Source organism: Cedecea sp. AS113, assembly GCF_037152415.1.
Taxonomy (GTDB): Bacteria; Pseudomonadota; Gammaproteobacteria; order Enterobacterales; family Enterobacteriaceae; genus Cedecea.
Window position 1 is genome coordinate 57011 of sequence record NZ_JBBCMI010000015.1, and the last position, 54738, is coordinate 111748.

Sequence of the window (54738 nt, forward strand, 5' to 3'; positions counted from 1 at the left end):
GGAATTTAACGCAGGCCGAGCTGGAAAATCATCGTTTCAGCCTGGCAGCTAAACTGGAAATCGATATCCAGCTGCACGCCGTCGGCGACTTCGGTGTAGCGCGGTGTAATCTGGCAAGGTTCAGACTCAACGTCACGGGCTTTAGCCGTTAACGCAGCCAGCACTTCATCGGCTTCTGTTTTGCTAGTAAATACACGGCTGTAGGAGGCGATGCAATCTGTGTTGTCGATAATAGAACCGACATCAATGCAGCAGCAAACCGGGGTTTCATCGGCGGTATTTTTACTCATCACGCTTTCCTCTGTAATGCGGCTTAAAATAGGAGAATGGTTAAAATAATTGTGGCTATTTTACGCCCGCCGTTGCATCTGCTCCAGTTGATAATCCTCACAAAACCGACAAGTGACGGAAATCACACTTAAAAATGATCTAAAACAAATAACATCCCCGCTTTGATGAGAAGTTCCCCCCAATTTTGCCACTCAGATCCCGTTTTCAAGATCAAACATGAAAAACTTTAGAAACAAACTTGCAACATCCTCGCTGGTCAGACCTATACTCTCGCCACTGGTCTGATTTCTCTGTACCCGATCAGTCCCTACTATTCGCGCTCCTGTTACGGTATGTAACATTGTTTGCATAAAAATAAATCAATGAGGTTTTGGTCATGAGCCAGAAAAACCTGTTTACAAAGTCAGCCCTCGCGGTTGCAGTGGCAATAGTCTCCTCCCAGGCGTACGCCGCCGGCTTTCAATTAAACGAGTTCTCTTCCTCTGGCCTTGGCCGAGCGTATTCGGGGGAAGGTGCAGTTGCGGATAATGCGGGTTCAGCAAGCCGCAACCCCGCTACCATCATGATGTTCGATCGCCCTTCTTTCTCCGCTGGTGCTATCTTCGTTGACCCGGACGTTGATATCTCCGGCCGTTCGCCGTCAGGCAAAAGCCTGGATGCGAAAAACATCGCGCCAACCGCATGGGTCCCTAACCTGCACTTTGTGGCGCCGATCAACGACCAGTTTGGCTGGGGTGCGTCCGTTACCTCTAACTACGGCCTGGCCACCGAGTATAATGACAGCTACGCAGCAGGCTCGATGGGCGGTACCACCGACCTGACGACCCTGAACATGAACCTGAGCGGCGCCTACCGCCTGAACAGCAACTGGAGCTTCGGCCTCGGTTTCGACGCGGTTTATGCTAAAGCGAAGATTGAGCGCTATGCGGGCGATCTGCCACAAATTCTGGCGGCAAATCCAAAAGTTCCAGCAGCTTATAAAGGTCTGCTCGGATCTATCCCTGCAGATACCCAAATCGCCCATCTGAAGGGTGACAAATGGGGCTTCGGCTGGAACGCCGGGATCCTGTATGAAATTGATAAAGACAACCGCTACGGCTTCACCTACCGCTCTGAAGTGAAAATTGACTTCGACGGCGACTATAAGAGCAGCCTGCCACCATCAAGTGCTTTGCCACCGGCACTCTCCGGTATCCTGTCCGCAAACAACATTCCTGTCGGCACGGGCGGCGCGACTATTCCTGGCTCTCTGAACCTGTATCTGCCTGAGATGTGGGAACTGTCCGGTTATAACAAAGTGGCACCAAAATGGGCCATCCACTATAGCCTGACCTACACCAGCTGGAGCCAGTTCCAGGAGCTGAAAGCGAAAGACAGCAACGGCCAGAAGCTGTTCTATAAAGATGAAGGCTTCCGGGATGCTTACCGCATCGCGCTGGGTACCACCTACTATATGGACGACAACTGGACGTTCCGTACCGGTATCGCGTTCGATGACAGCCCGGTGCCGGCTAACAAGCGTTCTATCTCCATTCCGGACCAGGACCGCCTGTGGCTGAGCGCCGGTACCACCTATGCGTTCAACAAAGACGCGTCTGTGGACGTAGGCGTTTCCTACATGCACGGTCAGAAAGTGAACATTGAAGAGTACCCGTACTCCTTCAAATCTGAAGGTAAAGCCTGGCTGTACGGCGCTAACTTCAACTACGCGTTCTAAGTTACTGCCCCGAAAAGTAAAGCGCCTTCATCAGAAGGCGCTTTTTTTATGCCTGCTCGTTTAGCTTCTCTTCAAACCGCAGTAATCTTCCCGCATTGCCGAGCACCAGCAGCGTGCTGAGATTATGCAACAGCGCAGCGATAACTGCGCCAGAAGCGCCAAGCCAGCCAAAAGCCGCCACCGCGACAATGGCCAGCGTCCAGCCCAGGCCGATAAATACGTTGACCTGCAAAGTCCGTCGGCAACAGCGGCTCAGGCGCACGCAGGTGCCCAGCCGGCGAAGATCGCTGCCGATCAAGACAATATCCGCCGAAGACATCGCGATGTCGGACCCACCGGCCCCCATTGCCACGCCCACCACGCCAGCCTTTAGTGCCAGCGAATCGTTGATACCATCGCCGATAACCATAGGCCGGTAGCCGCTGTCGATTTGCCGTTTTACCTGCGCCAGTTTATCCGCGGGCAGCGCCCCGGCCACTACGTCAGCGATCCCCACCTGGTGCGCAATTTTGTCCGCAACCGACTGGCGATCGCCGGTCAGTAAAAGCTGTCGGTTTAGCCCAAGATCGCGCAGCTCGGCCATCGCCGTTGCCGCCTCACTTCGCAGACTATCAGCCAGCAGCAGCCAGCCAAGAAAACGGCCATCCAGCGCCAGCCCGACAATCGGGCCATCGTGCTCAGGGGCTGCAGGTAAGTCGCTCAGAGTGGAGGCTAACAGCTCACGCCTGCCAAGCACCGCTTCTCCCTGCGGTGTAGAGGCGGAAACGCCTAGCCCCTGATGCTCACGCACATTTTCGAGAGGCAGCCAGGCTTCCCGCGAAACAATCTCGCTTACCGCGCGGCTGACCGGGTGATTGCTGGTCGCGCCCAGGCTGGCCGCCAGGGTTTGCAGCAAAGTGGGATCGGTGTCGCCATAAGGCGCCACGGCCTGCAGGTGTAGCCTGCCGTGCGTTAGCGTGCCGGTCTTGTCGACCACCACGGCGTTGATCTCCGCCAGCTCCTCAAGAAAGGCCGCGCCGCGAATTAAAATGCCGTGGCGGGCGGCCACCGTCAGCCCGGCAATAGATGATGCCGGGGCGGAAAGCACAAGCGCGCAGGGACAGGCTGCCACCAGGACGGCCAGCATCGCCTGGGCATCCTGCGTCAGGAACCAGGTGCTGGCGGCAATCATCAGCACCAAAAGCAAATAACGCGCCGCGTGGCGCTCGAGCAAACGCGTTATCGGCGGGCTTGCCTGTTCCGCGCTTTGCATCAGGGCGATCACGCGCCCCAGCGTCGAGGTCTCTCCGGTACGCGTAACCCGGATGCGCAGCAGACCATCCAGATTTATCGCCCCGCCAAAAACTTCCGCACCCGGCACAACTTCCTGCGGTACGGACTCCCCGGTAATCGGTGCCGTGTCCAGGCTGGCTTTGCCTTCCAGCACCAGGCCGTCGGCAGGAATATGGTCCCCGGCACGCACTTCAACCACATCGCCAGGTTCGAGATCGTGGTTGTCAATATCCTGTAATTCACCGTCCGCGCTTAAGCGCCGCGCCCGGCTGCGCGTGAGTTTGCTCAGCGCGGCAATAGCTTCCTGCGACCCAATCACGCTGCGCTCTTCGAGAATATGCCCGACGATCATGATCAGCGGCAGCAGCGCGGCGGTCAGAAGATCCCCGGTCGCCCAGGCACCCAGCAATGCCAGCGCGATAAGCTGGTCGGTCAATCCGTGCAGGCTGGGGTAGCGCAGGCTATGCAGCGCGTGACGCAGCACCGGAACAGCCACAACAACCGAGGCTGCGCCCAAAAGTAAATCGCCAACGGCAACCTGCTGAGGCGCCAGCCACCGCCAAAGCAGCCCCAGAATCAGCGCCCCGCTGGCCACCAGCGCCAGCATCAACTGGCGGGTAATATGCCGCTGCTCCTGGCGGGTCAGCGCCCCACCGGCTTGTACAGAAGAAGTCATGGTTTCGTCGGCTCTTGTTGCGCTACACCCTGCAGGATCAAATGCGCATCATCCTGCGGCGACACGGTGATTACCGACCCGGCCAGGGACAGGATCCCGGCTATTCGCTGGCGATAAATACGTCCCAGCAAATCAGGATCGTCATGGTTGCTGGCCAGACGGGCAATTGTCGCCGTGTCCGACTGCGCCTTCGCCACGCTCTCCTGCGCTTTTGCCTGGGCAGTTTGCAGCATCTGGTCGGCCTGTTGAACCGCCTTTTGCCGCGTTAATGAGGCATCGCTTTGCGCCGTCGCGATCGCTTTCGAGGCCTGCTGGCTGGCGGTTAAGACCGCATTGAATGCCGCCACGGTCGTCAGCGGTAAAGCAGACTGCACGGTCACCCGCTCAAGAGTAATCCCCGCATCGCTCCCCGACTGCTGAAGCCGCAGCAAATTCTGTTCGATATTCCGCTGCACGTCGCTCCGCAGCTGTTCGCGCTGCTGCGCCACGTTCATATCGTTGCCGGGCATTTCGGGCCGGGCAACCAGAATGGTATCCAGATCGCGGGAAGCACAAACCGCGACCGCCGCGCGCTCGACCAGCCGGTCCAGCAGCGGCAGGACATGCTTGTCCTGTAACACATAAGCGGTTGGCGTTCTGACCCGATAAAATACGCTAATATCCAGTTGCACAACGCCCGCATCACCGGTGAGCAAGAAACCAGAGCCCGAAACAGCATCATTGCCGGGGCCACCGTTGATATCCAGGCTTTGCGCTTCGGACGAGCGCAGCAGCGCGGTCACCCGGTGTTCAATCACCCGATCCGGTCCTGGCACCATCACTACTTCATTTACCGGCGCGGGCCAGGCAAGCAGCAAGCCAGGCTCGGCTACGCGCTGCTCAGCGCCGAAGCGCAGCACCACGGCCCTGCTGCCCGGCGGAATTTGCCGGACATTCGACAGCAACCACGCCCCGGCGGCAAACAGCGTCAGCACAAAGATCGCGATAAACGCCAGCCGAATCGACTGCGTCCACGGCCCACCGGGCTCAAGTTTTTGCCGTTCAGTCATGGTTTTTTATCCGCCGCTTTATCCATTTTCGGCCCGTCAACCAGCAGGCTGAACGGTTTGGCATCGGTACGCAGCACCAGTCGGGTTTGCGCATTCACCATGCCGCTAAGCGCGTCAATCTGGCGCAGCAGGCTATAAAGCTGCGGGGCGCTGGCATAAGCTTTACCGTAAATGGACGCCGTTTGTACCTGGGCCTGGGCTTCGATATCCGCCGCTTTCACTGAGGCCTGAGCTTCGGTGATGCGGGCATCGCGGTCGGCGGCGGAACGAATCTCTGCCGCCGCGCGCTTACCTTCCGCCGTGCGCTCAATCGCAATGGTTTCACGCTCTGCTCGCATACGGTCAACCGTGGCGTTGAGCGTCACGGCCGGCAACGTCAGGCGTTCGGTGCCCATCTGCACCAGCCTGATGCCGTAACTTTGCAGCAGCGGCTGGCTGATTTGCTGCTGAAGATGCGATTCAAACTCCGCCAGCTGAACCTGCTTGCCGTCGGTGTTCACCAGTTGAGAAAGCGTGAAGCCGCTGGCGGTGGTTTCCAGCGCTGAGCCTAAGTAGGTGCGAATTTGCCGGGCCGCTTCATCCGGCTGGTTTTGCACCGCCCGCATAAACCGCTGCACGTGTTCAGGCGTGCTGTCCACTTCCCATACCGCGTAGGACTGAACGATGATCCGCAGGCCATCGCGCGTGCCGACATCCTGCAGCCCGCTGGACGTCGTCCGCAGGCGCAGATCCACCACCGTTGCCGTTTCAAAAGGGGCAGGCAGCCGCCAGGCAAGCCCCGGCTCCAGCAGCACGCGGACGGGTTTGCCGAAACGGGTGATCACCAGTGATTCACCGGATCTCACCTGCACCAGGCTCGCAGCCGCAAGCAGAATAACGACCAAAACAACGGCGGCGGTAATACGCTTCCAGGCGCCTTTTTTACCCCCTTCCGGGGCGGAAGAGTGGCCATGACTGCAGCCGTGGCCGTGGTGGTGATCATGATGTCCATGAGAGTGGGAATGGCTCACCGGGAAAGCTCCTGTGCGGGTTTAGCGGGCGCGTCACGCCGCGCCGCATCGGTAGAAGTAGGGAAATCACGCAGATCGAGCGTGGGCGGCGAACCGGCACCAATTCGCTGGTCAATGACCAATAATGGGCGGCCGCTGAGGGCCTGCTGAAGCTGTTTAAACCAAAGCTCGTCGATAAAGACCTGCCCTGCCTGCTGGTAAGCATTCTTCTGCGCGGCAAAGCGGATGGCCGTTGCCTGAGCTTCGCTTAGCGCTTCGGTAGCATTAACCTGCGCCGTGTTTTCGCGCACTGCAGCATTGGTCGCGGCAATCGCGGCTTTTTCTGCCGCACTTCCCTGCTCTCTCAGAATCAGAGACTGCGCGGCAATCTGCGCGGCCTGTACACCATGAAAAGCGTCGGCCGCCCCAGCAGGCGGATGAATCGCCTCCACGACGGTAGAAAGGATTTCCACGCCGCTGTGCAGGTTATCCAGTTGCTGCTGCACGGCCTGGTTAATCTGCCCGGCCAGGTCGTCACGCCGCTCGCTCAGGACATCATCCAGCGTTAAAGACGAGAACTGATGTACCAACACCTCATTTGCCGTGCTGCGCACCAGATCAGACAGGTTCACTGCCCGGTAGGTTGCCGCCAGCGCGGCGTTATCAGTCAGGCCAATACGCCACATAAAGCGCACGTCGCTGTTAACGATATGCAGGCTTTGCCGATCCCCGCTCTGGCTGGCGATGATTTGTGCTTTGTCGAAGTTGTGGGTGGCATCCCAAAGCCTGTCGGCGCTGGCGGGCGCGGGGCCTTCGGCATCGGCGCGTTTTACAGGAGGTTGGCTGGCTGGATCTTCCCCGGCAGCCAGCTCATGCACCTGCCCATTTTCGGTCAACTGCACCCGACCAAACGGCCAGGGCAGCCCCAGATGCAGCCCCGGCTCAAGCACTGCCACAGAGCGGCCAAAGCGCTCATACACGCCGCGTTCGGTGGCTGAGATTTGCTGCAGCCCGGTCAACAACCAGCCGCAGATCACCATCAGGGTCACCATCGGGATAAACGCGCGCTTCAGGACGCTGAAGGCCCAGACCTGGCGAAGATCGATGCCAAACCGCTGGTGCAGCTCCTGCTGTAAAAACCCGAGCGGGCGCGGCGGCCAGGTTAGCTGGGCGGCCAGCTGGCTTTTGGGGATAAGCCTGGGCTCTGTCGTGCCGTCTCCGGGGGGTGCGAACAGAGAAAACAGCCCGCGCAGCATAAACTCGACGGCAACCAGCAGTACCAGCGCAGCGGGCAAGTTTATCGCCAGTGCACTGTTGAGCTGTGGCCAGACAAGTCCCGGTAAACTCAGCACCTGTACCGCCATCACCAGGCGCAGCAGCGGCGCTATCGACCCGGCTTCCGGGGAAGCTTCTTTCGATACCGCACTGAGATGCCGTTCGGCCACCAGCAGCACAAAGACGGATCCTGCCAGGCACGCTACAGCTATCCAGCGGTTATTATTGTCCAGCAGCGGAACGTAGCGGCTACTCCAGCCAGAAAACGCAATATAGAACGCCAGCGCGGCAAGCGCCCCGGACCAGATGCCTTCTGCCTTAAACAAAGCTTCAGCCCGGGCAAAATTTAACGGCACCAGGCCCGTAAGCCAGCTTAAAAGAGGATTCCTGGGCGCTTCTTCCTCCTGAACCGAAGGCTCAATCGGTGGGGAAAACTTAAAGCTTCGCCACTGGCAAATACGCTGCGTCGCGTGCAGCGAAACAACCAATAACAAAAGCGCTGCGGCATTGCTGCAGAGTAAAGCGACCCAGCGGGAATCTGGCTCCAGGATACTGACCGTCAGCGCCAGCAGGAGCATCATAAACAGCAAGAAGGTTAAGGCGAACACCGCACGCGCGGCGAGTCGGGCCTGCGCGCCGGCCAGCGAATAGCGAGCGGGCAGCGCCTGAGGCAGCAGTTCAGCTTCGGGTAACCGGGTAGGTGGCATGATGTTTTAAGCGTGAGGTGCGCAAGAGTTACGCAGTATTTTTGGGTTGTTATTTTATAACATACCAACACAAAATGCTGGCGAGTAAAGATGTGTCATTTTATGTCAGTGTTATGACAATAAAAAAGCGAACATCAATGTTCGCTTTTTCACATCCAGGTAGCACTTACTGGGAGTCGATATCTTTCAGGTCATCCTGAATCGCCGCCGCGTTCGGGTTCGCCTCTGGCTTAAGCTGGCCGCCGTTAGCCAGGAAGTCATGGCGCTGGAAGTAGGCTTCACGCACGGTGATATAAGGATCGGCTGACTGGCGCAGCAGGCCGTCGGAATCCAGCAACTGGGCGCGCGTTTCGACACCTTCGACCGCCCATTTACCGATGGACATCGGCCAGGTCAGCCAGGAAAGCACCGGATACAGCGTATCGACAAAATCACCGCCGTCTTCGCGCAGCGTGAAGCTGCCATAGCCCGGTAACATCACATAAGGACCGTAGCCTACGTCGTAATGGCCCAGCGTGCTGCCGAAGCGGTGAGGCTCGACGCGCTGAAGTTTAGGGTTAGCCATCCCGGCCACGTCGATGAAGCCCCCCATCCCCAGCAGGGTGTTCAGGAAGAAGCGCGTAAAGTGCACCATCCCCTGGTACGGGTCGCCCTGCACGAAGTAGTTCACCATCGTGGCGGGCTCTTCGAGGTTGCTGGTGAAGTTGCTCAGGCCGTTGCGCGCGGGCACCGGCACATAGTCACGCCACGCTACGGCCACCGGACGTAATACATACGGGTCCAGCACGTTGTAGTTGAAGTTGAACATTGAACGGTTGAACCCTTCGAGCGGGTCCGAACGCCCCTGAGGCTGCTGGCTACCAGAACTGGCACATCCCACTAATACCGTTGTTGCCAGAGCAAGTCCGGTCAGGCGGAAATTCATTAGCGTCTCCCTATTATTGTTTGTCTGCGCTTTCAGTGGTGCCCGGTTCAAGCTGGGCCCTCGCCTGATCGATGCTGCGCTCAATGACGGCGCGGCGCTGGTCGTTTGCCGGTAAAATTTTCAGCATCATGTCCCACGCCCCAATCGCCTCACGGTAGTTCTGGCGCTCAAAAGCATTGAACGCCAGCAGGCTGAGCACGCGAATATTCGTGTGGTCATCTTTTAACATTTCGCGGAGCAGAAGCCCACCAAGCTGGTTATCCTGCGCGTCGGCAGAGCGGGTCAATACTTCAGCATAGCCCAGCTTTGCTTCGCCGTTTGTGGGCGCAAGTTTATAGGCGTGAGCAAAAGCCTGTGTCGCCGTTGTGGCGTTATTCAGCACCATGCCAATGCGCCCAAGCATCATCCAGCCTTCAAGATTATCAGGCTGTTGCTGCAATCGCGTGCGTAATCCTAACCCAAGACGCGCCATCTCTTCCATAGTCAGCGGCGCGGCCTGCGGGTCAAGAACACGTTTTAACAACGCTGGCGTCTCGGCCGTCGCCTGCCGCCAGGCCTGCACCTGCGCCAGCCCGGACGTTTTCAGATAACTGCCAGCGCTGACCGCCAGCAGCAGCACGCCCCCCGGCAAAAAGACCCACAGCGAGATTTTCCCTGAGGTTATCCCGCCGTTCAGCGCCGGATTTTCTTCCGTGAGCGAAATCTTTTGCCGCCTGCGGCTGCGCAAGACAATCACCGCCGCACCACCGACAATAAACAGCCCCGGCAACACCCAGAGGATCACCGTGGCTGGCGTCAGCGGCGGCTCATAGGTCACAAAATGGCCGTAACGCTCCACCATATAGTCCACAATCTGTTGCTTGCTTTTTCCCTCCTGCATCAGCTCGTAAACTTTAAGCTTCATGTCTGAGGCAATCATTGCATTGGAATCCGCAATACTGTTGTTCTGGCATTTCGGGCAGCGCAGCGCCTCGGTTAGCTGGCGGAACTGCTGCTCCTGCGCTTCATCTTTAAAGGTGAAGGTATCAATGGCCGCCGCCGCATTTAGGCTAAACAGCATCCCGAGCAAAAAGAACATTGCGCGCATCATGAGCCCGCCTCCTGGCTGTATTTCTCCCAAAGCGGCTTCAGCTCCTGCTGCCAGACGCGATCGTTCAGATCGCCCGCGTGGCGGTAGCGGATGATCCCCTTGCCGTCGATCAGGAAGGTTTCCGGCGCGCCGTACACGCCGAGATCCAGCCCCAGCATGCCGTTGCCGTCAAACAGGCTTAGCCTGTACGGGTTACCGAGATCGCGTAGCCAGGTAATCGCTTTATGGCGATCGTCTTTATAGTTCATGCCGACGACGCGGACACCCTGCGCGGCAAGCCCGTTAAGAAACTTGTGCTCGGCTCGGCAGGTTGGGCACCAGGTCGCCCAGACATTCAGCAGCAGCGGCTTGCCGTCCGCCAACACTTCCCGCCCCCACTCTTTACCCGGCTCATCGAGCGATTCCAGACGAAACACCGGCACAGGCTTACCAATCAGCGCCGACTCCAGATCCGTGGGCGCTTCGCCCTGGGCATTGCGCGCCAGCTGCCAGAGCAGCAGCGAGGCCAGCAGCAGAAACAGCGCCAGCGGAATAAAAAGATAGCGGCGCTTCATGCTGCGGCCTCCGGCTTAACTTTACGGCTGCGATAACGCGGGTCACACAGGCAGCAAAGCCCGCCGAGGGCCATCAGCAGCCCGCCCGCCCAAATCCAGCGCACGAAAGGTTTGTAATACAGGCGTACCGCCCAGCTGCCATCGTCCAGCTCTTCGCCCAGCGCGGCATAAAGGTCACGGGTGAAACCGCCGTCGATGGCCGCCTCGGTCATCATCGCCCGGTTGCTGTTATAGAAACGCTTTTCGGCGTGCAGCGTGGCTTCCGGCTTGCCGTGGCGGGTGACGTCAATCACGCCCACACCGCCGCGGTAGTTAGGGCCGGTGATGTCCCGCACTTCCCGGAACACAAAGTGGTACTGATGAATATCAATGCTGTCGCCGGACTTCATGCGCACATCGCGCTCGACGCTGTAGCTCTGGCTAAAGGCGATGCCAACCACCGTCACCGCCAGGCCCAAATGCGCGGAAACCATCCCCCAGTGGCTGGCAGGAATTTTGCGTAACCCATCCCAGAAGCCGTGGCGATGCGTGGCGCGCTGATAAACCTCCATCAGCGCCAGCACAAAGACCCAGATGGCCATCAGCAGGCCGACCACCGTCATCGCCTCTACGCGATCCTGCATCAGCCACGGTAAAAGCAGCGACAGCATCAGCGTGATAACCACCGCCGCCAGCAGATGCTTGCGCAGCTTGCCCGGCTCGTCGCGCCGCCAGCGAACCAGCGGCCCAATGCCAAGCATCAGCGCAAACGGGGCCATCAACGCAGTAAACATCGTATTGAAGAACGGCTCCCCGATGGAAATGCTGCCGAGGCCAAGCTGCTTATGCACCAGCGGCAGCAGCGTGCCCAGCAGAACCACCAGCATGGCGGCAATCAGCAGGACGTTGTTGCCGAGCAGGAAAGACTCGCGCGACCAGAGATCGTTGCTCACGCGGGAGCGGACTTTGCTGCCTTTGACCGCATACAGCAGCAGCGAACCACCGATAACGACCACCAGGAAAGCCAGAATAAACATGCCGCGCGCCGGATCGGACGCAAAGGAATGCACCGACACCAGCACGCCGGAGCGAACCAGGAACGTCCCCAGCAGGCAAAGCGAGAAGGCGCTTATCGCCAGCAGCACCGTCCAGGCTTTAAAGCTGCCGCGTTTTTCGGTAACGGAAAGCGAGTGGATAAGCGCCGTGCCCGCCAGCCACGGCATAAACGAGGCGTTTTCTACCGGGTCCCAGAACCACCAGCCGCCCCAGCCCAGTTCGTAATAAGCCCACGCCGAACCCAGGACAATCCCCACGGTCAGGAAAGCCCATGCCGCCAGCGTCCACGGGCGAGTCCAGCGCGCCCAGGCGCTGTCCAGCCTGCCGCCCAGCAGCGCCGCAATCGAGAAAGCAAACGCCACAGAAAAACCTACATATCCCATATACAGCAGCGGCGGGTGCAGAATCAGGCCGATGTCCTGTAGCAGCGGGTTTAAATCTCGCCCTTCCAGCGGGTAGTCCGGCAGCGTGCGGATAAAAGGATTGGAGGTGAAAATAATAAACAGCAGGAAGCCGAAGTTAATCATCCCCATGACAGCCAGCACGCGGGCGTGATCTTCTTTAGGCATGCTGCGCCCGGTGAGAGCAACGGCAAACGTCCAGCCGCTCATCATCAGCACCCACAGCATCAATGACCCTTCGTGCGCCCCCCAGGTGGCCGCCACGCGATACCAGACCGGCAGCTCGGTATTCGAGTTGTTGGCGACGTAAAGCACGCTGAAGTCGTTCACCACGAAGGCGTTAACCAGTATCAGGAATGATGCGCAAAGGGTGATAAACAGCGCCCAGCTAAACGGCCGCGCGGAGGCCATCAGCCGCTGGTCACCGCGCGCCACGCCCCAGAGTGGATAAACGCTTAATAGCAAAGACCAGCCGAGCGCCAGGCTTAGCAGAAACCCACCAATTTCCGGCATCATGAGGCGTTATCCTTATACACTTCCGGGGCCTGCTGGTGATTTTGCTCCATCGCCGCTTTCACCTCCGGCGGCGTGTAGTTTTCATCGTGTTTCGCCAGCACTTCTTTAGCGTGGATAAGCGTGGCACCTTCCATCACGCCCTGGGCCACCACGCCCTGCCCCTCGCGGAACAGATCCGGCAGAATGCCCTCGTAGGTCACGTCCACCACGCCACGCGCGTCATACAGCTTGAAGCTGACCTTCAGGCTTTGGCTGTCGCGCTTCACGCTGCCCGGCATCACCATGCCGCCGATCCTCAGGCGCTGCCCGGTTTCCGGCATTAAATGACTTTCGCCTTTGCCGTAGATAATTTCGCCGGGGGTATAAAACAGGTCGATATTGCTGCGCAGGGCGTACAGCACGAGCGTTATTGTCAGCCCAAGACCGGCCAGCACCGCCACGGCCAGATAAAGCCGGTTTTTACGACGCGGATTCACTTAAACTTCCTCCTGGCGCTGACGAGCGACACGAATACGCTGCTCTCTGGCCTGCTGGCGCGCCACCGCCCGCAGAATGGCGCGGTGCTGGTAGCGGGTATGAAAAATCAGCCCAAGCAGCGGCAGAAGCGTAAAAGCCACCGCCAGCCAGACGTAAAAGGCGTAGCCGCCCATGGCGAAAAACTCGCCCCAGTGTGTGAACGCCCACGTCATGATTTTGCTCCTTTGCCGTTAGCAAGCGCTAACACCCACGGACGGCGGCTTTCCTGTAACAGCAGCAGGTTACGAAGGCGCATCAGGGTGAGCGTGATAAACAGCGCGAGGAAGCCGAAGATAGTCCAGCGCAGCGGCGTACGCATGGAAGGGTCGATGGACTGCTGCATATTGGTCGAGCCCTGATGCAGTGTGTTCCACCACTCCACCGAGAAGTGAATAATCGGCAGGTTCACCACGCCGACCAGCACCAGAATCCCGGCGGCACGGCCCGCAAGACGGCGATCGTCAAACGCGCTGTACAGCGCGATGGCCCCCACGTAGAGGAACAGCAGCACCAGTTCGGAGGTCAGCCTCGCGTCCCAAATCCACCATGTGCCCCACATTGGCTTCCCCCAGGCGGAGCCGGTGACCAGGGCGATAAAGGTAAATGCCGCCCCGATGGGGGCCATCGCCATCACCGCCAGATCGGCGGTTTTTATCTGCCACACCAGGCCAATAAAGGCGGCAATCGCCATGCTGGCGTAAATGCCCATCGACCACATCGCCGCCGGGACGTGAAGGTACATGATCCGGTAGCTTTGCCCCTGTTGGTAGTCCGCCGGGGCAATACCAAAGCCCCAGACGCAACCGACCACCAGCAGCACCGCGCTGAGGATAGCCAGCCAGGGCAGCAGGCGGCCACAAAAGTGGTAAAGCCGCTCGGGTTTAGCCAACTGATGTAATGTTTTCCACATAGGTTTTGCTCACAAAACAAAAAATAAAGTTATGCAACGCTTACCCGCAGCGCCGCTGCCGTAGCGAACGGGCTTAGCGTGGCGCTGCCGGCCAGCAGCGCGCCAAGAATTGCCATATAGCCCTCCACCGGCAGATGCATCGAGGCGGCATCCATCGCGGCGGTGGCAAAAATTAAAAGCGGGATAGTCAGCGGCAACACCAGCAGGCTGAGCAGCACCCCGCCCCGCTTCAGACCAACCGTTAACCCCACGCCGGGCGCGCCGAGAAAGCTCAGCGTCGGCGTCCCCAGCAGCAACGTGGTGGCCATCACCTGCCAGCCATAAAAATCCAGCCCGAGCAGCAGGGCCGCCAGCGGTGAAAGCAATAACAACGGCAGCCCGGTCACCACCCAGTGAGCGGTCACTTTCGCCAGTACCACCAGCGGCAAAGGCACCGGCAGCAGCATCAGCTGTTCCAGCGAGCCGTCCTGAAAGTCATCCCGGAACAGCTTGTCCATCGCCATTAAAGAGGCCAGCAGAGCCGCCACCCAGATAACCCCCGGCGCAATGCGCACCAGGAGCTGCGGCTCCGGGCCAATGCCGAGCGGAAACAGGGTTATCACAATCAGGAAGAACCACAGCGGGTTGGCGATTTCAGCCCCGCGACGAAACACGACCTGCAGTTCGCGCCAGAAAATGCGCCTAATCATAAACAGCTTCCTGCAAATGAATCTGCCGTATAGCGCAACTTAGTGGCTGATGGCTGGTGAGAATTACTATCCCGCCAGCTTCGGCGTGCTGCTGCAGGCGCCGGGTCAAGCGCTCAATGCCGGCGGCGTCCAGGGCGGTAAACGGTTCATCCAGAAGCCAAAGCTTTGCCGTGGAAAGCCACAGACGAGCGAGCGCGGCGCGGCGCTGCTGCCCGGCGGAAAGCTGGTTGACGGATAAATCTTCGAAGCCGAGCAGCCCGGTTTGCTCGAGCGCAGCCCACAGCTGTTCTTCGGCTACATCGGCATGAAAAAAGGTGAGATTTTCAAAAGGGGTGAGAACGGATTTGATCCCCGGCTGGTGGCCAATCCACAACAGGTCACCGTGGAAATTATCGCGCTGGCGGCGAAGTGGCTGATTTTGCCAGAAGACTTCGCCCTCATCGGCCTGCGCCAGTCCGGCCAGAATACGTAAAAGCGTGGTTTTCCCCGCGCCGTTTTTGCCCGCCACCTGCACCATTTCTCCCGGCTCAACGCTAAACGACAGCGCGTTGAACAGCGTGCGATCGTCACGCTGGCAGGTCAGTTGTCGGGCTTCTAGCATCAGGAGGCGCTCCTTGTCTCGGGTGACGCTAAGCATATCATATCGCCCTGTTTTCTTCAGGTTACCCCCGACGCCTTCGGCTACTCCATTAGGGTTAATTGGCTTATTCAGATCAAATCTTGGGCGATTATTCCCATTCGTCAAAAACGTGGGATAAAAACCGCTACGCTTAAGTGAACATTTTCCGACCTGGAACCGCCCTGATGGACAAGATCGAGCCCGATGAAATAGCTAAGAACGATGAGCTGGCAGTGGACAGCGATGAGAAATTGAGCGGCAAGAGAATAGAAGTGGACGAGGATCGCCTGCCCTCCGGCGCGATGGCGATTCACGAGCACATTCGCCAGGACGGGCAAAAAGAGCTGGAGCGCGACGGCATGGCGCTGTTCTGGTCTGCCGTGGCGGCGGGTTTGTCGATGGGCGCCTCGCTGCTGGCGAAAGGGATTTTTCACGTTAACCTGGTCGGCGTGCCCGGCAATTTTCTGCTGGAAAATCTTGGCTACACCTTTGGTTTTATCATCGTCATTATGGCGCGCCAGCAGCTGTTTACTGAAAACACCGTCACCGCCGTGCTGCCGGTGATGCAGCACCCGACCACCAGCAATTTGGGGCTGCTGATGCGGCTGTGGGGCATTGTGCTGTTCGGGAATATCGTCGGCACCGCGATGGCGGCGCTGGCCTTTGAATTTATGCCGATATTCGACGAAGCCACTCGCAAAGCCTTCGACGATATCGGCATGAAGGTGATGGCAAACCCGCCCGGTGAGATGTTCGCCAATGCCATTATCTCCGGCTGGATCATCGCCACCATGGTGTGGATGTTCCCTGCCGCGGGTTCGGCAAAAATCTTTGTTATAGTGCTGATGACGTGGCTGGTTGCGCTGGGTGATTTAACCCATATCGTGGTCGGCTCGGTCGAAATTCTTTATCTGGTGTTCAACGGCACGCTGCACTGGAGCGAGTTCTTCTGGCCGTTTGCCCTGCCCACCTTAGCCGGGAATATCTGCGGCGGAACGTTCATCTTCGCGCTGATCAGCCACGCGCAGATCCGCAACGACATGAGCAATAAGAAGAAGGCCCAGGCGAAGCGGAAGCAGGAGGAAATGAGCCGAAACTCAGCGAAGAGCGGAAAATGTGACGGGTAAATTGTTCATCTTCCAGGCAAACGGACCGCCAACCTCTTAACCTGCCTCGAAAAGCGGGTATACTACGCCCGCCGCGTTCCCTTAGTTAAATGGATATAACGAGCCCCTCCTAAGGGCTAGTTGCAGGTTCGATTCCTGCAGGGAACGCCATTTTGATACTCCTCGACGCATACCTCCACAGTCTTCCCTAAAAGATAATCTTGGAGCAATAGTTAGAATACTAAAGGCCCAGCAGTTCCCACCTGTCCATCCAATCAGCAATACGTTTTTTTGAAATGGCATGGTGAGTTGACTCGTCGTTTAGTGGACGACGTCCCCCATGCTTTTCCATAAATAAAGCATGGGCCTTATAAATATCATTTCTAATCCAGAATAACGGCGTCACATAGAAAGAATTTGGCTCTCGCTCAAGATCTATAAATACCCAGAACTCGTTGTCACTTTTGTCAATGGTGCATATGGAACCATAGTTAATTGATGTCTGCCATGTCCCTGATGTTTTCGCTCTAGTTGTCACTTTATATACATTCCCGTTTGGGGAAATGAATTCAATGAATGTTCTATTTCCTTGTTTACTGATGATTGAATTTCTTGCGCCAAGGTTAGTTATTTTTTCTAAAACATTTAACAGCCCTATCGTCGCTGTATTCATACCTATCTCCAATTACATTTAAACGCCCTCAAAAAAAATATACTTTTAAATACCATTCAAAAAAAGAAAAAATTAGAATCAATATAAAAAGAGAGCCTTTACATACAAAGACTCTCATGTGAATAATTGATTAGTAATTACTCCAGTTCTCTTCAAGCCAAGAAGTAACATTTTTATGACTTCTTATTTCACCAGGCAATTTATTTCTAATTAACTTTTCAACCTTCAATCCAGATTCTTTATCTTTAAAGGAATGTTTTTCTGAAAATTTATTTATGAAATAAAGCATTTCATAACCTTCATGTCTATTAAGCAAGACACTATCAGGTTTACCTGTTTTTTTGGGATCGTCATCACCCAATACAGTCCAACTGTAGTTGTATTTCAGATCCGCTTTTGTTAAAAGTCCCATCAGTTCCTCTCTTTTTTATAGCTATAAACAGTGTGTCAATTAAAAAAACAGAAACATCATTTATCTTTTATATCATTAAAAACCAACCCGCACTCACTACTAGAAATAGTAGTTTCCCATATCTTAAATTGTAAAAAAACCATCAATTAACGACCTCATTCACGGACAGAATATAAAAATAGAAAAATCATAACATTACATCAATTATAAAAATAAATAACAGCCTTACATAAAATTATAACCACAGTGACGCATATCACATTGCTCATTGTTCTCAGGTGGTTCTAAAAAATTCAAATAACCATATAAAACAATCGTCATCCAGAGATGAATGAACCCTATAATTTTTTCATATTCATAAAATTAGGCGTGCTGAATTGGCATAAAAGTACAAAGAATATAGAACCTAAAGGCACCTATTAAAGTTATGTTTCATGGAAATGCCCCCCTTCACCAACGCAGTAGACTCTCTTAGAGACCTACTTATTCCATCTACAACACTCGATGGCCAAGGTTAGCTACATAGGAGCACACGTATCAGCAGTTATAACCAGATAAAACCAACTAAAAAATGCAACGAACTTCACTCTTTTCAATTTTCCTCGAAGCATCTCGCAATTAGGTAAACCCACAAAACATGGTTATTGATCCAGTGGTTTGGGTGGGGGATAATTGCTTCACATCCACAAAATTGGATGTTCCAGATTGGCGTCTGGCTTATTTAGAACGATAATACCCCGCCCACAGATAGCTGTGGGGGATCAGCACATTTCCACAATGGTGAGCTGATCGTGGAGTCCTTCGGGACGCCGGGTTCGTTCTTCACCGGTACGCCAATCTGCGATCAGTTCACCACCATTGGGTTGGCGTCTTTTGGTGGTGAGTAAAAATCCTCATTGAAGAACGGAAATATCATGGAAAATTACACCTCCCAAACAACCGTTACCGCAGTTAACTCCCTTAGCGATCTGCTTGTTTCGCCTTCCACATTAGACGACCACGCCTCTATGCAGGCAATCTGGTGGCTGCGCAAACACATTGATGGTTTGCTGTTTGGTTTAGAGTTTGTCGGTAACAGAGTGTTTGACCTGAGCGAAACTGAAGAGCATCCACTCACTCAGGAAGATGCCTTCAATGTCGGGCTGTTTGTTGAGAACACGGCTCAGGTGACTCAGGTACTGACCCAGTATCTATTCGAGATCTACCTTAACAAATCGCTGGTAGCAGAAGAGAAGCACTAATGTCTTTCGGCGGGTGAATCACCCGCCTCTCTAGTGCAACCTAAGCGATTTTTGGTGCTTTTTAACCACACCTAACCTTGCGACAGGTTACCTGGCACTGTTCAAGCGGTTAAGGATATAATCCCGTCAATGATTCCTCAGCCGTCGAAAAGAACATGACAAAACTTACGTTACAAGAGCAGATGCTCAAAGCAGGCCTGGTCAGCAGCAAAAAAGTGGCCAAAGTGCAGCGCACCGCAAAAAAATCTCGCGTGCAGGCTCGTGAAGCGCGGGAAGCCGTGGAAGCTAACAAACAGGCTCAGGTTGAGCGCGATAAAGAACTCAGCGAACAGCAAAAGCAGGCCACTTTAGCCAAAGAATATAAAGCGCAGATCAAGCAGTTGATCGAAATGAACCGCATTGTTATTTCTAAGGGCGATATCGGCTATAACTTCACGGACAATAACTTAATTAAAAAAGTGTACGTCGATAAAGTGACCCAGACTCAGTTGATCAAAGGCCGCCTGGCCATTGCCCGCCTGATTTCAGATAAAAACCCTGAAGGTGAATACGCCATTATTCCCGCAGTCGTTGCCGATAAAATTAAACAGCGCGATGCCAGTTTTATTGTGCTGAGCAGCGACCTGGCGCCAGAAGACAAAGACGAAGACGATCCGTATGCGGACTTCGTGGTGCCTGATGATTTGATGTGGTAACGATTCATTGCGTTAAGGCGGCCAGATATTACTGAGCCGCCTGAGTTCTGGCATCGGTTCGCCCATTTTTATTAGAATCAGAAATATTCTGTTTCGTGGCTAGTCATCCATAACTGTGTTGCACCGTGATAATCATCTTTAACGGAGGATATCATCGAGCATTTGTCTGCATTACCATCATCGGTATAAGTACAGCTTTGCTTCACCCTGACGGTGAAGTACTGACTTTTTGATACTAGCTCCGAGTCCATGAATTGCGCGCTTCCTGATGGATAAAAAAAACGATCGTCTCTTGGTTCATTGTAATCTCTTATACGCTCAGGGAATTGGCTATTGCGATACTCATATAGCGTTGCAACTTTGCCCGTATCTTTGTCCACCATTTTTTCAAGCAGACCGTGCACATTATAAGTGAGAGTATATTTTCCCTGATCATTCTCAAGCTCAGTTATTTCGCAGCGCTTATTAACCTTTCCAGTAATACTCTGACCTTCAAAAGAGCTTAGTACTCCATCTTTATTGACTACATGGAAAATTCGACCATTGACCATATCAACCATATTGATATTAGTGAAACACCCGCTGCGATCGTACTTAACCTCCGTCATCACCAGAAGTTTTCCTTGCTCATCTCTAATCGACTGAACACTATGCTTTACGTGACCGGTAGTTGGATTATGATCAAACAAAAGAGCAGCATTTAAAACAGCCGGTTTGAATTGAGTCAATGCATCGACATTAAATGACACTGCCAAAACTGATAAGATAAATAACGTTCTTGCCTTCATTGGTCATTCCTTTTTTAGTAGTATTGCCCCCTGGGTGACAGGGTTATTATTTAATTTCCGAAAAGCTACTGTGCGCGAAGCAGTAATTTAAAAAAGTTATAAACCTATCATTGCTGTATAAACGATTGTGCCTATACAGTGACCTTATTCTTTACGTCTAATCATGAATATGAATAAACCACTTAATCTGCGGCCAGAGTCACATCAGCAGACCAGGCTGAGTTGCAGCATCCGTGAGAAGAGAATGCTGCTGTCAGATATGAAATGCTGGAAATGACGCTAAACTACCGCACCACCTTCACATCGCTATAGATAAACCGCTTCGCCTCACCCTTCTCCTGATAACCAAAGCGAATAAACATGCGCAGGTCTTCAAAATAGGCATAGTCACCGCTGGCTTCTTTGCCGTCGCCGAGATCCTGTTTACAGATTAACTCCAGGTAGCGGCCAGGGAAATTAGGATGAATATCGGCAGCATTTTGCCATTCTTTACCGGCCACGCAGGTCTGGCTTAGCGTTTGCTCTGTATCAGGCTTATCCTGGTTGTAAACCTGGCTGCGTGAGGAATAAGTTTTGCCCGGTTTCACCGGGAGCATGAAATTGCTCTCCAGATTTTTGCTAACCCACGGTGCTTCGGACATGGCTTCCCACTTTTTCACATCCACCATGTTAAACAAGCGCTGATACTGGGAATAGAAATCGGCATTGCCGAGGCTAATCTTCGTCACGGTGAGCGTCGTGCCGTCCGGCTGAGCATCGACTTTTGCCCTAAGCGTAAGGCCGTCTCCTTCCTGGCTTACCTGAGTAAAACTTATCGAGCGAAAAGCCGGTTTTTGCTGCGGATCGGTAAAGATTTTATCAATAGCATTTGTCACCTGCGCCGGAAGGGCAAACCGCTGCAATGCCGCCGGGGTGTTATTGTCTAAATCCGGCTTAGCGGGCGTGGTATCGGCCGCCTCTTTGTCACGACGGACAAGCGCGCCCGTGCCTTTGTAGCTCGACAGATTGCTGACGCCACAAAGTGTTTTTGCAACGCTTGCCGTTTCCGGCGAGAGGACTTTATTTTCCCCAGCTGAGGTGTCCGTTGCCATTCCCTGGTTATCCAGCGAGAAAGTACGGGTTGCGATGCCCTCCGCTTTTACGCAGTTGAAGACCACATCCTCGATTTTTACCGAGTAAGGCGCACCGTATTTTTCTTCGTGATAGATTTTGTCGAAGTCTGTCGCCAGCCGGGCTTTCAGTATTGCCCCTTCACGCTGGCTGTTAGAGACATCAACAAACCGCTTTTCACCGTTCTGACTCGCGGAAGGGACACCGGCCCACTTCGCTTCCGGCACATTCTGCTTACAGAGATCCAGCCCTGGCGTGGTCATAAACGGACTGTCCGCATCCGGCTCGAATGCCGTCCCCGGCGTATAGCGGTTGATGGAGTTGACCGCGTAGACGCGCAAACTTTTATTCGCCTGCGCATTAATAAACAGCAGCGTTTTATCATCGGTCCGGCAGTCGGTGTATATCCAGACTTCGCTGCTCAGCCCTGCCATAGTCGTCACGCGATAAGCCGTATTGATCCCAGGCCCTAAGCGTACGGTCGTACCGGGCACTACTTCGATGCTTTTAACAGGCGCTGGTTCGGGCAAGTTTATGGCGAGAGCTGGTGCGGTGAGCGTAAGTCCCAAAATTAGCGAAGCAGTCCATTTCATGGCAAGTCGTTATTCATCATTATCCGAAAGTAGACCCAGAATAGCGCAAAGATCCTCAACAAGATAATGCCAGAAATGAGGGGGTTAGCCGGAAACTGCCTCGCGAAACCTGCTCTACTCACATTTTAATCCATTGATTTTACTGCTACGGTTGTGCACTGACTGAGTTTTTCTTTCTGCACAACACAGGTGAAAACAATGCCGGACGCCATCAAAGAGACCGATATCCACACAGTCGCTCAGAAACTCAATGCTATTGCCCAGAACGGGCTGACATACGCCAAAGATGTGTTTGACAAGGAACGCTATGAAGCCCTCCGTGACATCGCCGAAAACCTGCTCCGCTCCCGTTTTAACATTAATTCAGAAACCTTGAATCCTGTCTCTGAGTCCGGGTACGCCACACCGAAAACCGACGTTCGCGCTTTTATTATTCGCGACGGTAAGGTGCTGATGGTCAAAGAAGCGGAGGATGGGAAATGGAGCTTACCCGGCGGCTGGGCCGATGTGGGCGATACCCCGTCCGCTGCCGTCTGCCGGGAAGTAAGGGAAGAAACCGGGCTGGAAGTGAAGGTGACCAAACTGTTGGGCGTGTGGGACCGTAATCTGCACGGCCATCCCCCGCTGCCCTGGCACGTCTACAAGCTCATTTTTCTGTGTGAAGAAACCGGCGGCAACCTTGCCCTCAGCCAGGAATCCACCGATATCGGCTTCTTCGCCATTAACGATCTGCCGGAGCTATCGTTGACGCGCATTGTCCCGGAAGAGCTGATTGTCAGCATGGAAATTGCCACCAGCGATAGGCAACCGTGGTATGACTAGCAGCTTGACGCGAGCAAACAGGCAACTTCAGGCCCGCTATCATGACGATAAACAGGGCCTGAAACAGTAAGATCGGATTAAAGATTCGCGCTGCGTAAAGCGGTGCAAAAAGCGCAGTTGCAGCCCGCAATCGGGATGATTTTGGTGATGTCGTAGTTGGCTTCGGAAGGAATGGCATGCCCATGGGCGGCGTTATTGTTCACATTCGCCGTCTGTTCAGGGTGAACCGAGGAATTAGAAACGAATGCCGAGGCATGGAATGAGGTCGCTAACAGCGTTGCACCGACGATACTTAATACTTTCATTTTGTCACCCAGGCTAAAAACCAGACCATCACTCTAACGTGGGCAGATTTTGAACACCAGATGCCACGGCTGAAATAAAGTGTGCATATTTATGTCTAAACGTTCAGCACTGCATTATATCGATTAATGCCATTAATATTAATAAGTTACCATAAAATAACTCATCGCATTTTTGCAAATAAGCGCTGTTAGCTGTATAAATCCCGCCGCTGCGGGATTGTTATATCGTCCTGTTTTTATTCGGCAAATTTCAATAATGCCTCACCATCCAGGCGGTAGCGAACCCATTCCGATTGTGGCAACGCCCCGATGCTCAGATAAAAATCGATCGCGGGCTGGTTCCAGTCCAGGACAGACCACTCCAGGCGGCCACACTGCCGCTGCACCGCACACTGCGCGATATATTTCAGTAACGACCTTCCCGCTCCCCTGCCGCGATACTCAGGAGAGATATATAAATCCTCCATGTAAATACCGTTCCGCCCAAGCCAGGTCGAGTAGTTGGTGAAGAAAACGGCGTAACCGATAATTTTGCCTTCTGTCTCGCAGATCAACGCTTCAGTTTTACTGCCTGCGTCAAACAGCGTCGCCCGGATCTCCTCTGGCGTGGTGATCACTTCCTGGGGGGCTTTTTCATACACGGCCAGCTCATAGATCATGTCGTAAATAGCCTGAGCGTCTTCCGGGCGGGCCTGACGAATCGTCATACTCATTGGTTTTCCTGTTATTTCTGGATGGCGTTAACGTTGCTGGCCCCAAGCATAAAGGTTATTGTCAGGCGAATTAAGTGCAATGAAATCACCAGATGATGAATATTATGCATCCAACCTTAAGGCGTCTCGATTTAAACCTTTTGCCTGTTTTTGACGCGATTTATCGCCATCGTTCCGTCCGCCTGGCGGCCGATGAACTGGCGATGAGCACCTCGGCGCTTAGCCACGCGCTGTCGAGACTGAGAGCCTCGCTCAATGACCCGCTGTTTTACCGGGAAGGGCACCGGATGTGTCCCAGCGTGTATGCCACGCAGCTCGCCCCTTCTATTGCTTCGACGTTGAAATACCTGGATCAAGAGCTGACTCAGCAGCCGGAGTTTGACGCATCCCGGACGACAGAGCGCCTGCAGATAGCGATTACGGATTTTACCGCTTTTTGTATTTTCCCTGCCCTGATGCACAAACTGCAGCATGAAGCGCCCGGCCTGAGCTTCGAGTTACTTTACTTGCCTCATACACCGGCACTGACGGAGCTTCTGGCGGGCGAAGTGGATTTGGCGCTGGGGTTCAGTACCTCAGAAGATATCCGGCATCCGGAGCTGGAAGAGATTGGCTGGTTTACAGATGAGTATGTCGTCATCAGTCACCCAAGCCGGACACAACTGACATTTGAGGATTATCTCGCCGCAAGGCACATCGTTGTCACGCCGTGGAATGAGAAGCAAGGTGTGTTGGACAGGCAGCTTGAGCAAATGGGTTACACGCGGCAAATAGCCATCAAGACGCCATCTATGCTTAGCGCGCCGTTTATTGTGGCAGAAAGCAATCTGCTAATGGCGCTGCCGCGCTTTGCCGCTGAAAAACTGATGCCAGCCACGAATATAAAGATTTTTTCATTACCGTTCGAAATACGTCCGTTTGAAATAAAAATTTATTCACACAAACGAAGCGGGAAGCGGAGCGCGACCAACTGGCTGAAATCGAGGCTGCAAACGCTGGCGAAGGAGATAAACACCGGGCAGTGAAAGCTGTTCGGCGTTTAGCTCATCCCGCTTTACGCAGTCGGGTTACCAGGGCCTGAACCGCCGGGGATGTTTTTCCTGCCGAAGAACACACCAGGCCAAACTCGCGATGAAGCCCCGGCGTCAGCGGCACCACGCACAGGCCGCGCATATCTTCAGGCAGCGTGGACGCAGGCACTATCGCCACACCCATGTCTTCACGCACCAGCATACAGGCGCTGACCCAGTCCCGGACCGTGACGCGTACGTCAGACAAGCGCAAACCGGCCTCTGCCATTAAACTGCCGCCGTTTACCACACAGCCTCCAGTCGCCAGCACGAAGGGCTGCCCCGCCAACGCTTCAAGGGTTATTCCCCGGGATCTGGCCCCACGCGCCATGGCGTGGCTGGCAGGCAACACCGCCATCCAGGCATCCTGCCCGAGAATAACGTCAGCCCGGCCGGGAACGGGGTTCATCACCACACCCAGTTCGACGGTATCTGCGGCAATCCACTGCTCGACTTCTTCATCAATGCCTTCGAGTACCACGACCTCAATGCCGGGATGCAAACGCCTGAAGTCACGCAGCAGGCCGGGCAGCAGTGTCGATGTCACCGACGGGAAGCTGCCGAGGCGAATACGGCTCCCGCTTAAGTCCCGACACGACTCGGTCAGCGAGCGGATCGCCTCGAGATGCAGCTGCATACTCCTGGCATGAGCGATAACCTGCTCCCCCAGCGCGGTAACGCCAATGTTCCTGCGCTCGCGGGTAAAAACCGGGAACCCCAGGGAAGCTTCAAGCTGCGCGATGGCCTGGCTGGCACCTGACTGAGTCATGCCCACCTCCTCCGCCGCACGGGAAATGTTGCGGGCATCGGCCACCGCGACCAGCAACCGCCAGTGCAAAAGGTTCATCATCGTTATCAGTAGCTCAACTAATAGTTATTTAATGAATGATTAATTTTACAGAGGTGCCGGGCTAAATCATAGTGCATCCAGGTGCCGGGTCGCGCACTGTACACCTGTTTCCCCATTTTTGGAGATGCCATGAAACTGTATTACGCCCCAAAAGCTTGTTCGCTCTCGCCTCACATTATCCTGCGTGAATTAGAGCTGGAATTCGAACTCATCAAAGTGGATAACAAAACTAAACTCACCGCCGACGGGCGAGACTTTTTCACCGTCACGCCCAAAGGCTATGTTGCCGCGCTGGAGCTGGACAACGGAGAGATCCTGACGGAAGGCACGGCTATCGTGCAATACCTGGCCGATCTCCAGCCGGAAAAAGGGCTAGCGCCTCTGGCAGGAAGCTGGGCGCGGGTGAGATTGCAGGAGTGGCTGAATTTCATCACCAGCGAACTTCATACCGCGTCTGCCCCGCTGTTCAACGCTTCGCTGCCGGAAGAGGTTAAAACCATCTTCCGCGAAAAATTTTTCAAGCGGCTCGATTTTGTTCAGGACAAACTCTCGAAGACGGTTTATCTAACCGGCTCCACTTTTAGCGTGGCTGATGCCTATCTTTATACCGTCCTGAGCTGGGGCAAAATGTTATCAATCGACCTTAACCAGTGGCCCGCTATTACCCGTTATATGACGGCGATAAACGCGCGGCCAGCGGTGCAGGAAGCGCTGCGTGTGGAAGAAACTCACTGATCCCTTTTGCCCGCTGAACAGTGTTATCATCCGGGCCAGGCTAACAAACCCAGAGATAACCATGAACAACGAAATCGACCTGAAATATTACGACATCGCGGACGAGTACTCGACGGAAGCGGCAAAGCCCGTTGCCGAGGATGAGCGTGATGCCGTGGCGCACTATTTCCAGCTGCTGATTACCCGCTTAATGAATAACGAGGAAATCAGCGAGGAAGCGCAGGGTGAGATGGCCGTTGAGGCTGGCCTTGCCGAACAGCGCATTGACGAAATCGCTGAGTTTCTGAATCAGTGGGGCAACGAGTAATGTCTGCCACAACACGTTTCCCCGTCAGAACGGGCTGTCGCACCTGGCCGCCACCTGTTCGCCGCTGACGGGGTGAACAAAATGCAGTTCGCTGGCATGCAGCATCAGCCGAGGCGCTCGTTCGGTGCACGGCAACGCCAGCCCGCCATACAGATCGCAGCCCAGGATCGGGTGCCCAAGATATTGCGCATGGATGCGCAGCTGGTGGGTCCGTCCGGTTTCAGGCGCAAGCTGTACCCTCGTTAACGGCAGCCGAGCACCATTTTCAAGTTCCCGATAAATCCGCTCAACCACAGTGTAACGCGAGCGAGCAGGTTTGCCGCTGACGGCGCAAATCGACATCAGTGGAAACAGCGCCGGATCTTTGGCAATCGCCGCGTCGATCATTCCTTCCTCTTTTTCAAGATGCCCGCAAAGCAGCGCGGTATACACCTTGGCAACAGAACGCTGGCTGAACTGCTGGCAGAGCAACGCATTGATCGCCTTATTCAGCGCAATCACCATCAGCCCGGAGGTGCCGAAATCCAGGCGATGCACCAGCGTGCAGCCGGGGAATATCTTCACCAGCCGATGATGCACCGAGTCAAGATTCTGCGGGTTTTTCCCTGAAAGGCTGAGCAAGCCGGAAGGTTTATTGATCAACGCCAGATGCTCGTCCTGATAAAGAATTTCTATCTCATCAAAACAAGGCGGGGCAATAAACGTATCAATAATCGTAGACATTGGGCTGCCCGGCTGGAGAGTGGAGCCGGATGATAGCGAATTTCACGAGGCCAGGCGAATCTAACCCCGAAAAAGAGGGGCCATCAAGGCCCCTGTTTAAACTTATCTGGCTGAACTATTTGCCCTCGCCGGTTATCTTCTTCACCTCAGCTTCGGTTGCCGCAGGCGCACCGTTACCCCAGGAACCACGCACGTAGTTCACCACATCGGTCATCTCTTTGTCCGACAGCACGCCTTTATAGCCGGGCATCATGAACGGAATAGTGCCCTGGGTTTGCGGCGTGTGCGCCCCGTCGGCGATCACGCGGATAAGCGAGGACGGATCTTTCGCCATCACCGCCGAGTTGCCCACCAACGACGGCACGTTAAAGTCAGTCCCCTTCCCGTCCGGGCTGTGGCAGGTTGAGCAGTAGCGCATGTAGAGGGTTTTACCGTCGGACGGCTGAGAAACCACGGCAGCATTCACCGGCGTGGCGGCTGGTTTTTGCGGCTTGAAGTTGGCGATATACAGCGCGATAGCTTCCAGGTCGGCATCCGTCAGGTACTGGGTACTTTGGGTGACCACTTCCCCCATTGGCCCGGCAATAGCGTGATGCTGGCTGCGGCCTTTGCTCAGCAAGTCTTTCACTTCCTGGGTGGACATATTCATGCCGCGCAGGGAAGGCGCATACCAGCCGTCGATCATCGCCCCGCTCAGGAATTCCGGGCTGGAATCATCGTAGCCTTTCTCCTGCATCGCCATGCCGCGTGGAGTATGGCAGGCGCCGCAGTGGCCCGGCCCCTGCACCAGATAAGCGCCACGTTTAATTTTCTCCGCGTTATCCCCGCGGGCCTCAACCACCACGCCGCCGGATTTCACGTCATCCACGAACAGGCCGTTCCACACGCGCAGCGGCCAGCGGGCCGACAGCAGCAGCGGAATATCATTCTCTTTATTGGCGGTCGCCGCCGGGGCAACGTCCTTCATAAAGTAGTCGTACAGCGCCTTCACGTCTTCATCGGTCATTTTGGCGTAGGAAGGATAAGGCATCGCCGGGTAAAGGGCGTGACCATCTTTGGCTATCCCCTGGCGAACCGCCTTCTCGAAATCTTCGTAGCTGTAATCGCCAATGCCGTGGGTTTTGTCCGGCGTGATGTTGGTGGAGTAGATATCCCCCACCGGCGTAGAAAACTTTTTGCCTCCGGCCATCGGCTGGCCGCCGTCTACGGTGTGGCAGGCGACGCAGTCTGACGCGCGCGCCACATACTCACCTTGCGATACGGCAGCGTAGCCGCTGGCAGAAAAGAGGATCGAGATAGCCGCTAAAATACGTTTCATTTCCTGGTTACCCCATCACCACAAGTTCGTTGACCGCACGCCATGCCTGGTCGATAGCCGCGTGGGCGTAAGCGCTCCAGTCTGAGTCAGAGTTAGCAATCGTGATGCGGCCTATCGGCTGGCGGGCACGGTTGATAAGTTCCGGCATTTTCTCCATGTCATCGCTCAGGGCGTTAGCATAGTAGGCATAGCCGTGCGCCCAGCGGTTGACCGTGATGGCCGCAATATCGCGTTCGTGGTCAAAGCCGGTGTGGCCCAGCATCTCCTGCAGCTGAGAGCGGATCATCTGCTCGTGGGCTTCAAAGGTAGATCCCAGCAGGAATGCACGGCCCCGGCGGAACTGCTCGCGCGGAGACATGTTGCTGCCCGGATAAGTCGGCACATACACCATGTGGATACACATCGGGTCGTCCGGCGTTTGCGGGTGATGGTAGTCGCCCATGCTGACCGGGTAATCAAGCTTCACGCGGCTGTACGGCGCTGCCGGGGAATAGAATTCATGCACGCCGATGTTTTTGAAAGCACGCCAGTTGTTGACCACCACGTTGGTGTAGACCAGCGGCGCTTTGACGTTGAGGCGCAGATCTTCTTTCTGCTGCTCCGGTGCCTCCGGCACGATGTACGGGATCATCATGTTGTAGCCCGCCATAATGGCGTTGCGGCTCTTCACGCGGTGCAGCTTGCCGCTCTGATTGTTGATATAGCTCACCACCACGCCGTTATCGGCATTGGCGGCGTTAATCACGCTGCTGTTGAGCCGAATGCGGGTACCGTTTTCCGGCCTGTCCAGCAGCTCGTAGTGCAGCCTTGCGGTGACGGAATCTTCCATCGTACTGCCCGGCAGCGCGTCAGGAATCAGTTTTCGCACCATCAGGCGCGTCAGCCCGGCGTTGCCGTCCGGGAAGTGGTAAGTGTACGGCTCTTCAAGGTCGGCCAGCGCTTCGCCATCCAGCGGCGGCAACCCCATTGCCTCCATGCCCGGCAGCGCACAGGCGCGCGCGTCGCTGCAGCTCACGCCTTCAATCCCGATGGCAAAAAAGTCGTTGGTACGCTGCTGGAAGTACATCAGCGCCATTTTGCTTAAGCCGACTTTCTGCTCGAGGAACTCATGATAGCTGTGGACATCCAGCCATTCACTTTTCTGCTCGACCGTCATGCCCGGCAGGTAATCGGCAGGGTTGACGTGCAGATCCAGCAGCGCCTTGCGGTCTGCCTCGCTCAGCGGGAAGTCATTGATAAAGGCTTCGATGCTGCGGCCATTGAGCCTGTCCGGCGGAATATCGTCCGACACCGCGCGACCCGGGTCGCCGCTGACGATTTTGGTTTCACCGAAGTTCTTTTTGTCGAAGAACACGCCGCGGCTCAGGTTCTGGTCCGGGTAGAAAGTAGCGTCAAAGCTGCTTTTCATTCGCGTGATGCTGACGCCCAGGGAATCCATCAGGCCGTGAACCACCGGGCTGAAGTTGCTGTTCGGCGACTGGAATGATTCGCTGCCGCCGTAGCCCAGCAGCGTTTTGCCGCCGACGTTGAACTGGTTGCGCTTGGCGTGCCCGCCGAAGTCGTCATGGTTGTCGAGGATCAGGATTTTGGCCTCCTTCCCCATTTTTTCGCGCCAGAAGCAGGCTGCCGACAGGCCGCTGATCCCGCCTCCCACCACCACCAGGTCGTACTCTTCTTCTACCGGCAGCTTACCGAAGTCGAATTTTTCGTGCTCGCGCCCAAGGGCGTGCGCCATTTCGAACGAGCCAGGGTGGTTGCCGCGCAGACCAGTTAGCCCCGGCGGGTAGTAATCTGCATTTATCACGGCGCTGCCGGGTGCTTTGCCGTTTGCCCTCACCAGTTCCAGAGGCGTTAAACCAGAGACAATTGCAATTGCCATCCCGTTAAGAAAGTCACGTCGGGTAATAGACATAGATAACCTTTTTTATCAGTCCTTTATACCCGTCATACTTCAAGTTGCATGTACGTGACCTGCATCCGCTCACCTCAGTCACATAGTTATCTTTGCGCCTGAGGATTCACGGCCTTGGTGCCTTCCTGCAACTCGAATTATTTAGGGTATAGACATATTGTTAACCAAATGATAACAAACTCCCTGCCGCTTCGCTACGCGATAAGCCTGTTAACTATAGTGTCTTTTCTGGTAACGGGTTGCCGGTGCGCCGCCCGCGGGTAACGACCAGTAAGCGGCGTGCTGCGGGCTATTGCCGAGGTTTGAGCTCTTCGTCGAGTTTCTTCGAGTCGTAGTAATCGCCCTGCCAGGTAATTTTGCCGTGGCTGACTTTGATAAAGCTCACGCCTTCAAACTTGATCGGGTTGTTGGTTGCCGGGCTGCCGCCCCACTCGCCGCTGTTGGTGCCGGTGAACGTCCAGCGGAAAGCGATAGTGTCGTGGTTATAAACCGGCTCGCTGGTCATCTGCCAGTGCAGGTCCGGCACCGCTTTAATAAACGCGCCAATCACCTCTTTCTCGGCTTTCTCTTTCCCTTCAACCGGTGTGCCGACGGCGGCGTCGTAATAAACCATATCGCTGGCAAGATACTGGGCCGCCTGCCCGGCCTGGTGGGCATTCCACGCGGCCATATAATTTTTCACGACGGAAAGCGGAGCGCTTTCGGCCAGCGCCAGGGTTGAAAAGAAAAACAGCGACAGCGCAACAGCATTAACTCTTTTCATCGCAGGGATCCTTATTCAGTGATATCGCACATAATGTGTTTGAGGCGGGTGTATTCGTCGAGGGAGTAAGACGAAAGGTCTTTGCCGTAGCCGGACTTTTTAAATCCGCCGTGGGGCATTTCCGCGCAAAGCGGGATATGGTTGTTGATCCACACGGTGCCGAAATCGAGACGGGTGCTAAAGCGCTGCGCCCGGCTGTGGCTGCTGGTCCAGACGCTTGCCGCCAGGCCGTATTCCACGTCGTTGGCTCTGCTGAGCGCCTCTTCTTCGCTGCTGAAAGACTGGATAGTCATCACCGGGCCAAAAACTTCATGCTGGATGGCCTCATCGCGCTGCTTCAGCCCGGAAATGATCGTCGGCTCAAAGTAGTAGCCGGGGCCCGCGCCCTTTTTGCCGCCGGTTTCAATTTTTGCATGGGCAGGCAGCCGTTCAATAAAGCCCGTCACCTGCTCCAGCTGGTTGCGGCTGTTGAGGGCGCCATACAAAGCCTCGCGATCGTCTGGCTCGCCGAAGGTGATTGATTTGGTTTTCTGAATCAGCTTTTCAAGGAAAGCGTCGTAGGCGGAGGCTTCAACGATGATACGCGTGGCAGCGGTGCAATCCTGCCCGGCATTAGAGAAACCGGCGGCGGTAATCACCTCGACCGCTTTGTTCATGTCCGCATCGGCAAACACCACCACCGGCGCCTTGCCACCCAATTCGAGATGTGCTTTGGTCAGGTTGGCGGCAGCAGAGGCGGCAACCTGCAGCCCGGCGCGAACGGAACCGGTAATCGACACCAACGAGGCTTCCGGGTTGGATACCACCAGCGAGCCCGTCCCCGCTTTGCCCAGCACCACGTTGAATGCGCCCTGTGGGAACAAAGGTGCCGCAATTTCGGCCAGAATCAGCGTGCTGATAGGCGTCGTATCGCTCGGTTTCAGCACCACGGTGTTGCCCGCCGCAAGCGCCGGAGCGATTTTCCAAACGGCCATCATGAATGGGTAGTTCCACGGCGTCACCTGCCCGACAATCCCCAGCGGTTCACGGCGAATGGTTGAGGTAAACCCGGCGGCATATTCCCCGGAAGCTTTCCCCTCAAGGCAACGGGCCGCCCCGGCAAAGAAGCGGATAGCGTCGCAGGACGCCGCGATTTCATCGCGCTCGATAAAGTGTTTAAGCTGCCCCGTTTCCTGACTTTGCACCTCCACAATCCGCGCGGCATTACGTTCAATTTCATCGGCAAGTTTCAGCAAGGCACGCTGCCGCTCGGACGGCAGGGAATGTTTCCATACCGTGAACGCCGCTTTTGCCGCCGCGTAAGCCTGGTTAACTTCTTCCGCGCCGCCGTCAGGGGATTGCGCATAAACCTCGCCGTTGACCGGGCTGACCAGGTCAAACAATGTGGCTGGCTGGCCCGCCACATAGTGCCCGTTGATAAAATGCTTCAGGGTTTGCATCGCCTTTTCCTCAGATTAAACATAAACAATATTATGTAATATCTTTTGAGTGGCGACTTTTCAATCTGCGCTTGATAGCAACATGATCGACCCCACAATTTAACAATATTTTTACATTGCGATGCCGGGCAAGCGGTGAAAACCGCCGTTTCTGGTAGCCTGTCGATGCCTTTCTTAAAGGCCCGGGCTGTGCTATCAATAACCGTTGATTCAGGGAATTTTAATCAGAGAGCACTATGATTACTCACGCAGTAATATTCGCACCTATAGGACAGGCAAGTCGATCCGATCAAATTGTGCAGCGGCTTTCAAATGCAATTATTACTGGTTTGCTTGAGGCAAATGAGCAGCTTCCTAATGAAGCCGACCTTGCCAAAATGATGGGCGTTTCCCACATAACAATACGCGAAGCCTTAAATACTCTGCGGGCGAATAATTTAATCCACACCGTTCGTGGGCGAAATGGCGGCAGCTTTGTTTGCGAAAATAGCGGCGAATTTCAGACGCCACTCCACCCTTTTAAGACCATCAGCTCAGACTATATTTCTGACCTCGGCGAAATGCATTGCGCCATAATTAGCCACAGCGCCAAACTGGCCTCCAGACGCATGACCAGCGCGGATATCACCCGGCTGCGGGAGTTTGTTGCCGCACTGAAATCGGCCAGCACGCCGGAGCTAAAAACTCAGGCAGATATGCGCTGCCTGCTGGCACTTTCCGCCAGTTCTCAGTCCGCAAGGCTTGCCAACCAGGAACTGCTGCTGCAGGCCGAATGGGCTTCACTGGTGGCCATTCTTTACCGTGATGAAGCCATTCATCGGGAAGTGATTGATGTTTATACCGAATTGATCGCCGCGCTAGAAACCCATCACGAGCAGGAGGCGGTGCGATTAGCCACGCAACTCATCGACACCTTCACCTTCTATCTCATTGAAAGCAAATTAAAATATAAATAAAACTGACACAACAACACGGGCATCGCCATGAATGTACCTGCAAGCCTCATCCCTTTTACCCGTAAGATTGACGACATCCTTACCACCACCATCCAGGCAACCATTGCGCTTGCCGGGCAGGTTGAGTCCACGCTGGCAGCGTTTCACGGCGGCGATCATAAATTGCTGCTGGATCCCGCGGTAAAGCAAGCCATCCAGGAACACATCAAAGAGGCGCTGAACGAAACGCCTTATTGCTCAGGCTCTGGCTTTGCCAGCCACATTGCAGGCAGCACGGAAGAGAAAGAGTACTGGCTGCTGGAGTGGTGGTACAAAAAGGCCGACGGCGTGAAAAAGGTGAATCTCGACCTGGATCAGGCCACCCAGCAGCGGCTGGATTTCAGGACCTTTGAGTGGTTTAAAGATGCTCAGGAAAACGGCCAGGCGTATATTCACGGCCCTTATGTCGATTACGTTTGTAATACGTCTTATACCTTAACCTCTGCGATGCCGGTTTATTTGCACCAGCGTTTTATTGGCGTGGCGGCAATTGATGTGCTGGTCAGCGAAGTAGAGGAAGAATTACTTCCGCTGTTCAATAACCACAGAGTTATGCTGACTAATTTAGATAAGCGGATTATTTTCTCTACTTATCCTAAATACCGCGTGGGTGAATTACTGAATACCGCTGAGGCAGTTGAAGTCTATAACACAGAATACTGCACGTTATATGAGCTGATTAAAAAAGGGTCATAAGACCCTTTAATAGTGTGGATAAATGCATACAAAAAAAGGGCCATAAGGCCCTTTGGATTAATACTCGCGGGAAAGATTTAGTCGTTTGGCGTATTCAATGGCGTCATTTTCAGGCGCATCAGAATGGCCGAACGGTCTGGCAATCGTCATGTAAACCAGCCCCGAGCCGATGACCAACGCCAGGCCAATCAGCACCGTCCAGCGGTCAATAAAGGTTGCGCTGTCCGCAGGCTGGGCCAACAGCCAGATCCCGCCGATACCGTAGGCCAGCGCCAGCACATTCACCAGCGTGCCCCATGCCCCCAGCGTCCATTCTCCCGCAGGCTTCCAGCCCTTAAGGCGCTGGCGCAGCGCGGCCAGAATCACCATCTGGAAGGAGACGTATATCCCTATCACGGCAAACGCGGTGATGCGAGCAAGGTTATCCGGCTGGAAGTAGACCCAGACGCAAATCACCATCGGCAGCAGGCAGCTCACCAACATCGCGTTGTCCGGCACGTTATGCTTCGAGATCTTCGCCATCCACTCGCTGCCCGGCAGCATTTTGTCGCGGGAGAACGAGAAGATCAGGCGGCTCAGCGCGGCCTGAAGCGACAGGATGCAGGAGAGCATCGCCACAATGGCAATCACGATAAACAGCATGGCGCCCTTCTCGCCCAGCGCATCGTTCAGAATCGCCGGGATCGGATCGGCTATTTTGCCGTTCACAATGTTCATCAGATCCGGGGATGACAGCAGGTAACCCAGAATGGAGATCACCGCAGAGATCGCGCCGAAAACGATACTGAGGATCATCGCCACCGGGATCTTACGCCCCGGGTTTTTCACCTCTTCCGCCACGTTGCCGCAGGCTTCAAAGCCGAAGAACATAAACAGCCCCATCAGCGACGCCGACATAAAGGCCGTGCCGTAGCTGCCGTCTTTTGCCAGCGCGCCCATGGCGTCAAACACCACGGAGAAAGGCTGATTGCGGTGGAAAATCAGCAGGTAAATGCCGAGCGCAATCACGCTGATAATTTCGCACCAGAACCCGAAGCGGGCGACCCTCGCCAGGTTTTTCGTCCCGGACATGTTGACGCCCATCATGATGGTGAGCAGCACCACGGAAGTGAGCAGCATCGCAATTGGCGTATCGCCGTAATGGAAAAGCGAGGCGACGAAGGTGGAGGTGTATTCCACAATAGACGTAATGGTCACCACCAGCGCCCAGAGGTAAATCCACGCGGCAATCCAGGCGTATTTCTTCCCCCACAGCCTTCTGGCCCACGGATATAGCCCGCCGGTGATGGGATACTGCGAAGCCACCTCGCCAAACACCAGGGCAACCAGCAGCTGCCCGCAGGCGGCAATCAGAATCCACCAGATGGCTGGCGGCCCGGCGAGGGTTATCGCCAGCGCAAACAGGGAATACACGGCGGTCAACGGCGAGAGGTAGGTAAAACCGAGCGCAAAGTTAGACACCAGGCCGATGGAGCGGTTGAACTGCTGGCCCTTCTCCGGCAGGGAATCGGTATTTTTTGTAGCAGATGTCTGTTCCATATGTCTTTCTCTTTAGGGGGCATAGTTGCAGGCAATGGCTACATTTTATAAAACATATTAAGTTATATGTATATTGTGCTTTGTCACAGTTTTGTTAGATATAATGTTATTATATTGTTAACAATAAAAGACAGAAGAAGAGTGAATGAAAGCAATTTCAGAGGTGGAAAAAGCGCCAGCCACAATGTACGCGGAGAGCCGGTCACCCCGCACTCCGCCTGCAGCGCAAAACGCGTTTATCTGGCAAAAGCCTGCACCTCTATTTCCTGAGAAATAAACAGATTGCGGATTGCCTGCGCCATAGCAAGCGCCCCCGCGCTATCGCCGTGCACACAAATGGAGTCGGCCTGGATGGGGGTAAATACGCCTTCGATTGACTCCACGCCACCCTCAGTAATCAGCTGCAGCATACGTGCGGCAACCTGCCCGGCATCGTGTAACACGGCACCAGGTTCACGTCTTGACACCAGAGAACCATCAGCATGATAGGCCCGGTCGGCAAAGGCTTCGCTGACGGTCGCCACCCCTTTTTGCTGCGCCCATGCCAGCAGGGGCGAGCCCGCCAGCACCACCAGCGGCAAGGAGGCGTCAAACGCCAGAATGGCATCCAGCACCGCTTCGGCCTGGCGCTTGTCATGCGCGATGGTGTTATACAGCGCCCCATGCGGTTTCACATACAGGACACGCGTTCCCACTGCCTGTGCCAGCCCCTGTAGCGCGCCAATCTGGTAAATGACGTCTGCCGTCAGTTCGTCGCTGGCAATATCCATATTGCGCCGGCCAAACCCGACGAGATCCGGATACGCCACGTGCGCGCCCACGGCAACGCCCTGAGCTTTTGCGGCGCGAAGTGTTTCGAGCATGCCCGCAGGCGATCCGGCGTGAAAACCACAGGCCACGTTGGCACTGCTGACAATTTGCAGGATCGCGGCATCATCCCCCATTGTCCACTGCCCGAAGCTTTCACCTAAATCACTGTTTAAATCGATGTTTTTTTTCATAGTCAGCCTTTACGCAGCGGCTCATTTTTCATCAGCAGCGCGAGGACAAAGCCCAGCACCACAACGCCCGCCGAAATTATAAACACGGAATGAATCGCTGAGCCAAAAGCCTGCAGATAATCGTTACGGATCGCTACGGGCAGTTCGTGTACCGCCTGCGCGCCAAGCTGGCGCGGCAATTGAGTCCCCTCCGGGATCAGCGTCTCAAGATTACTGCGCAGCACGGAGGTAAAACCGCGCCAAACGCAGCCACGCCAATTGAACCACCAATGGAGCGAAACAGCGTCGCGCTTGAGGTCGCTACCCCGATAAGTTTTATTTCCACGCTGTTCTGCACGGCCAGCACCAATACCTGCATCACCATGCCGAGTCCCAGCCCTAAAAGACCAACGTACAGATAAAGCGTGGTCAGCGGCGTCTCCAGCTTTAGCGTACCGAGCAGCGCCATCGCGATAAAACTTAACAGCGTTCCGATAATGGGAAAAATGCGGTAGCGGCCTATTTTACTGATGATGCGCCCGCTGATGATTGAGGTCAGGATAAGTCCCCCCATCAGCGGCAGCATTTGCATCCCCGCCTGGGACGGCGTTGAGAACTTTACCACCTGCAGATAAAGGGGCAAAAAGGTCATCGAGCCAAACAGCGACATGCCGATAATAAACCCAATCAGGCAGCTCAATAAAAAAGTACGGTTGCGGAACAGGAGCAGCGGGATCATCGGCTCAATCGCCAGTCGCTCTTCATAAATAAAGCCAATGAGCGCCACGACAAAGAACGCAAAGATGCACCACAGCTGCGGATCAGTCCACGCCATGACCGTGCCGCCTTCGCTGGTGAATAAAATCAGGCAGGTCAGAGAAATTGTCAGGTAGCCCGCGCCAAGAAAATCAATTTGATGCCTAATTCGCGCCGTCTGGGATTTCAGCACCGCGCCGATAACCAGCAGGGCAAAAATCCCCAGCGGCAGGTTGATATAGAAAATCCAACGCCAGGAAAAATGTTCAACCAGAAAACCGCCAATCAGCGGGCCAATGACCGTCGCCAGGCCGAAAACACCGCCAAAAAGCCCCTGATATTTGCCGCGTTCGGCGGGCGGGATCACGTCGCCCACCGCCGCCATGGTGACCACCAGCAGCCCGCCGCCGCCCAGTCCCTGGAGCGCGCGCATTAAAATAAGCTGCGTCATGTTTTGCGCGAGGCCGCACAGCGCGGAGCCAAGGAGAAAGACCACAATCGCCGTTTGCAATACAACTTTGCGCCCGAGCAGGTCGCCAAACTTGCCGTAGAGCGGCACGACTATCGTGGAAGCCAGTAGATACGCAGTGACAACCCAGGAAAGCCTGTCCAGGCCGCCCAATTCACCCACGATAGTCGGCAAAGCCGTAGAAACGATGGTTTGGTCCAGCGCGGCCAGCAGCATGACGAGCATAAGCGCCGCGAACAGCAGGCGGACGGAGGTTGTTTGCGGCGAGCCAGACGAAGCAGTTTCGGTCGTTGTCATGGTCGTTTTCATTAAGGGGAATAAGTTCGCCCTGGCGATTTGCTGAGAGTGTAAAGATACCTGCTTAACCGCCGCCTGAATTGCATCCAAACTCTGAAAAGCGCGATTAATCCGTTACTGGCAAATTCACCCTGTCGCCTCGGGTCGTTGGCTGCGAGATAACAAGAAATTCAACCTCGTTATCGGAATCATTGCGAGCCTGATGTTTTGCCTGCGGCGGAATCGGGATCCCCTTCCCCGCGGGCACAACGTAGCGCTCGCCTTCCAGCTCCATCGTCAATGCCCCGGTTAACACAAAAAAGAATTGCTGCGCCACGGAATGGTAGTGCCTTTGTTCCGTCCGCCCCGGCGGCATACGTTCATGAATCACGCTCAAAGCAGGATCTTTTAACAGATGCCATCCATCACAGTCTGTTCCCCACAAATAGTGTTCCGCATTTTCTTTTGAAACGATCATCTTTCCCCCCTGTTCAGCGAAAAAAATTAATAAAATTTAGCGTAAGCAAAAATACTTATTTTTAGACAAAAAATATCACTAAAAATGCGATATATCTTAATGTTTTTAATGAAGTAAATAAGGGATCACCCACACCTAATTAAAGTTCAAAAAACAGACAACTGTCACAATTTTGAGACACTTGTTTTCATTTTTAATTTGGGAGTACATTAGCGCCGTCCGGGTAAGGTTTTACCTCCGAATACCAGATGAAGCGGCACCCTAAAAGCAGTTTGCGGCTTCAGCTTATTATGTACCTGTTGAGATGCGCGTCAGCGCGGAGCGATGTGAAGTGAAATATTTTCTGATGGGTATTTCTGTGATTGTTGTGTTGTGGGCCGGCACCTTCTTCCTGATGGTTGAATAAGCCTTCACAAACAGCAGCGCAAAAAGAACAGGAGCCAAAGGGCTCCTGTTTTCGTTTCATTATTCGGCGTTTTCCGCCGCGTTTTTCGGCAGCGGTGGCAGCAGCCCGTCAGCCCTGAACATCGCCTTAATACCGCGCACGGCCTGACGGATACGATCCCGGTTTTCAATCAGCGCGAAGCGAACGTGAGTGTCACCGTAGTCGCCGAAGCCAATCCCCGGTGAAACGCAAACTTTCGCTTCCTGCAGCAGCTTTTTGGCGAACTCCAGCGAACCCATCGCCGCGTAATGTTCAGGAATTTTTGCCCAGACGTACATGGACGCTTTCGGGCATTCCACCATCCAGCCCGCTTCATGTAACCCTTTTACCAGTACGTCCCGACGGCGTTTGTATTGCTCTGCGATATCACGCACGCACTGCTGATCGCCTTCAAGGGCAGCAATCGCCGCCACCTGCAGCGGCGTAAAGGTGCCGTAATCGTGGTAGCTCTTGATACGTGCCAGCGCGCTGACCAGTTCCTGGTTACCGACCATAAAGCCGATCCGCCAGCCCGCCATGTTGTAGCTTTTTGACAGCGTGAAGAACTCAACGGCCACGTCGCGCGCACCGGGCACTTCCATAATGGAAGGCGCTTTCCAGCCGTCATAGACAATATCGGCGTAGGCCAGATCATGAATCACCAGCACGTCGTACTGCTTCGCCAGGGCAACAACCTTCTCGAAAAACGCCAGCTCCACGCACTGGGCGGTTGGGTTAGACGGAAAGCCGAGGATCATCATTTTCGGTTTCGGGTAACTTTCGCGAATCGCCCTCTCCAGCTCGGCAAAGAAGTCCACGCCTTCCACCAGCGGCACGGAGCGAACCTGCGCCCCGGCGATCACCGCCCCGTAAATATGAATTGGGTAGCTTGGGTTCGGCACCAGCACGGTATCCCCGTGATCCAGCGTAGCCAGCATCAGGTGCGCCAGCCCTTCCTTCGAGCCAATGGTCACAATGGCTTCGCTTTCCGGGTCGATATCCACGTCGTAGCGATCTTTGTACCAGCGAGAAATGGCGCGGCGCAGACGAGGAATGCCTCGCGAAGTGGAATACCCGTGCGTGTCTTCACGCTGGGCCACGGTGCAAAGTTTCTCGACGATGTGCGGCGGTGTCGCCCCGTCCGGGTTGCCCATGCTGAAATCAATAATGTCTTCGCCGCGGCGTCGCGCAGCCATTTTCAGCTCGGCAGTGATGTTAAAAACGTAAGGGGGTAAGCGATCGATACGCGAAAAACGACGTTTTGGACTGGAGTCAGCCATAAATTCCTCAGAGTAACGTGAGCGCCCGGACCGTCCGAGCGACGCTGCCACGTGATGTGGCCTGTTTTGAAAATAGCCTGAATAAAAATCGCCTGTCGAGGGGGAAATGAAAATATTTTTTCCGCGGCACAAAACGGGAAGTTTCGAATAAAACACATCACTATTTCATTTAATAATTCAGGCATACATTAACCAGGTAGCAACAACTCAGTAACTTATTCTCTGAAAGAGGGCGTCACCTATGCACCTGGACATTAACGATCTGCCAAAAGCTATCCGCGAGATAAAACAAAAGCTGCGCCGCGATCTGCCCCACTATCAATCGGCGTTTACCGAACTTGAAGCCAATATTCGCCAGCAGATCGAAACGATCCGCGAAGAAATGGCGCGCGGCGAGAACCCTGTTCCGCAGCTCGACGCCGACGACATTCTTCAGGGCCGCGTGAGCGAGCAACAAAAAGCGCTGATTCGCCAGCGCGGCTGCTGCACGATCCGGGGCGTTTTCCCGCAGGAACAAGCTCGTGGCTGGAATGAAGAGATCGGCAATTATCTGGCACGAAATCATTTTGTCGAACGCCTGAAAAATGCGGCGGAAGACAACTATTTCGGCACGCTTGCCGACAGTAAGCCGCAGATTTACGGCATTTACTGGTCTAAACCACAAACCGAAGCCCGCCAGCATGAGCGTATGAAAGCGGTGCAGGTGTTCCTCAATAATCTGTGGCAAACGGAAAGCCACGGCAGGCAACACTTCGATCCAAATCGCGTCGTTTCTTACGCGGATCGTACTCGCCGTCGCCCGCCCCGCTCAAGCTCGCTGGGGCTTTCTCCGCACGTTGACGGCGGATCGGTTGAGCGCTGGCTGGACGAAAACTTCCGCCACGTTTACCGCCACGTATTTTCCGGTAACTGGAAAGATTACGATCCGTTTGCCGCCGAAGGCAGAACGGAAGTAAGGGAGTTCCCGTCCCCTGCGGTTTGTTCGATGTTCCGTACTTTCCAGGGCTGGACGGCGCTCACGCCCCAGCGCAAACACGGTGGCACGCTAAATTTGCTGCCGGTGGCGAATGCCATGGCCTGGATCCTGCTGCGGGCGCTGCAGGACGATGTACCAGAGGAATCGTTGTGCGAAGCTAAGCCAGGCAGAGCATTATCCATTAACAAAGAGTGGCATCCCCTTTTACTGACTGGGATTTCCTCAATTCCCGATATGGAGCCGGGCGATACCGTTTTCTGGCACTGCGATGTGATTCATGCCGTCGAGAACGAGCACCTCGGTGAGTTCGATAGCAACGTGATGTACATCGCCGCCGCGCCGTGGTGCGAGAAGAATGCCGGGTACCTGCCGCGCCAGTGGGACGCATTTGTTGAGGGTAAAACGCCGCCGGATTTCGCCGCCGATGATTTTGAGGTGGATTTTGCTGGTCGTGCGACCACGCAGGATTTGACGCCTGCTGGGCGGGAACAGCTTGGCGGGAAGTAATGATCCTCACCCAGGCCCTCTCCCTGGAAGGGAGAGGCAATAAACCATGTTCCTCGTCACCTATTTTCTCCCTGCCCCTTTGCGGGGAGGGAGTAGACTGCATGCTGTTGTGACCTGGTATTTTCGCCCTCGCCCCCCTGGGGAGAGGGTCGGGGTGAGGGATGTCCTCAACTGGAAACCCCCGCCAAATTTCCTTATCATTGGCGCTTCCCCTCTGAGCCACGCGAGTGACCCGTGCACGAAATTTTTACTATGCTGCTGGCGGTGTTCGATCGCGCGGCGCTGATGCTTATTTGCCTTTTCTTCCTGATTCGAATTCGTCTGTTCCGCGAATTGCTGCACAAAAGCGCCCATACGCCTAAAGAGCTGCTGGCGGTCACCGCTATTTTCTCAATGTTTGCGTTGTTCAGTACCTGGTCAGGCGTGCCGGTTGAAGGCTCGCTGGTCAACGTGCGTATTATCGCGGTGATGTCCGGTGGGATCCTGTTTGGCCCCTGGGTGGGGATTATTACCGGGCTTATCGCCGGGACACACCGCTACCTGATTGATATCGGCGGCATCACCGCTATCCCCTGCTTTATCACCAGCATCCTGGCCGGGATAATGTCCGGCTGGATCAACCGCAAAGTGCCGAAAGAGAAGCACTGGCGAGTCGGTATCATCGGCGGCATGCTCTGTGAAACGATGACCATGATTCTGGTGGTGCTCTGGGCGCCAAGCACCGCGCTGGGCCTTGATATCGTGTCCAAAATCGGCGTGCCGATGATCCTCGGCTCGGTGTCAATCGGCTTTATTATCCTGCTGGTGCAAAGCGTCGAGGGCGAGAAAGAGGCCAGCGCCGCCCGCCAGGCCAAGCTGGCGCTGGATATCGCCAACAAAACGCTGCCGCTGTTCCGCAAGGTTAACAGCGAGTCGCTACGCCAGGTTTGCCAGATTATTCGCCACGATATCGATGCGGATGCGGTGGCCATTACCGATACCGAAAAAGTGCTGGCCTACGTCGGGCTGGGGGAAAATAACTATCACGAGAACGACCAGGCTTTCAGCCCGCGCACCCGTCAGGCACTGAAAGAGGGGCGCATCATCATTCGCAACGATGACGAAGCCTGGCGAACGCCGGAAATTCACTCCTTAATCATCATCCCGCTGTGGGAAAAAGGCGTGGTGACCGGCACCCTGAAAATCTATTACCGCCATGCCCACCAGATCACCTCCACGCTGCAGGAAATGGCGGTTGGCCTGTCGCAGATTATTTCTACCCAGCTTGAGGTTTCCCGCGCGGAGCAGCTGCGCGAAATGGCCAACAAAGCCGAACTCCGGGCGCTGCAAAGCAAGATAAACCCGCATTTCCTGTTCAATGCGCTGAATGCGATATCCTCCTCAATCCGTATGAACCCGGATACTGCCCGCCAGCTTATCGTCAACCTGTCACGCTACCTGCGCTATAACATCGAGCTGAACGACGACGAGCAGATTGATATCCGCCAGGAGCTGTATCAAATCAAGGATTACATTGCCATTGAGCAGGCGCGCTTTGGCGACAAGCTGACGGTGATTTATAACATTGATGAAGAGGTCAACTGCCGCATTCCCAGCCTGCTTATCCAGCCTCTGGTGGAAAATGCCATTGTGCACGGCATTCAGCCCTGCAAAGGTAAGGGTGTGGTGACGATAAGCATTGAAGAGAGCGGCAACCGGGTGCGCATTGCCGTGCGCGATACCGGCCACGGGATCGATCCTAAAGTGGTCGAGCGCGTGGAGAATAACGAAATGCCGGGGAATAAAATTGGCCTGCTGAACGTGCATCACCGAGTGCAGTTGCTCTACGGCGAAGGGCTGATCATCCGCCGCCTGGAGCCGGGGACCGAAATCGCCTTTTACGTGCCGCGCTATGTCCCCACCGCCGCGCCGCGCCCACTGGAAGGGAGAGAAGCATGAAGGTCATTATCGTAGAGGATGAGTTTCTGGCGCAGCAGGAGCTGAGCTGGCTCATCAAAAACCACAGCGACATGGAGATTGCCGCCTCTTTCGACGATGGTATGGATGTGCTGAAGTATTTGCAGCATCATGAAGTGGACGCCATTTTCCTCGACATCAATATTCCGTCGCTGGACGGCGTGCTGCTGGCGCAGAACATCAGCAAATTTGCCCACAGGCCGTTCATCGTGTTTATTACCGCCTGGAAAGAGCATGCGGTGGAAGCTTTTGAGCTGGAAGCGTTTGACTACATTCTGAAGCCGTATCAGGAGTCACGCATTATTGGCATGCTGCAAAAACTCGAGGTGGCTTATCAGCAGCAAACCTCTCAGCCTGCCACCAGCCATGAAAACCGCGACGCCACGACGATTAACCTGATCAAAGACGAGCGAATTATCGTCACCGACATCAACGATATTTACTACGCGGAAGCTCACGAGAAGATGACCTTCGTCTATACGCGCCGTGAGTCTTACGTCATGCCGATGAACATCACCGAATTCTGCAGCCGCCTGCCGGAGAGCCATTTCTTCCGCTGCCACCGCTCTTATGTGGTGAACCTGAGCAAAATCCGTGAAATAGAGCCGTGGTTTAACAATACCTATATTCTTCGCCTGCGAGATCTCGATTTTCAGGTGCCGGTGAGCCGCAGTAAGGTGAAAGAGTTCCGGCAGCTAATGCGCCTGTAGAGAAGGGAAACTGGCGGGCGCAATCGCAGTGCGCCCGCGCGGTATTACAGGACGTGACCCAGCGTCTGACGCAGGTGTGCCCCGGCGCCCAGCAGCCCAGGCTGATCGTGCACGATGAGATAAACGGGAATATCCTTCACGAACGCTTTGAAGCGGCCTTTGTCTTCAAACCCGCCGCGGAAGCCCGAAGCCTTAAAGAACTCCAGGAAGCGCGGCACGATACCGCCGGCGATATACACGCCGCCAAACGTACTCATGTTCAGCGCCAGGTTGCCGCCGAAACGCCCCAGGATCACGCAGAACAGCGACAGCGCGCGGCGGCAGTCGGTGCAGGTATCGTCCACGGCTTTTTCGGTGACGTCCTTCGGCTGGTAGTTTTCCGGCTCACGGCCATCGGCCTTAACGATGGCGCGGTAGAGATTCAGCAGGCCTGGCCCGGAGAGAATGCGCTCGTTGGAGACGTGCCCAAGTTCATTGCGCAGCTGCTCCAGGATAATGCCCTCTTCTTCGCTGTTCGCCGCGAAATCTGAGTGGCCGCCTTCGCCCGGCAGGCTGATCCAGCGTTTGTCGACGTGCACCAGGTGAGAAACGCCCAGCCCGGTGCCCGCACCGTACACCACCACCGGTTTGCCTGCCACAGGCTCGCCACCGCCGAACTGAATCAGATGCTCTTTTTTCAGCGCCGGGATGGCCATGGAAACGCCGGTAAAGTCGTTGATAATTTCCAGATGATCGAAGCCCAGGTTTTGCTTCATTTCGGCGGTGGAAAATGCCCAGGTGTGGTTGGTCATTTCCACCCAGTCCCCGTTTATCGGGCAGGCAATCGCCACACAGCCTGACTGCACGCTGATGTTATGTTCTTTGAGGTAGTGCTGAATCACCGCTTCCAGGCTTGGAAAATCAAGGCCGGAGTAAGTCTTTGCCTGTGAAATATTACCCGTGTTCAAATCGCATAGCGCCAGACGTGCATTGGTGCCGCCGACATCTCCCACCAAAGCATATTTTGTCATTCTCAAACAGCTCCGCTAAAGTCAGAATAAGTTCTGGCAACACTGTAAAATTAGCCAGCCGAAACAACAACGACCATCATCCAGGTGCGGCGCGATTGTTGAACCAGGTCACATTCTGGCTTTACCGTTTCAGCTCTATTTGCAATGCGGCTTAAGACTTTCCGTTTTTGCGCCGTGCGACTTCCTATTGTAAGGATTGACTATGCTCCATCCGCGAGCCAGAACCATGCTGGTACTTTCCATTCCGGCTCTGATTATCGGCGTCTTATCCAGCCTGGTATTAATTGTCGTTATGAAGGTTGCCGCTGCGCTGCAGGAATATCTGTGGGCCACGCTGCCAGCGGCGCGCGGGTACGATCCCCAGTCCCCATTTTGGATACTGCTTATTTTGACCCTGACCGGCGTCGCGGTTGGGCTGGTTATCCGCTATTTGCCTGGCCACGGTGGGCCCGATCCCGCGACCGAACCGCTTATCGGGGCGCCCGTGCCAACGATGGCTATTCCGGGCCTGGTGATGGCGCTGGTGATTGGCCTTGCAGGTGGCGTGAGCCTGGGGCCGGAGCACCCGATTATGGCGGTGAATATTGCGCTCGCGGTGGCGCTTGGCGCCCGCGTTTTGCCGAAGGTCAGCCCGCTTGACTGGACTATTCTCGCCGCGGCGGGCACCGTCGGCGCTTTATTCGGCACGCCGGTGGCCGCGGCGCTGATCTTTTCGCAAACCCTGGGCGGAAATAATGAAGTCCCGCTGTGGGACAGACTGTTCGCGCCATTGATGGCCGCATCCGCCGGGGCGCTGACCACCAGCATTTTCTTTCAGCCGCACTTTGCACTGCCGGTTGCCAGCTACCCCGAAATGCACATTGAAGACCTGTTCAGCGGGGCGGTTGTCGCGGCTATCGCCATTGCGATGGGCATGGTGGGCGTCTGGTGTCTGCCAAGGCTGCACCGCCTGATGCACCAGCTCAAACATCCGGTGCTTATACTCGGTGCAGGCGGTTTTTTGCTAGGCCTGCTGGGGGTAATCGGCGGTGAGGTGACAATGTTTAAAGGCCTGGATGAGATGCAGCAGTTGGCTATCGCCGATTTCTCCGTGTCATCGCTGCTGCTGTTTGCCGTGGTGAAGCTGGCCGCGCTGATTATCGCTGCCGCCAGCGGTTTCCGGGGTGGTCGTATTTTCCCGGCGGTGTTTGTGGGCGTGGCGTTAGGCATGATGCTGCACCAGCACGTTGAGGCGGTCCCTGCCGCGATTACCCTCTCCTGCGCCGTCCTTGGCATGGTGCTGGTGGTCACGCGCGACGGTTGGCTGAGCCTGTTTATGGCGATGGCCGTGGTACCGGACGTCAAACTCTTGCCCTTGCTGTGCATCGTGATGTTGCCCGCCTGGCTCCTGCTGGCGGGTAAACCGTTGATGATGGCCGGGCGGCCAAACCGCTAATTAATGTTCCATTTCCGAGTTGCGTTTACCCAGCGAGGTGGTGACCGCTCTGAGCAGCTCGGGAATGTCCTGCTTAGGCAGCACCACTTCCACCAGCGCCAGCCTCTCCGGGCTGGCCAGCTTTTCCAGCACGGCAGCAAGCTGTGATGTTTCCGTGACACGCCAGCATTCGGCCAGGCTATCCACGTTCATTGCCTGCGGCAGGCGGGTCCAGTCCCACGCGGCAATGTCGTTGTAGCGCTGTTCCGGGCCATGGATCGCGCGCTCAACCGTGTAGCCATCGTTATTCAGCACCATGACCACCGGCTTCTGGCCGTCACGCTGCATGCTACCCAGTTCCTGAATAGTCAGCTGGGCGGAGCCGTCGCCTATCAGCAAAAGCACACGCCTGCTCGGCCATGCGGTTTGTGCGCCAAATGCCGCAGGCAGCGTAAAACCAATCGATCCCCACAGCGGCTGGACGATAAAGGTCACACCTGCGGGCAGCGTTAAGGCCGCGGTACCAAAGGCCGCCGTGCCCTGGTCGGCCAGAATGATATCGCCAGGCTGTAAGGCGTCCTGCAGGGTTTGCCAGAAAGCGTGCTGGTCCAGCCGGTCGCTGTCGCAAACGGGAAGCTGCGGTGGCCTTTGCGTGGCCTCCGGCCAGGACGCAGCCTGTTGAGCACACAGCGGCTGCAAAATGGCGATGGCCTGCGCCATCGGGATCCCGCTAAACCAGCGCTCGCCTACCCGCACCGCCTCCGGCTGAACCTCAATTGTCTGCTGCTGACTTAGCTTCTGGCTGAAACCGGCGGTGATGGTATCGGTAAACTTCACACCCACGCAGATAACCAGCTCCGCGCTCTCAATCCCCTGCTTCACCTGCGGCAGGCTGGCCGCCCCGCTGTAGGTGCCCAGAAAACCAGGCTGGCTTTCATCGAACAACCCTTTCCCCATCAGCAGTGAAGCGTGAGGGATGGGCGTGCTCGCCATCCACTGCTGGAGCGTTTTTTGCTGCCCATAACGCAGGGCCAGAAAATCGGCCAGCAGCGCTACGCTTCGGCTTTCGGCAATTTTTGCCTGCGCACAATGACGAAATGCTTCCAGCGTTGCCGGTTCAGCCACCGTTTCAGAAGCCATTAGTCGTTTTGAAGGCCGCGTTGCTGGCGCCTCCGCCACATCGCTCGGCAATAACAGGTAACCGGGGCGCTGCTGCTTGAGCGCTTCAAGAATTACGCGATCAATTTCGCTGCAGGCATTGGCGGGGGTGAGCGAAGCCTGTGCCACGGAAACTTCTTCGGCAATACGCAGGAAATGGCGGAAATCCCCGTCGCCTAATGTGTGATGAAGCAGTTCACCGCGCTGCTGGGCGCGGCTATTGGGCGCGCCAACAATATGAATGACAGGAAGATGTTCGGCATAGCTGCCCGCTACGCCATTCAGCGCGCTCAGTTCGCCCACGCCAAACGTGGTCAGCAGCGCCGCCGCGCCTTTGCAGCGGGCATACCCGTCGGCGGCGTAAGCCGCATTCAGCTCGTTAGCGCAGCCCACCCAGGCAAGCCTCGGATGCGCAATCACGTGATCCAGGAAAACAAGGTTGTAGTCACCGGGGACGCCGAAGAGGTGCTCGATCCCGCCTTCGTTAAGCCGGTCAACAAGATAGTCTGCCACACAGTAGCGCATAGGATTTTCCTTCTATGAGGGCTTGCTGTGAGTATTAAGTAACCGGGATCGGTGTCGAGAATATATCCGATTTAAGGGGTGGCACGTGGAATTTACAGTGAAATACGGCGTATTCTGGGCTGTGAAAACGTATACACTGATTTCTCTGTTACCTGTAAGGATGACAATAATGACCTGGCAGCCCAACCCTGAACGCTATTCGTCTATGGAGTACCGTCGCTGCGGCCGCAGCGGCCTGAAACTGCCCGCCATCTCCCTTGGCCTTTGGCATAATTTTGGTGATGAAACGCTGCTGGAAACCAGCCGCCAGCTGCTGAGAAAGGCTTTCGATCTGGGCATTACCCATTTTGACCTTGCCAATAATTACGGGCCACCGCCTGGGTCAGCTGAAGCCAACTTTGGGCGCATTTTGCGGGAAGATTTTCAGGCCTGGCGCGACGAGCTGATTATCTCCACCAAAGCGGGTTACACCATGTGGGACGGGCCTTATGGCGACTGGGGTTCACGCAAATATCTGATTTCAAGTCTCGACCAGAGTCTGAAGCGCACGGGGCTGGAGTATGTCGATATCTTTTATCACCACCGCCCGGATCCTGACACGCCGCTGGAGGAGACCATGCGCGCCCTCGACCATGTGGTGCGCCAGGGCAAAGCGCTGTATGTCGGGATCTCAAACTACCCGGCCGATCGGGCGGAGAAAGCTATTGATATCCTGAACGATCTCGGTACGCCTTGCCTGATCCACCAGCCGCGTTATTCCCTGTTTGAGCGCTGGGTTGAAGGTGGCCTGCTGGATCTGCTGCAGGAAAAAGGCGTAGGCAGCATCGCTTTTTCCCCGCTTGCCGGGGGCCAGCTAACCGACCGCTATCTGAGCGGCATCCCTGCGGATTCACGCGCTGCCAGCGGCAGCCGTTTCCTGAACCCCGATCAGATTACGGCAGAGAAGCTGGCAAAAGTACGGCAGCTCAACGCGCTGGCGGAGAAACGCGGGCAAAAGCTGTCGCAGATGGCGCTGGCCTGGGTACTCCGCGATGAAAAAGTGACTTCGGTGCTTATTGGCGCGAGTAAAACCAGCCAGATAGAGGACGCCGTGGGCATGCTAAGCCAGCGCCATTTCAGCGAACAGGAACGAGCAGAAATCGAGGCGATCTTAGTGTAAACGTTTAACTTTCCCTCCGGGTTCACGCCAGTGACTTGTGCAATAAGTGCTATGGCCGATGATTTAGGAATTGTGTAATTCATCAGCCCGGTTGTCGGTTTGTAAGATTGTGTTAACAAGCCGCAACACGGCTCTGAGAACCAGGGAGAGAAAGTATGTTCAGGTCACTAATGCTTGCCCTTGCCTTACTGGCCGCGGCGCCGATGGTCGCAAACGCGGGTGAAATCACCCTGCTGCCGTCGGTGAAATTACAGATTGGCGATCAAGATTATCGCGGTAATTACTGGGACGGCGGCAGATGGCGCGACCGTGATTATTGGCACCGCAATTATGAATGGCGCGATCGCGGCTGGCATCGCCACCGTGGCTGGGATCGAGGCTGGGACCGCGGACGGAATAGCTATGAACGCGGCTATCGCGAAGGCTGGAACGACCGCGACGACCATCGCGGCAGAGGTCACGGACACCGTCATTAAATAAAAAAGGGCTGGATAATCCAGCCCTTCGCACTTTCTTTGGCAAGATTAGTTGCCAAACAGCGTACTAAAAATTAACCACAGGTTGAGCGCCACCACCACCGCGACTATCGCCCAGCCAACCAGCTTAACCCAGCGCACGTTAACCAAATCACCCATCAGCTTTTTGTCGCTGGTAAACACCAGCAGCGGCACCAGCGCCAGCGCAATCCCGAAGCTCAACAGCACCTGGCTCATGACCAGAATACGCGTTGGGTCGAGCCCCATCATGATGACCACGAAGGACGGCGCCATGGTTATCGCCCGGCGAACCCACAGCGGAATATAAAAACGGACAAACCCCTGCATCACCACCTGCCCGGCAAGCGTGCCCACCACCGTGGATGACAAACCGGCCGCCACCAGGCTAAGCCCGAAAATCGTGGCTGCGGCATGGCTCAACAGCGGTTCCAGCGTTTTATAGGCATCTTCCAGCTCGGCAACGCCGGTATGCCCGGTGAAGTGAAACGCCGCTGCGGCGGTGGCCATCATCGCCAGGTTGACGAAGCCGGCAATCGTCATCGCTATCGCCACGTCCCATTTAGTGGCGGAATAGCGCTCTGCCCGGTCGCCCGCATGCAGGTGCTGAGTCAGAGAAGAGTGCAGGTAAATCACGTGCGGCATGATTGTCGCGCCCAGAACGCCAGCAGCAAGGTAGACCGCCTCGGACGTCGGCAGACTTGGAATCAGCATCCCTTTGCCCAGATCAGCTACCTTCGGCTGGGAAAAAATAAGCTCAACGATGTAGGCAGCCGCCACAAACAGCAGCAGCCCGCCGATAACTTTTTCCAGCGGCTTTTGCCCGCGGCTTTGCAGCATCAAAATCAGGAAAGTGGCTATCCCTGTCAGCACCGCTCCCTGGAGCAAAGAGACGCCCAGAATCAGCTTGAAGCCAATGGCCGCCCCGATAAACTCCGCGAGGTCCGTCGCCATGGCAATAATTTCCGCCTGAACCCAGTAAATCCACACCAGCGGGCGCGGGTAATGATCGCGGATTTGCTCGGCGAGGTTCTTGCCGGTAGCGATCCCCAGCTTGGCGGAGAGTACCTGAATCAGCGCCGCCATCAGGTTTGCCCACACCACCACCCACAGCAGTTGATAGCCATAACTCGCCCCGGCCTGGATATTGGTCGCGAAGTTACCGGGGTCGATGTAGCCGATAGCGGCGATAAACGCTGGCCCCATCAACGCCAGCCGCAGCTTACGCGCGGTACGTCCGGTATTGCTGTCAATGCGACTGCTTGTCATCTTCTGCCTCTGAGATATAGCCTTTGCTATGTTTTATGCTATCAAAATGAGAATGGTTATCAAGTTCATTTAGTGCGGGGAAATTGATTTCTCTGATAGCTGAAAACGATGTGCAGGAGGCGTGAGATAGTGAATCTGGATGCCGGTTAACGGATTAACATTTGGCCAACGTGTAAACTGTCGATGAGCCATCTTAACGTAACTTTTAGCTTCTTTACTTAACATAGCAGAAATGTATGGTGGATCACTATTTTTGCGTTCCGTCACAGCTCATCACTATAGTGTGGAATTGATCTCGTTTTCTTATTGCTTGTTACATAGAATGTGCAACGAAATTAAACCTGCCTCATATTTGGAGCAAATATGTCCCGCGTTTTGCACTTTGTTTTAGCGCTTGCTGTGGTCGCGCTGCTGGCTTTGCTGGTTAGCCCTAACCGCAAGCAAATTCGTATTCGCTTTGTCATTCAGCTGTTGGTGATCGAAGTGTTACTGGCCTGGTTCTTCCTGACCTCCGACGTCGGCCTGGGCTTCGTAAAAGGTTTCTCCGAAATGTTCGAGAAACTGCTCGGTTTCGCTAACGAAGGGACAAACTTTGTCTTCGGCAAAATGAACGATGAAGGCCTGGCTTTCTTCTTCCTGAAGGTGCTGTGCCCTATCGTGTTCATTTCTGCGCTGATCGGTATTCTGCAGCATATTCGCATTCTGCCGATTGTTATCCGCGCTATCGGTACCGTGCTTTCTAAAGTCAACGGTATGGGTAAGCTGGAATCCTTTAACGCCGTAAGCTCGCTGATTCTGGGACAGTCAGAAAACTTCATCGCCTATAAGGATATTCTCGGCAAGATGTCGCGCAACCGCATGTACACCATGGCGGCGACCGCTATGTCTACCGTGTCCATGTCAATCGTAGGTGCGTACATGACGATGCTGCAGCCAAAATACGTGGTTGCCGCGCTGGTACTGAACATGTTCAGTACCTTTATCGTGTTATCGCTGATCAACCCGTACCGCGTGGATGAGAAAGAAGAAAATCTGCAGATGACTAACCTGCATGAAGGTCAAAGCTTCTTCGAAATGCTCGGCGAGTACATTCTGGCAGGTTTCAAAGTGGCGATTATCGTTGCCGCCATGCTGATCGGCTTCATCGCCCTGATTTCTGGCCTGAACGCGCTGTTCGCTGCCGTGCTGGGTATCTCCTTCCAGGGCATTCTGGGCTATATCTTCTACCCGGTTGCCTGGGTGATGGGCGTGCCGTCCGCAGAAGCGCTGCAGGTCGGCAGTATCATGGCGACTAAACTGGTGTCTAACGAATTCGTTGCGATGATGGATCTGCAGAAGATTGCCGGCAGCCTGTCGCCGCGCGCGGAAGGCATCCTGTCCGTGTTCCTGGTCTCCTTCGCTAACTTCTCTTCTATCGGTATTATCGCCGGGGCCATTAAAGGCCTGAACGAAGAGCAAGGCAACGTGGTTTCCCGCTTCGGCCTGAAGCTGGTTTACGGCTCTACGCTGGTGAGTATCCTGTCGGCATCTATCGCCGCGCTGGTTATCTAATTTTTGCGTATTAAAAAGCCGGTGCTGGTCACCGGCTTTTTTTATGCCTGCGATTCAGCCTCGCCGCCCCAACACACTCTGTTTCTCCCCTGCTGTTTCGCCCTATACAGGCGAATATCCGCCTGACTCTGGATGTGTTCCAGGTCACCGTCTGGGGCTTCTTCATGGGAAGCCACGCCCAGCGAGGCCGTCACCAGCAGTTCAGACTCGTCCTCCAGCCTGAGCGGCGTGTTCACCAGCATTTTGCGCACCCGCTGCGCCACGGCAATCGCCGCATGCAGATCGGTATTAGGCAGGTAGACACAAAACTCTTCGCCGCCGATACGCCCGACAATGTCCTGGCTGCGGATCGCCTGCTGGATGCAGCGCGTGGCGTGAATAAGCACCCGGTCGCCAACCTGATGCCCGAAGCGGTCATTCACTTTTTTGAAATGATCGAGATCCAGCTGAATCAGAGAGTAATCCACATACTGCGGGCTGATACGCCCGGTTGTTTCAAAGAAGCCACGGCGATTTAGAACGCCGGTCAGATCATCGTGCAGCGCATGCCGGTGCATTTCCTGCTGCAAATGGCCCATGTTGCGAATCAGCCGGCAAATCATGCGGTGTGAACCAAACAGAATAAGAATCACCGTCAGCCACATCACTACCAGCAGCACGCTAAAACGCCCAAAGTCCTCGTGTAGCCCCTGCCGGATGGTCTGGACGCTGACAAGGATTGCCCCCGTCCCCGTGACATGGCCGAAAGTGGCATAAGCATAGCCAAAACGTAAGGTGCCCCGGGATTCATCGACCAACTTTTCAAGAATTGCCTGTCGCTGCTTCTCGCTGAGGCGATAGCCATTCTGCGAGCCAACGGGGCGAGTCAGCGGGTTCATCTGCTCATCAAAAAGCAGATAGGCGCTTTGCGTGTCCTCCGGCAAAGCGCTGGAGAGAAACAGCCGAAGCGTTTCGGTGGTGACCGCGATACCAAACAGCCCAATCCACCGATCGTCAAAGTCCACCGGAAGAGAGCCATTAATCAGCGTTTTGCCGGAATCTGCGATATTTTGCCGGGTCCAGAACGGATCGCGGCGCGGGTTCAACAGCGGAGAGCCAAGCACAAACGATCCCTGCATCGCCAGAGGGTTAGCACTTTCGATAAGCAGTTTGTTCACATCGGGGGAGAGCGACGCAATAAATGCCCCGGAGCGCGACATGGGTGATGCTGCCAACTTACTGATTTAGTGTATGATGGTGTTTTTGAGGTGCTCCAGTGGCTTCCATTTCTATCAGCTGTCCTTCCTGCTCCGCTACTGAAGGCGTGGTGC

52 protein-coding genes, 1 tRNA gene and 1 pseudogene are annotated in these 54738 nt (G+C 55.2%); 19 read left to right on the forward strand and 35 right to left on the reverse strand.

The genetic code is table 11. The features are described 5' to 3' along the window. Positions 1-5 precede the first annotated feature (5 nt). Complete coding sequence (locus tag WFN87_RS17170; RefSeq protein WP_008459678.1) at positions 6-290, reverse strand: YfcZ/YiiS family protein; 285 nt, start codon at positions 288-290, stop codon at positions 6-8. A gap of 377 nt (positions 291-667) precedes the next feature. Here WFN87_RS17170 and fadL point away from each other — a divergent pair, with 377 nt between their 5' ends. Beyond that, positions 668-2008 carry a long-chain fatty acid transporter FadL gene (gene fadL, locus WFN87_RS17175; RefSeq protein ID WP_166990856.1) on the forward strand — a complete coding sequence of 447 codons (1341 nt, stop codon included), beginning with the start codon at positions 668-670 and terminating at the stop codon, positions 2006-2008. A gap of 46 nt (positions 2009-2054) precedes the next feature. Here the strand turns inward: fadL and WFN87_RS17180 are convergent, their stop codons facing one another. From WFN87_RS17180 to ccmA, 13 genes are all read right to left on the reverse strand, one after another. Continuing rightward, positions 2055-3956, reverse strand: coding sequence for a heavy metal translocating P-type ATPase (locus tag WFN87_RS17180; protein ID WP_336983421.1), 1902 nt, complete (start codon positions 3954-3956; stop codon positions 2055-2057). Beyond that, positions 3953-5005: a protease modulator HflK gene (gene hflK, locus WFN87_RS17185; RefSeq protein WP_336983422.1), complete on the reverse strand. Its 1053-nt coding sequence runs from the start codon at positions 5003-5005 to the stop codon at positions 3953-3955. The genes WFN87_RS17180 and hflK (WFN87_RS17185) overlap by 4 nt, the downstream gene beginning before the upstream one ends. After that, complete coding sequence (hflC, locus tag WFN87_RS17190; RefSeq protein ID WP_336983423.1) at positions 5002-6015, reverse strand: protease modulator HflC; 1014 nt, start codon at positions 6013-6015, stop codon at positions 5002-5004. The genes hflK (WFN87_RS17185) and hflC overlap by 4 nt, the downstream gene beginning before the upstream one ends. Next, positions 6012-7976: a protease modulator HflK gene (gene hflK, locus WFN87_RS17195; protein ID WP_336983424.1), complete on the reverse strand. Its 1965-nt coding sequence runs from the start codon at positions 7974-7976 to the stop codon at positions 6012-6014. Before hflK (WFN87_RS17195) ends, hflC begins: the two co-directional genes overlap by 4 nt. Positions 7977-8142: 166 nt before the next feature. After that, positions 8143-8901 carry a phospholipid-binding lipoprotein MlaA gene (mlaA, locus tag WFN87_RS17200; RefSeq protein ID WP_008459669.1) on the reverse strand — a complete coding sequence of 253 codons (759 nt, stop codon included), beginning with the start codon at positions 8899-8901 and terminating at the stop codon, positions 8143-8145. A gap of 13 nt (positions 8902-8914) precedes the next feature. Beyond that, entirely contained in the window at positions 8915-9979 is a 1065-nt protein-coding gene (locus WFN87_RS17205; protein ID WP_336983452.1) for a cytochrome c-type biogenesis protein CcmH, read from the reverse strand. 8 nt (positions 9980-9987) lie between these two features. After that, on the reverse strand, positions 9988-10545 hold the full coding sequence (locus WFN87_RS17210; RefSeq protein WP_166872115.1) for a DsbE family thiol:disulfide interchange protein: 558 nt from the start codon (positions 10543-10545) through the stop codon (positions 9988-9990). Beyond that, the gene (locus WFN87_RS17215; RefSeq protein ID WP_336983425.1) at positions 10542-12497 is read right to left on the reverse strand and encodes a heme lyase CcmF/NrfE family subunit; all 1956 of its coding nucleotides are present in this window, start codon (positions 12495-12497) and stop codon (positions 10542-10544) included. Before WFN87_RS17215 ends, WFN87_RS17210 begins: the two co-directional genes overlap by 4 nt. Then, positions 12494-12973, reverse strand: a complete 480-nt coding sequence (gene ccmE, locus WFN87_RS17220; RefSeq protein ID WP_008459665.1) for a cytochrome c maturation protein CcmE — start codon at positions 12971-12973, stop codon at positions 12494-12496. Before ccmE ends, WFN87_RS17215 begins: the two co-directional genes overlap by 4 nt. After that, positions 12974-13186 carry a heme exporter protein CcmD gene (gene ccmD / locus WFN87_RS17225; protein ID WP_008459664.1) on the reverse strand — a complete coding sequence of 71 codons (213 nt, stop codon included), beginning with the start codon at positions 13184-13186 and terminating at the stop codon, positions 12974-12976. It abuts the gene before it with no gap. Next, on the reverse strand, positions 13183-13923 hold the full coding sequence (locus WFN87_RS17230; RefSeq protein ID WP_008459663.1) for a heme ABC transporter permease: 741 nt from the start codon (positions 13921-13923) through the stop codon (positions 13183-13185). The genes ccmD and WFN87_RS17230 overlap by 4 nt, the downstream gene beginning before the upstream one ends. Before the next feature lie 29 nt (positions 13924-13952). Next, on the reverse strand, positions 13953-14612 hold the full coding sequence (ccmB, locus tag WFN87_RS17235; protein ID WP_336983426.1) for a heme exporter protein CcmB: 660 nt from the start codon (positions 14610-14612) through the stop codon (positions 13953-13955). Next, complete coding sequence (gene ccmA / locus WFN87_RS17240) at positions 14605-15213, reverse strand: cytochrome c biogenesis heme-transporting ATPase CcmA (protein WP_336819278.1); 609 nt, start codon at positions 15211-15213, stop codon at positions 14605-14607. Before ccmA ends, ccmB begins: the two co-directional genes overlap by 8 nt. Before the next feature lie 203 nt (positions 15214-15416). Here ccmA and WFN87_RS17245 point away from each other — a divergent pair, with 203 nt between their 5' ends. Next, positions 15417-16358, forward strand: coding sequence for a formate/nitrite transporter family protein (locus WFN87_RS17245; RefSeq protein WP_336983427.1), 942 nt, complete (start codon positions 15417-15419; stop codon positions 16356-16358). Positions 16359-16433: 75 nt separating this feature from the next. Beyond that, positions 16434-16508 (forward strand) — tRNA-Arg (locus tag WFN87_RS17250). A 70-nt stretch (positions 16509-16578) separates the two neighbouring features. Here the strand turns inward: WFN87_RS17250 and WFN87_RS17255 are convergent. Then, on the reverse strand, positions 16579-17010 hold the full coding sequence (locus tag WFN87_RS17255; RefSeq protein WP_166990831.1) for a hypothetical protein: 432 nt from the start codon (positions 17008-17010) through the stop codon (positions 16579-16581). Between the two features lie 130 nt (positions 17011-17140). Continuing rightward, positions 17141-17422 (reverse strand): hypothetical protein, encoded by a 282-nt coding sequence (locus WFN87_RS17260; RefSeq protein ID WP_336989464.1) that lies wholly within the window; start codon positions 17420-17422, stop codon positions 17141-17143. 914 nt (positions 17423-18336) lie between these two features. Here WFN87_RS17260 and WFN87_RS17265 point away from each other — a divergent pair. Together WFN87_RS17265 and WFN87_RS17270 are read left to right on the forward strand one after the other, a co-directional pair. Next, positions 18337-18663 (forward strand): hypothetical protein, encoded by a 327-nt coding sequence (locus WFN87_RS17265; RefSeq protein ID WP_336983429.1) that lies wholly within the window; start codon positions 18337-18339, stop codon positions 18661-18663. A gap of 155 nt (positions 18664-18818) precedes the next feature. Then, the gene (locus WFN87_RS17270; protein ID WP_336983430.1) at positions 18819-19358 is read left to right on the forward strand and encodes a DUF2058 domain-containing protein; all 540 of its coding nucleotides are present in this window, start codon (positions 18819-18821) and stop codon (positions 19356-19358) included. A 77-nt stretch (positions 19359-19435) separates the two neighbouring features. Here the strand turns inward: WFN87_RS17270 and WFN87_RS17275 are convergent, their stop codons facing one another. Together WFN87_RS17275 and WFN87_RS17280 are read right to left on the reverse strand one after the other, a co-directional pair. Next, positions 19436-20146, reverse strand: a complete 711-nt coding sequence (locus WFN87_RS17275) for a YnfC family lipoprotein (protein ID WP_336983431.1) — start codon at positions 20144-20146, stop codon at positions 19436-19438. Between the two features lie 284 nt (positions 20147-20430). Then, entirely contained in the window at positions 20431-21699 is a 1269-nt protein-coding gene (locus WFN87_RS17280; protein ID WP_336983432.1) for a hypothetical protein, read from the reverse strand. A 348-nt stretch (positions 21700-22047) separates the two neighbouring features. On the opposite strand from WFN87_RS17280, the gene WFN87_RS17285 reads away from it, so the two are divergent. Next, positions 22048-22671 carry an NUDIX hydrolase gene (locus WFN87_RS17285; RefSeq protein ID WP_336983433.1) on the forward strand — a complete coding sequence of 208 codons (624 nt, stop codon included), beginning with the start codon at positions 22048-22050 and terminating at the stop codon, positions 22669-22671. A 77-nt stretch (positions 22672-22748) separates the two neighbouring features. Here the strand turns inward: WFN87_RS17285 and WFN87_RS17290 are convergent, their stop codons facing one another. Together WFN87_RS17290 and WFN87_RS17295 are read right to left on the reverse strand one after the other, a co-directional pair. Next, on the reverse strand, positions 22749-22976 hold the full coding sequence (locus WFN87_RS17290) for a hypothetical protein (RefSeq protein WP_336983434.1): 228 nt from the start codon (positions 22974-22976) through the stop codon (positions 22749-22751). A 236-nt stretch (positions 22977-23212) separates the two neighbouring features. After that, positions 23213-23689, reverse strand: coding sequence for a GNAT family N-acetyltransferase (locus WFN87_RS17295; protein ID WP_336983435.1), 477 nt, complete (start codon positions 23687-23689; stop codon positions 23213-23215). Between the two features lie 92 nt (positions 23690-23781). Between WFN87_RS17295 and WFN87_RS17300 the strand changes: the two genes are divergently transcribed. After that, positions 23782-24714 carry a LysR family transcriptional regulator gene (locus WFN87_RS17300; protein WP_336983436.1) on the forward strand — a complete coding sequence of 311 codons (933 nt, stop codon included), beginning with the start codon at positions 23782-23784 and terminating at the stop codon, positions 24712-24714. A gap of 19 nt (positions 24715-24733) precedes the next feature. On the opposite strand, the gene WFN87_RS17305 is transcribed toward WFN87_RS17300, so the two are convergent. Next, positions 24734-25609 (reverse strand): LysR family transcriptional regulator, encoded by an 876-nt coding sequence (locus WFN87_RS17305; protein WP_336983437.1) that lies wholly within the window; start codon positions 25607-25609, stop codon positions 24734-24736. Between the two features lie 129 nt (positions 25610-25738). Between WFN87_RS17305 and gstA the strand changes: the two genes are divergently transcribed. After that, positions 25739-26344 (forward strand): glutathione transferase GstA, encoded by a 606-nt coding sequence (gstA, locus tag WFN87_RS17310; RefSeq protein ID WP_336983438.1) that lies wholly within the window; start codon positions 25739-25741, stop codon positions 26342-26344. Positions 26345-26405: 61 nt separating this feature from the next. Next, positions 26406-26651 carry a DUF2543 family protein gene (locus WFN87_RS17315; RefSeq protein ID WP_008459646.1) on the forward strand — a complete coding sequence of 82 codons (246 nt, stop codon included), beginning with the start codon at positions 26406-26408 and terminating at the stop codon, positions 26649-26651. Between the two features lie 24 nt (positions 26652-26675). Here WFN87_RS17315 and WFN87_RS17320 read toward each other — a convergent pair whose 3' ends face one another. The 5 genes from WFN87_RS17320 to WFN87_RS17340 form a co-directional block, all read right to left on the reverse strand. Then, positions 26676-27374 carry an RluA family pseudouridine synthase gene (locus WFN87_RS17320; protein ID WP_336983439.1) on the reverse strand — a complete coding sequence of 233 codons (699 nt, stop codon included), beginning with the start codon at positions 27372-27374 and terminating at the stop codon, positions 26676-26678. Between the two features lie 115 nt (positions 27375-27489). Continuing rightward, on the reverse strand, positions 27490-28692 hold the full coding sequence (locus WFN87_RS17325; protein ID WP_336983440.1) for a cytochrome c: 1203 nt from the start codon (positions 28690-28692) through the stop codon (positions 27490-27492). A gap of 7 nt (positions 28693-28699) precedes the next feature. Continuing rightward, entirely contained in the window at positions 28700-30604 is a 1905-nt protein-coding gene (locus tag WFN87_RS17330; protein WP_336983441.1) for an FAD/NAD(P)-binding protein, read from the reverse strand. 289 nt (positions 30605-30893) lie between these two features. Then, positions 30894-31367, reverse strand: coding sequence for an ester cyclase (locus WFN87_RS17335; protein ID WP_008459641.1), 474 nt, complete (start codon positions 31365-31367; stop codon positions 30894-30896). A gap of 11 nt (positions 31368-31378) precedes the next feature. Further along, entirely contained in the window at positions 31379-32806 is a 1428-nt protein-coding gene (locus tag WFN87_RS17340; RefSeq protein ID WP_336983442.1) for a gamma-aminobutyraldehyde dehydrogenase, read from the reverse strand. A gap of 236 nt (positions 32807-33042) precedes the next feature. Between WFN87_RS17340 and WFN87_RS17345 the strand changes: the two genes are divergently transcribed. Together WFN87_RS17345 and WFN87_RS17350 are read left to right on the forward strand one after the other, a co-directional pair. Then, positions 33043-33762, forward strand: coding sequence for a FadR/GntR family transcriptional regulator (locus tag WFN87_RS17345; RefSeq protein ID WP_166872048.1), 720 nt, complete (start codon positions 33043-33045; stop codon positions 33760-33762). A gap of 27 nt (positions 33763-33789) precedes the next feature. Next, positions 33790-34497: a cache domain-containing protein gene (locus tag WFN87_RS17350; RefSeq protein WP_336983443.1), complete on the forward strand. Its 708-nt coding sequence runs from the start codon at positions 33790-33792 to the stop codon at positions 34495-34497. A 57-nt stretch (positions 34498-34554) separates the two neighbouring features. Here the strand turns inward: WFN87_RS17350 and WFN87_RS17355 are convergent, their stop codons facing one another. From WFN87_RS17355 to WFN87_RS17370, 4 genes and pseudogenes are all read right to left on the reverse strand, one after another. After that, complete coding sequence (locus WFN87_RS17355; protein ID WP_336983444.1) at positions 34555-36036, reverse strand: APC family permease; 1482 nt, start codon at positions 36034-36036, stop codon at positions 34555-34557. 236 nt (positions 36037-36272) lie between these two features. Continuing rightward, the gene (locus tag WFN87_RS17360) at positions 36273-37037 is read right to left on the reverse strand and encodes a LamB/YcsF family protein (protein ID WP_336983445.1); all 765 of its coding nucleotides are present in this window, start codon (positions 37035-37037) and stop codon (positions 36273-36275) included. Positions 37038-37039: 2 nt separating this feature from the next. Further along, a pseudogene (locus tag WFN87_RS17365) lies at positions 37040-38538 on the reverse strand (MDR family MFS transporter). Between the two features lie 106 nt (positions 38539-38644). Further along, positions 38645-38995 (reverse strand): cupin domain-containing protein, encoded by a 351-nt coding sequence (locus tag WFN87_RS17370; RefSeq protein WP_008459634.1) that lies wholly within the window; start codon positions 38993-38995, stop codon positions 38645-38647. Between the two features lie 346 nt (positions 38996-39341). Between WFN87_RS17370 and ypdK the strand changes: the two genes are divergently transcribed. Then, positions 39342-39401: a membrane protein YpdK gene (ypdK, locus tag WFN87_RS24165; protein WP_154188806.1), complete on the forward strand. Its 60-nt coding sequence runs from the start codon at positions 39342-39344 to the stop codon at positions 39399-39401. 59 nt (positions 39402-39460) lie between these two features. On the opposite strand, the gene alaC is transcribed toward ypdK, so the two are convergent. Continuing rightward, a complete protein-coding gene (gene alaC / locus WFN87_RS17375; protein WP_008459632.1) occupies positions 39461-40699 on the reverse strand; it encodes an alanine transaminase in 1239 nt (412 codons plus the stop codon). Positions 40700-40940: 241 nt separating this feature from the next. Here alaC and WFN87_RS17380 point away from each other — a divergent pair, with 241 nt between their 5' ends. From WFN87_RS17380 to WFN87_RS17390, 3 genes are all read left to right on the forward strand, one after another. Next, the gene (locus WFN87_RS17380; RefSeq protein ID WP_336983446.1) at positions 40941-42182 is read left to right on the forward strand and encodes a DUF1479 domain-containing protein; all 1242 of its coding nucleotides are present in this window, start codon (positions 40941-40943) and stop codon (positions 42180-42182) included. Positions 42183-42416: 234 nt separating this feature from the next. Continuing rightward, positions 42417-44120: a sensor histidine kinase gene (locus WFN87_RS17385; protein ID WP_336983447.1), complete on the forward strand. Its 1704-nt coding sequence runs from the start codon at positions 42417-42419 to the stop codon at positions 44118-44120. Then, positions 44117-44848, forward strand: coding sequence for a LytR/AlgR family response regulator transcription factor (locus WFN87_RS17390; RefSeq protein ID WP_336983448.1), 732 nt, complete (start codon positions 44117-44119; stop codon positions 44846-44848). The genes WFN87_RS17385 and WFN87_RS17390 overlap by 4 nt, the downstream gene beginning before the upstream one ends. 44 nt (positions 44849-44892) lie before the next feature. Here the strand turns inward: WFN87_RS17390 and glk are convergent, their stop codons facing one another. After that, a complete protein-coding gene (glk, locus tag WFN87_RS17395) occupies positions 44893-45858 on the reverse strand; it encodes a glucokinase (protein WP_336983449.1) in 966 nt (321 codons plus the stop codon). 202 nt (positions 45859-46060) lie between these two features. Here glk and WFN87_RS17400 point away from each other — a divergent pair, with 202 nt between their 5' ends. Further along, positions 46061-47293 (forward strand): ion channel protein, encoded by a 1233-nt coding sequence (locus tag WFN87_RS17400; RefSeq protein WP_166990767.1) that lies wholly within the window; start codon positions 46061-46063, stop codon positions 47291-47293. On the opposite strand, the gene WFN87_RS17405 is transcribed toward WFN87_RS17400, so the two are convergent. Beyond that, entirely contained in the window at positions 47294-48955 is a 1662-nt protein-coding gene (locus WFN87_RS17405; RefSeq protein ID WP_336983450.1) for an alpha-keto acid decarboxylase family protein, read from the reverse strand. Between the two features lie 169 nt (positions 48956-49124). Between WFN87_RS17405 and mgrA the strand changes: the two genes are divergently transcribed. Both mgrA and WFN87_RS17415 read left to right on the forward strand, forming a co-directional pair. Next, positions 49125-50114, forward strand: a complete 990-nt coding sequence (mgrA, locus tag WFN87_RS17410; RefSeq protein WP_336819313.1) for an L-glyceraldehyde 3-phosphate reductase — start codon at positions 49125-49127, stop codon at positions 50112-50114. Positions 50115-50269: 155 nt separating this feature from the next. Continuing rightward, positions 50270-50590 carry a DUF2502 domain-containing protein gene (locus tag WFN87_RS17415; RefSeq protein ID WP_008459618.1) on the forward strand — a complete coding sequence of 107 codons (321 nt, stop codon included), beginning with the start codon at positions 50270-50272 and terminating at the stop codon, positions 50588-50590. A gap of 48 nt (positions 50591-50638) precedes the next feature. Here WFN87_RS17415 and WFN87_RS17420 read toward each other — a convergent pair whose 3' ends face one another. Beyond that, positions 50639-51895, reverse strand: a complete 1257-nt coding sequence (locus WFN87_RS17420; protein ID WP_336983453.1) for an Nramp family divalent metal transporter — start codon at positions 51893-51895, stop codon at positions 50639-50641. Positions 51896-52240: 345 nt separating this feature from the next. Between WFN87_RS17420 and WFN87_RS17425 the strand changes: the two genes are divergently transcribed. Next, positions 52241-53428, forward strand: a complete 1188-nt coding sequence (locus WFN87_RS17425) for a NupC/NupG family nucleoside CNT transporter (RefSeq protein WP_008459614.1) — start codon at positions 52241-52243, stop codon at positions 53426-53428. Positions 53429-53469: 41 nt separating this feature from the next. Here WFN87_RS17425 and WFN87_RS17430 read toward each other — a convergent pair whose 3' ends face one another. Further along, entirely contained in the window at positions 53470-54627 is a 1158-nt protein-coding gene (locus WFN87_RS17430; protein ID WP_336983451.1) for a diguanylate cyclase, read from the reverse strand. Positions 54628-54738: the final 111 nt, after the last annotated feature.

Coding starts and splice junctions, on each gene's coding strand:
- WFN87_RS17255 (WP_166990831.1), bottom strand. CDS start 17,010: ATGAATACAGCGACGATAGGGCTGTTAAATGTTTTAGAAAAAATAACT.
- fadL (WP_166990856.1), top strand. CDS start 668: ATGAGCCAGAAAAACCTGTTTACAAAGTCAGCCCTCGCGGTTGCAGTG.
- WFN87_RS17170 (WP_008459678.1), bottom strand. CDS start 290: ATGAGTAAAAATACCGCCGATGAAACCCCGGTTTGCTGCTGCATTGAT.
- WFN87_RS17265 (WP_336983429.1), top strand. CDS start 18,337: ATGGAAAATTACACCTCCCAAACAACCGTTACCGCAGTTAACTCCCTT.
- WFN87_RS17415 (WP_008459618.1), top strand. CDS start 50,270: ATGTTCAGGTCACTAATGCTTGCCCTTGCCTTACTGGCCGCGGCGCCG.
- WFN87_RS17295 (WP_336983435.1), bottom strand. CDS start 23,689: ATGAGTATGACGATTCGTCAGGCCCGCCCGGAAGACGCTCAGGCTATT.
- WFN87_RS17315 (WP_008459646.1), top strand. CDS start 26,406: ATGAACAACGAAATCGACCTGAAATATTACGACATCGCGGACGAGTAC.
- WFN87_RS17305 (WP_336983437.1), bottom strand. CDS start 25,609: ATGATGAACCTTTTGCACTGGCGGTTGCTGGTCGCGGTGGCCGATGCC.
- WFN87_RS17350 (WP_336983443.1), top strand. CDS start 33,790: ATGAATGTACCTGCAAGCCTCATCCCTTTTACCCGTAAGATTGACGAC.
- WFN87_RS17390 (WP_336983448.1), top strand. CDS start 44,117: ATGAAGGTCATTATCGTAGAGGATGAGTTTCTGGCGCAGCAGGAGCTG.
- WFN87_RS17330 (WP_336983441.1), bottom strand. CDS start 30,604: ATGTCTATTACCCGACGTGACTTTCTTAACGGGATGGCAATTGCAATT.
- WFN87_RS17360 (WP_336983445.1), bottom strand. CDS start 37,037: ATGAAAAAAAACATCGATTTAAACAGTGATTTAGGTGAAAGCTTCGGG.
- WFN87_RS17260 (WP_336989464.1), bottom strand. CDS start 17,422: ATGGGACTTTTAACAAAAGCGGATCTGAAATACAACTACAGTTGGACT.
- glk (WP_336983449.1), bottom strand. CDS start 45,858: ATGACAAAATATGCTTTGGTGGGAGATGTCGGCGGCACCAATGCACGT.
- hflK (WP_336983424.1), bottom strand. CDS start 7,976: ATGCCACCTACCCGGTTACCCGAAGCTGAACTGCTGCCTCAGGCGCTG.
- WFN87_RS17340 (WP_336983442.1), bottom strand. CDS start 32,806: ATGCAAACCCTGAAGCATTTTATCAACGGGCACTATGTGGCGGGCCAG.
- WFN87_RS17290 (WP_336983434.1), bottom strand. CDS start 22,976: ATGAAAGTATTAAGTATCGTCGGTGCAACGCTGTTAGCGACCTCATTC.
- WFN87_RS17380 (WP_336983446.1), top strand. CDS start 40,941: ATGCACCTGGACATTAACGATCTGCCAAAAGCTATCCGCGAGATAAAA.
- WFN87_RS17205 (WP_336983452.1), bottom strand. CDS start 9,979: ATGTTCTTTTTGCTCGGGATGCTGTTTAGCCTAAATGCGGCGGCGGCC.
- ccmA (WP_336819278.1), bottom strand. CDS start 15,213: ATGCTAGAAGCCCGACAACTGACCTGCCAGCGTGACGATCGCACGCTG.
- WFN87_RS17325 (WP_336983440.1), bottom strand. CDS start 28,692: ATGAAACGTATTTTAGCGGCTATCTCGATCCTCTTTTCTGCCAGCGGC.
- WFN87_RS17300 (WP_336983436.1), top strand. CDS start 23,782: ATGATGAATATTATGCATCCAACCTTAAGGCGTCTCGATTTAAACCTT.
- ccmB (WP_336983426.1), bottom strand. CDS start 14,612: ATGATTAGGCGCATTTTCTGGCGCGAACTGCAGGTCGTGTTTCGTCGC.
- WFN87_RS17405 (WP_336983450.1), bottom strand. CDS start 48,955: ATGCGCTACTGTGTGGCAGACTATCTTGTTGACCGGCTTAACGAAGGC.
- WFN87_RS17430 (WP_336983451.1), bottom strand. CDS start 54,627: ATGTCGCGCTCCGGGGCATTTATTGCGTCGCTCTCCCCCGATGTGAAC.
- WFN87_RS17400 (WP_166990767.1), top strand. CDS start 46,061: ATGCTCCATCCGCGAGCCAGAACCATGCTGGTACTTTCCATTCCGGCT.
- WFN87_RS17275 (WP_336983431.1), bottom strand. CDS start 20,146: ATGAAGGCAAGAACGTTATTTATCTTATCAGTTTTGGCAGTGTCATTT.
- mlaA (WP_008459669.1), bottom strand. CDS start 8,901: ATGAATTTCCGCCTGACCGGACTTGCTCTGGCAACAACGGTATTAGTG.
- WFN87_RS17270 (WP_336983430.1), top strand. CDS start 18,819: ATGACAAAACTTACGTTACAAGAGCAGATGCTCAAAGCAGGCCTGGTC.
- WFN87_RS17345 (WP_166872048.1), top strand. CDS start 33,043: ATGATTACTCACGCAGTAATATTCGCACCTATAGGACAGGCAAGTCGA.
- WFN87_RS17285 (WP_336983433.1), top strand. CDS start 22,048: ATGCCGGACGCCATCAAAGAGACCGATATCCACACAGTCGCTCAGAAA.
- WFN87_RS17180 (WP_336983421.1), bottom strand. CDS start 3,956: ATGACTTCTTCTGTACAAGCCGGTGGGGCGCTGACCCGCCAGGAGCAG.
- WFN87_RS17210 (WP_166872115.1), bottom strand. CDS start 10,545: ATGAAGCGCCGCTATCTTTTTATTCCGCTGGCGCTGTTTCTGCTGCTG.
- alaC (WP_008459632.1), bottom strand. CDS start 40,699: ATGGCTGACTCCAGTCCAAAACGTCGTTTTTCGCGTATCGATCGCTTA.
- WFN87_RS17230 (WP_008459663.1), bottom strand. CDS start 13,923: ATGTGGAAAACATTACATCAGTTGGCTAAACCCGAGCGGCTTTACCAC.
- ccmD (WP_008459664.1), bottom strand. CDS start 13,186: ATGACGTGGGCGTTCACACACTGGGGCGAGTTTTTCGCCATGGGCGGC.
- WFN87_RS17355 (WP_336983444.1), bottom strand. CDS start 36,036: ATGGAACAGACATCTGCTACAAAAAATACCGATTCCCTGCCGGAGAAG.
- WFN87_RS17245 (WP_336983427.1), top strand. CDS start 15,417: ATGGACAAGATCGAGCCCGATGAAATAGCTAAGAACGATGAGCTGGCA.
- gstA (WP_336983438.1), top strand. CDS start 25,739: ATGAAACTGTATTACGCCCCAAAAGCTTGTTCGCTCTCGCCTCACATT.
- WFN87_RS17370 (WP_008459634.1), bottom strand. CDS start 38,995: ATGATCGTTTCAAAAGAAAATGCGGAACACTATTTGTGGGGAACAGAC.
- WFN87_RS17320 (WP_336983439.1), bottom strand. CDS start 27,374: ATGTCTACGATTATTGATACGTTTATTGCCCCGCCTTGTTTTGATGAG.
- WFN87_RS17425 (WP_008459614.1), top strand. CDS start 52,241: ATGTCCCGCGTTTTGCACTTTGTTTTAGCGCTTGCTGTGGTCGCGCTG.
- WFN87_RS17335 (WP_008459641.1), bottom strand. CDS start 31,367: ATGAAAAGAGTTAATGCTGTTGCGCTGTCGCTGTTTTTCTTTTCAACC.
- WFN87_RS17215 (WP_336983425.1), bottom strand. CDS start 12,497: ATGATGCCGGAAATTGGTGGGTTTCTGCTAAGCCTGGCGCTCGGCTGG.
- mgrA (WP_336819313.1), top strand. CDS start 49,125: ATGACCTGGCAGCCCAACCCTGAACGCTATTCGTCTATGGAGTACCGT.
- hflK (WP_336983422.1), bottom strand. CDS start 5,005: ATGACTGAACGGCAAAAACTTGAGCCCGGTGGGCCGTGGACGCAGTCG.